The organism is Herbiconiux aconitum (assembly GCF_024979235.1).
Lineage (GTDB): Bacteria > Actinomycetota > Actinomycetes > Actinomycetales > Microbacteriaceae > Herbiconiux > Herbiconiux aconitum.
In genome coordinates, this window is sequence record NZ_JANLCM010000002.1 from 1,595,912 (window position 1) to 1,645,840 (window position 49,929).

Annotated in this window: 40 protein-coding genes and 6 rRNA genes (1 of these 46 running past the window's edge); 4 read left to right on the plus strand and 42 right to left on the minus strand. The window is 64.8% G+C overall.

The genetic code is table 11. The annotated features are described in order from the left end of the window. The 13 genes from N1027_RS19025 to N1027_RS19085 all read right to left on the minus strand — a co-directional run. Nucleotides 1-543 carry the 5' portion of a hypothetical protein gene (locus N1027_RS19025; RefSeq protein ID WP_259510236.1) on the minus strand. The gene continues 882 nt to the left of window position 1, outside the view, so the window shows 543 of its 1,425 coding nt (coding positions 1-543); its start codon is at nucleotides 541-543; the stop codon falls past the left edge of the window. An 87-nt stretch (nucleotides 544-630) separates the two neighbouring features. Then, nucleotides 631-2,352, minus strand: coding sequence for a DNA repair protein RecN (recN, locus tag N1027_RS19030; RefSeq protein ID WP_259510238.1), 1,722 nt, complete (start codon nucleotides 2,350-2,352; stop codon nucleotides 631-633). Further along, nucleotides 2,345-3,259 (minus strand): NAD kinase, encoded by a 915-nt coding sequence (locus N1027_RS19035; RefSeq protein ID WP_308199809.1) that lies wholly within the window; start codon nucleotides 3,257-3,259, stop codon nucleotides 2,345-2,347. Before N1027_RS19035 ends, recN begins: the two co-directional genes overlap by 8 nt. Nucleotides 3,260-3,262: 3 nt before the next feature. Continuing rightward, nucleotides 3,263-4,066: a TlyA family RNA methyltransferase gene (locus N1027_RS19040; RefSeq protein ID WP_259510240.1), complete on the minus strand. Its 804-nt coding sequence runs from the start codon at nucleotides 4,064-4,066 to the stop codon at nucleotides 3,263-3,265. Beyond that, entirely contained in the window at nucleotides 4,059-4,217 is a 159-nt protein-coding gene (locus N1027_RS19045; RefSeq protein ID WP_259510243.1) for a hypothetical protein, read from the minus strand. The genes N1027_RS19040 and N1027_RS19045 overlap by 8 nt, the downstream gene beginning before the upstream one ends. A 55-nt stretch (nucleotides 4,218-4,272) precedes the next feature. After that, on the minus strand, nucleotides 4,273-5,292 hold the full coding sequence (locus N1027_RS19050) for an HAD-IIA family hydrolase (RefSeq protein ID WP_259510246.1): 1,020 nt from the start codon (nucleotides 5,290-5,292) through the stop codon (nucleotides 4,273-4,275). A 63-nt stretch (nucleotides 5,293-5,355) separates the two neighbouring features. Further along, a 5S ribosomal RNA gene (gene rrf, locus N1027_RS19055) occupies nucleotides 5,356-5,472 on the minus strand. A 136-nt stretch (nucleotides 5,473-5,608) separates the two neighbouring features. Further along, nucleotides 5,609-8,726, minus strand: a 23S ribosomal RNA gene (locus N1027_RS19060). A gap of 420 nt (nucleotides 8,727-9,146) precedes the next feature. Continuing rightward, a 16S ribosomal RNA gene (locus N1027_RS19065) occupies nucleotides 9,147-10,670 on the minus strand. 452 nt (nucleotides 10,671-11,122) lie between these two features. Beyond that, nucleotides 11,123-12,355, minus strand: a complete 1,233-nt coding sequence (locus N1027_RS19070) for a tetratricopeptide repeat protein (protein WP_259510248.1) — start codon at nucleotides 12,353-12,355, stop codon at nucleotides 11,123-11,125. 93 nt (nucleotides 12,356-12,448) lie between these two features. After that, a 5S ribosomal RNA gene (gene rrf / locus N1027_RS19075) occupies nucleotides 12,449-12,565 on the minus strand. A gap of 136 nt (nucleotides 12,566-12,701) precedes the next feature. Next, nucleotides 12,702-15,819, minus strand: a 23S ribosomal RNA gene (locus N1027_RS19080). A gap of 420 nt (nucleotides 15,820-16,239) precedes the next feature. Then, nucleotides 16,240-17,763: ribosomal RNA gene (locus tag N1027_RS19085) — 16S ribosomal RNA — on the minus strand. Together the 16S, 23S and 5S rRNA genes form the textbook arrangement of a ribosomal RNA operon. Before the next feature lie 571 nt (nucleotides 17,764-18,334). Here N1027_RS19085 and N1027_RS19090 point away from each other — a divergent pair. Next, entirely contained in the window at nucleotides 18,335-18,964 is a 630-nt protein-coding gene (locus tag N1027_RS19090) for a hypothetical protein (protein ID WP_259510256.1), read from the plus strand. A gap of 18 nt (nucleotides 18,965-18,982) precedes the next feature. Here N1027_RS19090 and tyrS read toward each other — a convergent pair whose 3' ends face one another. From tyrS to infC, 19 genes are all read right to left on the minus strand, one after another. After that, the gene (gene tyrS, locus N1027_RS19095; RefSeq protein ID WP_259510258.1) at nucleotides 18,983-20,290 is read right to left on the minus strand and encodes a tyrosine--tRNA ligase; all 1,308 of its coding nucleotides are present in this window, start codon (nucleotides 20,288-20,290) and stop codon (nucleotides 18,983-18,985) included. Between the two features lie 43 nt (nucleotides 20,291-20,333). Further along, the gene (locus N1027_RS19100; protein ID WP_259510259.1) at nucleotides 20,334-20,927 is read right to left on the minus strand and encodes a DNA-3-methyladenine glycosylase; all 594 of its coding nucleotides are present in this window, start codon (nucleotides 20,925-20,927) and stop codon (nucleotides 20,334-20,336) included. 11 nt (nucleotides 20,928-20,938) lie between these two features. Further along, a complete protein-coding gene (locus N1027_RS19105; protein WP_259510261.1) occupies nucleotides 20,939-21,100 on the minus strand; it encodes a hypothetical protein in 162 nt (53 codons plus the stop codon). Continuing rightward, nucleotides 21,100-22,548, minus strand: a complete 1,449-nt coding sequence (gene argH, locus N1027_RS19110; protein ID WP_259510263.1) for an argininosuccinate lyase — start codon at nucleotides 22,546-22,548, stop codon at nucleotides 21,100-21,102. Before argH ends, N1027_RS19105 begins: the two co-directional genes overlap by 1 nt. After that, nucleotides 22,548-23,504, minus strand: coding sequence for an ornithine carbamoyltransferase (argF, locus tag N1027_RS19115; protein ID WP_259510265.1), 957 nt, complete (start codon nucleotides 23,502-23,504; stop codon nucleotides 22,548-22,550). Before argF ends, argH begins: the two co-directional genes overlap by 1 nt. Before the next feature lie 53 nt (nucleotides 23,505-23,557). Then, complete coding sequence (locus N1027_RS19120) at nucleotides 23,558-24,778, minus strand: acetylornithine transaminase (RefSeq protein ID WP_284439266.1); 1,221 nt, start codon at nucleotides 24,776-24,778, stop codon at nucleotides 23,558-23,560. Next, complete coding sequence (argB, locus tag N1027_RS19125; protein WP_259510269.1) at nucleotides 24,775-25,692, minus strand: acetylglutamate kinase; 918 nt, start codon at nucleotides 25,690-25,692, stop codon at nucleotides 24,775-24,777. Before argB ends, N1027_RS19120 begins: the two co-directional genes overlap by 4 nt. After that, nucleotides 25,692-26,855 (minus strand): bifunctional glutamate N-acetyltransferase/amino-acid acetyltransferase ArgJ, encoded by a 1,164-nt coding sequence (gene argJ, locus N1027_RS19130; protein ID WP_259510271.1) that lies wholly within the window; start codon nucleotides 26,853-26,855, stop codon nucleotides 25,692-25,694. The genes argB and argJ overlap by 1 nt, the downstream gene beginning before the upstream one ends. Then, nucleotides 26,852-27,898: an N-acetyl-gamma-glutamyl-phosphate reductase gene (argC, locus tag N1027_RS19135; RefSeq protein ID WP_259510273.1), complete on the minus strand. Its 1,047-nt coding sequence runs from the start codon at nucleotides 27,896-27,898 to the stop codon at nucleotides 26,852-26,854. Before argC ends, argJ begins: the two co-directional genes overlap by 4 nt. A gap of 29 nt (nucleotides 27,899-27,927) precedes the next feature. Then, on the minus strand, nucleotides 27,928-30,459 hold the full coding sequence (gene pheT, locus N1027_RS19140) for a phenylalanine--tRNA ligase subunit beta (RefSeq protein WP_259510281.1): 2,532 nt from the start codon (nucleotides 30,457-30,459) through the stop codon (nucleotides 27,928-27,930). 2 nt (nucleotides 30,460-30,461) lie between these two features. Further along, nucleotides 30,462-31,502 carry a phenylalanine--tRNA ligase subunit alpha gene (gene pheS, locus N1027_RS19145; protein WP_259510289.1) on the minus strand — a complete coding sequence of 347 codons (1,041 nt, stop codon included), beginning with the start codon at nucleotides 31,500-31,502 and terminating at the stop codon, nucleotides 30,462-30,464. A 36-nt stretch (nucleotides 31,503-31,538) separates the two neighbouring features. Continuing rightward, nucleotides 31,539-32,474, minus strand: coding sequence for an amino acid ABC transporter permease (locus tag N1027_RS19150; RefSeq protein ID WP_259510291.1), 936 nt, complete (start codon nucleotides 32,472-32,474; stop codon nucleotides 31,539-31,541). Next, nucleotides 32,471-33,118: an amino acid ABC transporter permease gene (locus N1027_RS19155; protein WP_259510293.1), complete on the minus strand. Its 648-nt coding sequence runs from the start codon at nucleotides 33,116-33,118 to the stop codon at nucleotides 32,471-32,473. Before N1027_RS19155 ends, N1027_RS19150 begins: the two co-directional genes overlap by 4 nt. Nucleotides 33,119-33,185: 67 nt before the next feature. Beyond that, complete coding sequence (locus N1027_RS19160; protein ID WP_259510295.1) at nucleotides 33,186-34,058, minus strand: glutamate ABC transporter substrate-binding protein; 873 nt, start codon at nucleotides 34,056-34,058, stop codon at nucleotides 33,186-33,188. Between the two features lie 78 nt (nucleotides 34,059-34,136). Then, on the minus strand, nucleotides 34,137-34,916 hold the full coding sequence (locus tag N1027_RS19165; RefSeq protein WP_259510297.1) for an amino acid ABC transporter ATP-binding protein: 780 nt from the start codon (nucleotides 34,914-34,916) through the stop codon (nucleotides 34,137-34,139). Nucleotides 34,917-35,009: 93 nt separating this feature from the next. After that, nucleotides 35,010-35,810: a TrmH family RNA methyltransferase gene (locus N1027_RS19170; protein ID WP_259510298.1), complete on the minus strand. Its 801-nt coding sequence runs from the start codon at nucleotides 35,808-35,810 to the stop codon at nucleotides 35,010-35,012. 51 nt (nucleotides 35,811-35,861) lie between these two features. Further along, nucleotides 35,862-36,248: a 50S ribosomal protein L20 gene (gene rplT / locus N1027_RS19175; RefSeq protein ID WP_259510300.1), complete on the minus strand. Its 387-nt coding sequence runs from the start codon at nucleotides 36,246-36,248 to the stop codon at nucleotides 35,862-35,864. 43 nt (nucleotides 36,249-36,291) lie between these two features. After that, complete coding sequence (rpmI, locus tag N1027_RS19180) at nucleotides 36,292-36,486, minus strand: 50S ribosomal protein L35 (RefSeq protein WP_092556969.1); 195 nt, start codon at nucleotides 36,484-36,486, stop codon at nucleotides 36,292-36,294. Between the two features lie 27 nt (nucleotides 36,487-36,513). Then, on the minus strand, nucleotides 36,514-37,086 hold the full coding sequence (gene infC, locus N1027_RS19185) for a translation initiation factor IF-3 (RefSeq protein ID WP_372499773.1): 573 nt from the start codon (nucleotides 37,084-37,086) through the stop codon (nucleotides 36,514-36,516). A 258-nt stretch (nucleotides 37,087-37,344) separates the two neighbouring features. Here infC and N1027_RS19190 point away from each other — a divergent pair, with 258 nt between their 5' ends. Continuing rightward, the gene (locus N1027_RS19190) at nucleotides 37,345-37,683 is read left to right on the plus strand and encodes a DUF1844 domain-containing protein (RefSeq protein WP_259510310.1); all 339 of its coding nucleotides are present in this window, start codon (nucleotides 37,345-37,347) and stop codon (nucleotides 37,681-37,683) included. Here the strand turns inward: N1027_RS19190 and N1027_RS19195 are convergent. The 6 genes from N1027_RS19195 to N1027_RS19220 are packed head-to-tail and all read right to left on the minus strand — an operon-like array spanning nucleotide 37,676 to nucleotide 42,037. Next, the gene (locus N1027_RS19195; RefSeq protein ID WP_259510497.1) at nucleotides 37,676-38,467 is read right to left on the minus strand and encodes an SseB family protein; all 792 of its coding nucleotides are present in this window, start codon (nucleotides 38,465-38,467) and stop codon (nucleotides 37,676-37,678) included. The genes N1027_RS19190 and N1027_RS19195 overlap by 8 nt on opposite strands. After that, complete coding sequence (priA, locus tag N1027_RS19200; RefSeq protein ID WP_259510312.1) at nucleotides 38,460-39,206, minus strand: bifunctional 1-(5-phosphoribosyl)-5-((5-phosphoribosylamino)methylideneamino)imidazole-4-carboxamide isomerase/phosphoribosylanthranilate isomerase PriA; 747 nt, start codon at nucleotides 39,204-39,206, stop codon at nucleotides 38,460-38,462. Before priA ends, N1027_RS19195 begins: the two co-directional genes overlap by 8 nt. Nucleotides 39,207-39,259: 53 nt before the next feature. Then, nucleotides 39,260-39,907: an imidazole glycerol phosphate synthase subunit HisH gene (hisH, locus tag N1027_RS19205; protein ID WP_259510314.1), complete on the minus strand. Its 648-nt coding sequence runs from the start codon at nucleotides 39,905-39,907 to the stop codon at nucleotides 39,260-39,262. Nucleotides 39,908-39,920: 13 nt separating this feature from the next. After that, nucleotides 39,921-40,526: an imidazoleglycerol-phosphate dehydratase HisB gene (hisB, locus tag N1027_RS19210; RefSeq protein WP_259510316.1), complete on the minus strand. Its 606-nt coding sequence runs from the start codon at nucleotides 40,524-40,526 to the stop codon at nucleotides 39,921-39,923. Continuing rightward, the gene (locus N1027_RS19215) at nucleotides 40,523-41,635 is read right to left on the minus strand and encodes a histidinol-phosphate transaminase (protein ID WP_259510323.1); all 1,113 of its coding nucleotides are present in this window, start codon (nucleotides 41,633-41,635) and stop codon (nucleotides 40,523-40,525) included. Before N1027_RS19215 ends, hisB begins: the two co-directional genes overlap by 4 nt. 54 nt (nucleotides 41,636-41,689) lie before the next feature. After that, nucleotides 41,690-42,037, minus strand: coding sequence for a LysM peptidoglycan-binding domain-containing protein (locus tag N1027_RS19220; RefSeq protein ID WP_259510325.1), 348 nt, complete (start codon nucleotides 42,035-42,037; stop codon nucleotides 41,690-41,692). A 245-nt stretch (nucleotides 42,038-42,282) separates the two neighbouring features. Here N1027_RS19220 and lexA point away from each other — a divergent pair, with 245 nt between their 5' ends. Further along, nucleotides 42,283-42,957 carry a transcriptional repressor LexA gene (gene lexA, locus N1027_RS19225; protein WP_259510326.1) on the plus strand — a complete coding sequence of 225 codons (675 nt, stop codon included), beginning with the start codon at nucleotides 42,283-42,285 and terminating at the stop codon, nucleotides 42,955-42,957. Nucleotides 42,958-43,144: 187 nt separating this feature from the next. Here lexA and metE read toward each other — a convergent pair whose 3' ends face one another. From metE to hflX, 3 genes are all read right to left on the minus strand, one after another. Next, nucleotides 43,145-45,475, minus strand: a complete 2,331-nt coding sequence (gene metE / locus N1027_RS19230) for a 5-methyltetrahydropteroyltriglutamate--homocysteine S-methyltransferase (protein WP_259510328.1) — start codon at nucleotides 45,473-45,475, stop codon at nucleotides 43,145-43,147. Further along, nucleotides 45,472-46,461, minus strand: a complete 990-nt coding sequence (locus N1027_RS19235) for a methylenetetrahydrofolate reductase (RefSeq protein WP_259510330.1) — start codon at nucleotides 46,459-46,461, stop codon at nucleotides 45,472-45,474. Before N1027_RS19235 ends, metE begins: the two co-directional genes overlap by 4 nt. A gap of 288 nt (nucleotides 46,462-46,749) precedes the next feature. Further along, complete coding sequence (gene hflX, locus N1027_RS19240; RefSeq protein ID WP_259510333.1) at nucleotides 46,750-48,303, minus strand: GTPase HflX; 1,554 nt, start codon at nucleotides 48,301-48,303, stop codon at nucleotides 46,750-46,752. Between the two features lie 40 nt (nucleotides 48,304-48,343). Here hflX and N1027_RS19245 point away from each other — a divergent pair, with 40 nt between their 5' ends. Further along, nucleotides 48,344-48,949 (plus strand): class I SAM-dependent methyltransferase, encoded by a 606-nt coding sequence (locus N1027_RS19245; RefSeq protein ID WP_259510335.1) that lies wholly within the window; start codon nucleotides 48,344-48,346, stop codon nucleotides 48,947-48,949. Between the two features lie 20 nt (nucleotides 48,950-48,969). On the opposite strand, the gene dapF is transcribed toward N1027_RS19245, so the two are convergent. Further along, nucleotides 48,970-49,848: a diaminopimelate epimerase gene (gene dapF / locus N1027_RS19250; RefSeq protein WP_259510337.1), complete on the minus strand. Its 879-nt coding sequence runs from the start codon at nucleotides 49,846-49,848 to the stop codon at nucleotides 48,970-48,972. Nucleotides 49,849-49,929: the final 81 nt, after the last annotated feature.

The following is a 49,929-nucleotide window of genomic DNA, read 5'->3' on the forward strand; positions in this document are numbered from 1 at the left end:
ACTCACCCGGAGCGCCTGCTCCCAAATGTCGGCGAAAGCCGGAGATTCGACGAAGTTCGTCACCACCGTGGTGGCGAGCGACTGCAGGCCGAGCGCCGCGGGCCTCTTCAGCGCAGACAGGGCAGCGGATGCGGCCGGCGGCAACCCCAGTTCGTCGACCGCGTCGAACACGTCACTGGTGGTCTTCTCGAAGTCGACCTGCTCTTCGACAGCGGTCATCACCTCCTCGATCACGAAGGCCTGAATGGCGGCATCTTCGGCCAGCGGCGCGAACGTCGAGACGAAGGCCTCGGTGTTCGCCAGTTGACTCTGCGTCCAGGTCGCCGCAACGGCCACCGGCGCCAGAATCAGGCCGATCACCACGAGAACGACGGATGCGACGGTGCGGCCTCGCCCTCGACGCCGGCGTTTGACGGGCTCCAGACCACTCTCAGTGTCGAGCGGAAGGGTGTCGGCGAGTCCCGCATGCGCCCGTAGCCGCTCGTTCTCCGCCTGGAGCTGTTCGACCATCGCGGCCAGCTCGCTGTTCGTCAACCGTGCCATCGTCTCGTCCCCTTCAACCCCCTAGGTGGCTACAGTGTGGCACAAGGGCAATCGAGGAGTCATCGCAGAATCAGCGTGACATCGGGTTCATCCACGCGCCGCGGCGAGGCTCTCCGCCGTTGAGAGAAGTTCCGCGGCGTGGGCGAGCCCTGATTCCGAGTCAGGCAGCCCGGAGAGCAGCCGCGCCATCTCCGCGAGGCGGTCGTCGCCGGCGAGCTGAACGACGTTGCTCGCCGTCACCGGACCGTCCTGGTCTTTCTCCACCCGCAGGTGGTTGGTGGCGAACGCGGCCACCTGCGCCAGGTGCGTCACCACGATCACCTGCGACGATCGCGCGAGCACGGCCAGGCGCCGCCCGATCTCGATCGCTGAGGCGCCGCCCACCCCCGCATCCACCTCGTCGAAGACGAAGGTCGGCACGGGATCGGCCGCTGCCAGCACGACCTCGATCGCGAGCATCACCCGCGAGAGCTCGCCGCCGGAGGCCCCTTTGTTGAGCGGCCGCGGCTCGCTGCCCTCGTGCGCACGGAGCAAGAACTGCACGAGGTCGCGCCCGGTGGAGCCGAGGTCGTCGCGCTGCTGCACCTCCACCACGAACCGCGCGTTCGGCATCGCGAGCGCGCCCAACTCGTCGGTGACGGCAGTCGAGAGCCTCTCCCCCGCGTCACTGCGCAGCGCGCTGAGGTCGTCGGCGATCCGCGTCAGCTCGGCGTACTCGTCGTCGACCAGCGCCGAGAGCTGTTCGATGCGATCGGAGTCGGAGTCGAGTTCGAGCAGGCGCGGCTCCGCCTCGGCGGTGAAGGCGAGCACATCGGAGAGTTCGGGACCGTACTTGCGGGTCAGCACCGTCAGCTGGGCGCGTCGTTCCTGCACGCGGTCGAGTTCGCCCACTTCATCGGTTTCGAGCCCTGACACGTAACTGGCCAGCTGAGTGGAGATGTCGGACACGATGAAACTCGCATTCGCGAGAGCTTCGACGATGGGCGCGAGCGCCGTGTCATGGTGGGCCACCCGTTCGAGGCTCCGCAACGCGGCGTCGATCAGCCCGACTGTGTCCGGTCCGTCGCCCGTTTCGCTCGAGATGCCCTCCCGCGCCTCGGCGGCCGCCAACCGCAGGTCTTCGAGGTTCGTCAGGCGCCCCGCCAGATCGGCCAGCTCAGCGTCTTCGCCCTCGACGGGCGCGACTGCCGAGATCTCGTCGATGGCCGCCCGGAGTTGTTCGGCTTCGCGCAGGCGCGACGAGCGCTCGGTCACGAGTGCGTCGATCTCGGAACTGTGCGCCTGCCACGACTCGTAGAGACTCCGGTATTCGGTCACGCGTTCGGCGAGCGCTGGTCCGGCGAAACTGTCGAGCGCTCCGCGCTGGGCTGACTGGCTCTTCAAGCGGAGCTGGTCGGATTGGCCGTGCACCACGACCAGGGCGCTGCCGAGCTCGGAGAGCACGCTGATCGGCGCCGACCGGCCGCCCACGACTGCACGGCTGCGCCCCTCGGCCGAGACGGAGCGCGACAGGATGACCTCGGCGTCGCCGATATCGCCGGCGTCGTCGAGGTCTCCTCCCACCTCCCGCACGCGATCCGCGACGACTCCATCACGACCCACCAGGATGCGGCCCTCGATCCAGGCCTGCCCCGCTCCCTTGCGAATCGACCCCGTGTCGGCACGCTCGCCGAACAGCAGCCCGAGCGCCGACACCACCATGGTCTTGCCCGCGCCGGTCTCGCCGGTGACGGCGGTGAACCCCGGGCCGAGCGGCAGCACGGCTTCGCCGATCACGCCGAGGTCTCTGATCGACAGTTCCTCAATCACGATCCATCGGCCCCCGCCACCCGTTCACGGGCAGATTGAACTTGCGCACCAGGCGATCGGTGAACGGCGCCATGTGCAACCGCGCGAGGCGCACCGGCGTCGGCGAGCGGCGCACCACCACGCGCGCGCCTTTCGGCAGATCCCACATCCGGCGGCCGTCGGCCCAGAGCACGGCGCCGCCCTGGGTGCGGTCGAGTACCTCCACCGCGAGCGCGGAATTCGGTCCGACGACCAGTGGGCGCGCGAACAGCGCGTGCGGACTGAGCGGCACCATCAGCAGCGCGTCGAGGCTCGGCCACACCACCGGCCCGCCGGCCGAGAAAGAGTAGGCGGTCGACCCGGTGGGAGTCGACATCACCACGCCGTCGCAGCCGAAGCTCGACAACGGGCGCCCGTCGACCTCCACCACGACCTCGAGCATGCGTTCGCGACTCGCCTTCTCGACGGTGGCCTCGTTGAGTGCCCAGGTCTCGTAGACGACTTCGGAATCGACCTTCACCCGCACCGCCAACGTCATCCGCTCTTCCACCAGGTAGTCGCGCCCGAGCGCACGGTTCACGGTCTCGGTGAGGTCTTCGCGATCACTCTCGGCGAGAAACCCCACGTGCCCGAGGTTCACCCCGAGCAGCGGGACGGTCGAGCCGCGCACGAGTTCGGCCGCCCGCAGGATGGTGCCGTCGCCGCCGAGCACGATCACGAGCTCGAGGTCGAACACGGTCACGCCCGAACCGAGGGTCTCGAACGACCCCAGATCGGCGAGCGCCTCCGTTTGGTCGTTCTCGTCGAGCGGACCGATCACCGGAGTCACCCCGGCGCCCCGCAATTGCTGGCACACGCTCTGCGCGGCCACGACGGAGTCGTGACGCCCGGTGTGCAGAACGACCAGCATGTATCGCTCAGCAGACACGCATCACGCTCCTGTCATCTCGGTGACTCGTCCCAACCATTCTGTCGGATGGGAACCGACATCCTGATTGAACCAGACCAGGTACTCCAGATTCCCGGCACCGCCGGCAATTGGGGAGGGGATCAGGCCGGCTGTGGATAACCCGAGGTCGTACGCGGCCCACAGCACGTTGGTCACCGCGTCGGCGCGGAGTGCGGCGTTCCGCACGATGCCCTCTTTCACACCCGTGCGGCCGACCTCGAACTGCGGCTTCACCAGCAACACGAAGTCCGCGTCGGGCCGGGCGACCGACCGCAGCGGCTCCAGCACCAGCCCGAGCGAGATGAACGAGAGGTCGCCCACCACGAGGTCGACCGGCCGGTCGATCCCGGATGCGCCGGCGAGGGTTTCCGGGGTGGCGAACCGCAGATTGAAACCCTCCACCGCAATGACACGCGGGTCGCGGGCGATGATCGGATCGAGCTGATCGTGCCCCACATCGGCCGCGATCACCCTTTCGGCGCCGCGCTCCAGCAGCACCTGGGTGAAACCTCCGGTGGAGGCACCGGCGTCCAGCGCCAGCACGCCGTCGACGCGCACACCGGAGAAGGCGTCGAGCGCCGCGATCAGCTTGTTCGCGCCGCGGCTCACGTAACGGTCGACCGCGTCGACGGTCACGGTTTGTTCCTCGCTCACGGGGAACGAGGCCTTGACCTGCGGCGTCCCGTCGACACGCACGTAACCGTTGGCGATCAGACGCGCAGCATGGGTGCGCGACCGGGCCAGGCCGCGAGCGGCGACCACGGCATCCAGACGAGCACTACCCATCCGACGGCGACGCGTCCCCGCCCTCGAGGCGGGCTTTCAATTCTTCGTGCACTTGGGCGTATGCGATCGCACGCTGGTCCAGGGGCTGTTCCTCGATGACGCGGAGCCGCGGAACCAGTGCGGCATCGTTGTCGACGTCGTCTGTGTTCACCTGCCCAGCGTACCGTGCGCATCCGGCTGCGGCACCGGGACGGGCGGGCGTCCGGTCAGCTGTAGAGCGCAGGGTCGACGTCGAGCGCGTGGATCGACAGGCCCGAGTTCCAGATCGCCGCGGAGCCCGCGCGCACCAGATCGGTGGGCGAGTCGCCGGTCTTCACCACGCGCACCACGTGTCCCTTCATCCGCACGACGGATGCGCCCACCGAGGTCTCCGAGCCGTCCTTCGAGGTCACCGTGGCGGGGTACGGATCGAACAACTGACGCAGATCCGCCAGGATGAAGTCGGGGCGGGAGCCCGCCGGCGCGGCGAGCACCTGCTTCGCCCGGTCGATGCCGGTGAGCACGTGGATCGCCCGCAGCCCGGCGCGCTTGGCGCCCAAGGTGTCGGTGTCCAGGCGGTCACCGATGAACGCTGCGTTCTCGGCTCCGAACCGCGCAAGGGCCACTTCGAAGATCGGCGCCTCGGGTTTGCCCGCCACCACGGGCAGCCGTCCGACGGCTGTGTGCACCGCCGACACCAGCGTGCCGTTGCCGGGGGCGATACCGCCGGCCACCGGAATGGTCCAGTCGGTGTTGGTGGCCACCCAGTGCACGGCCGGGTCGTGCAGCGCGAAGCTCGCCTCGGCCAGCTGCGTCCACCCCACCTCGGGCGCGAATCCCTGCACCACGGCGGCGGGGCGATCGGATGCCGATCGGGTCACGACGAATCCGGCCTTCTCCACCTCGGACACGAGACCGATTCCCCCCACCACGAGCACGGTCGCTCCGGGGTCGATGAGCGTGACCAGGATGCGCATGGCCGCCTGCGGCGACGTCACGACGTCTTCCGGAGCCACGGTCAGCCCGAAGCTGCTGAGGTGCTCCGCCACCTGCGCGTCGGTGCGCGACGCATTGTTGGTGATGAAGCCGGTGCGAAGACCCTCGGATGCCACACGCGACAATGCGTCGACCGCATACGGGATGGCCGTGGGGCCTTGATAGACCACGCCGTCGAGATCGGCGAGAACGGCGTCGACACCGTCGAGCGGGAGCATCGGCTCCGTCTTCTTCGTTCCGAACAGACCCATCGTCCTCTTCCTCGCGTTAACGCAAAATGGCCACCCATTGCTGGGTGGCCATTTCACAAAGAAGTCCGGCGGTGTCCTACTCTCCCACAAGGTCCCCCTTGCAGTACCATCGGCGCAGAGAGTCTTAGCTTCCGGGTTCGGAATGTGACCGGGCGTTTCCCTCTCGCTATGGCCGCCGAAACACTATTGATGTATCAAAGTGAATTCGAGCAATCATTGCTGATTGTTCGGTTCTCGACCGTACATCGAGAACCACATAGTGGACGCAAGCAATCTTGGCTCTAAATACCAGCCTTACAACGGTATGAAGATAGTGATTATCAAATTATCGGCTTATTAGTACAGGTCAGCTCCACGAGTCTTTAGTCCTCGCTTCCACATCCTGCCTATCAACCCAGTAGTCTAGCTGGGAGCCTCTCACCCGAAGGTATGGAAATCTCATCTCAAGGCCGGCTTCCCGCTTAGATGCTTTCAGCGGTTATCCATCCCGAACGTAGCTAATCAGCGGTGCTCCTGGCGGAACAACTGACACACCAGAGGTTCGTCCAACCCGGTCCTCTCGTACTAGGGTCAGATCCTTTCAAATTTCCTACGCGCGCAGCGGATAGGGACCGAACTGTCTCACGACGTTCTAAACCCAGCTCGCGTACCGCTTTAATGGGCGAACAGCCCAACCCTTGGGACCTACTCCAGCCCCAGGATGCGACGAGCCGACATCGAGGTGCCAAACCATGCCGTCGATATGGACTCTTGGGCAAGATCAGCCTGTTATCCCCGAGGTACCTTTTATCCGTTGAGCGACAGCGCTTCCACAAGCCACTGCCGGATCACTAGTCCCGACTTTCGTCCCTGCTCGACTTGTCAGTCTCACAGTCAAGCTCCCTTGTGCACTTACACTCGCCATCTGATTGCCAACCAGATTGAGGGAACCTTTGGGCGCCTCCGTTACTTTTTAGGAGGCAACCGCCCCAGTTAAACTACCCACCAGGCACTGTCCCTGAACCGGATTACGGTTCGAAGTTAGATATCCAGAGTGACCAGAGTGGTATTTCAACAATGACTCCACCTGAACTAGCGTCCAAGCTTCACAGTCTCCCACCTATCCTACACAAGCCACACCGAACACCAATACCAAGCTGTAGTAAAGGTCACGGGGTCTTTCCGTCCTGCTGCGCGTAACGAGCATCTTTACTCGTAGTGCAATTTCGCCGAGTTCGCGGTTGAGACAGCTGGGAAGTCGTTACGCCATTCGTGCAGGTCGGAACTTACCCGACAAGGAATTTCGCTACCTTAGGATGGTTATAGTTACCACCGCCGTTTACTGGGGCTTAAATTCTCAGCTTCGCCTTGCGGCTAACCGTTCCTCTTAACCTTCCAGCACCGGGCAGGCGTCAGTCCGTATACATCGTCTTGCGACTTGGCACGGACCTGTGTTTTTAGTAAACAGTCGCTTCCCACTGGTCTCTGCGGCCTTCAAACGCTCCAGGAGTAAATCCCTTCACGCCTCAGGCCCCCCTTCTCCCGAAGTTACGGGGGCATTTTGCCGAGTTCCTTAACCACGATTCTCTCGATCTCCTTGGTATTCTCTACCTGACCACCTGAGTCGGTTTGGGGTACGGGTGACTGGAACCTCGCGTCGATGCTTTTCTTGGCAGCATAGGATCACTGATTTCGTCCGTGAGGACTACCCATCGGGTCTCAGGCTTAATGAACGACGGATTTGCCTATCGTTCGCCCTACATCCTTAGACCGGGACAACCATCGCCCGGCTCAGCTACCTTCCTGCGTCACACCTGTTAATACGCTAACCGCACCAGAACGGGTTCGAGCGTTAGACCGGTCCCATCACCCCCGAAGGGGATCAGTGGTCCGGGTTAGGACTCTTAGCACTACTGGATTAGCTTGGGCGGTTCTTCGTCAGTACGGGAATATCAACCCGTTGTCCATCGACTACGCCTGTCGGCCTCGCCTTAGGTCCCGACTTACCCAGGGCGGATTAACCTGGCCCTGGAACCCTTGGTCTTTCGGAGGACGGGTTTCTCACCCGTCTTTCGCTACTCATGCCTGCATTCTCACTCGTGTAGCCTCCACGGCTGGTTTACACCGCCGCTTCGCTGGCCACACGACGCTCTCCTACCCATCTATGCGACTGGACCACGAAGGCCTGTCACTAACATAAATGCCACAAATTCGGTGGCGTGCTTGAGCCCCGTTACATTGTCGGCGCGGAATCACTTGACCAGTGAGCTATTACGCACTCTTTCAAGGGTGGCTGCTTCTAAGCCAACCTCCTGGTTGTCTGTGCAACTCCACATCCTTTCCCACTTAGCACGCGCTTTGGGACCTTATTTGGTGGTCTGGGTTGTTTCCCTCTCGACGATGAAGCTTATCCCCCACCGTCTCACTGCTGCGCTCTCACTTACCGGCATTCGGAGTTTGGCTAACGTCAGTAACCTTTTGGGGCCCATCGGCTATCCAGTAGCTCTACCTCCGGCAAGAAACACGCAACGCTGCACCTAAATGCATTTCGGAGAGAACCAGCTATCACGAAGTTTGATTGGCCTTTCACCCCTATCCACAGCTCATCCCCTCCATTTTCAACTGAAGTGGGTTCGGTCCTCCACGACGTCTTACCGTCGCTTCAACCTGGCCATGGATAGATCACTTCGCTTCGGGTCTAGAACATGCGACTGACTCGCCCTATTAAGACTCGCTTTCGCTACGGCTGCCCCTCACGGGTTAACCTCGCCACATATCACTAACTCGCAGGCTCATTCTTCAAAAGGCACGCTGTCACACCAACAAGGGTGCTCCAACGGTTTGTAAGCAAACGGTTTCAGGTACTATTTCACTCCCCTCCCGGGGTACTTTTCACCTTTCCCTCACGGTACTTGTCCGCTATCGGTCATCTGGGAGTATTTAGGCTTATCAGGTGGTCCTGACAGATTCACACGGGATTTCTCGGGCCCCGTGCTACTTGGGATACTCTTCGCGCCATTGCAACATTTCGACTACGGGGTTGGCACCCTCTATGACTGGCCTTTCAATGCCATTCGTCTATATTGCGTTGTAACGCTCACTGTTCGGCAGAATCAGCAGAAAAGTCCCGCAACCCCGACCATGCAACGCCTGCCGGCTATCACACATGATCGGTTTAGCCTCTTCCGGGTTCGCTCGCCACTACTAACGGAATCGCTTTTGCTTTCTCTTCCTGTGGGTACTGAGATGTTTCACTTCCCCACGTTCCCTCTACCCGCCCTATATATTCAGGCGGGAGTCACCGGGTCACCTTACGGGCCCAGCGGGGTTTCCCCATTCGGAAATCCTCGGATCAAAGCTCTATTATCAGCTCCCCGAGGCTTATCGCAGATTTATACGTCCTTCTTCGGCTCCAGATGCCAAGGCATCCACCGTTTGCTCTTAGAAATTTGAAATCACATGAGTTTGAATCGATCTTTCATAAGAAAAATTGACCAATGATCTACAGAACCCCGAAGGGTTCTTGTTGATCTTTGTGATTCAGGACAAAGTCCTGAATCTAAGATGCTCGCGTCCACTGTGTAGTTCTCAAAGTACGGGCGGTACCCTCCGCGCAACCCTCAATCTAAAGGGAAACAACGAAAGGCCCTGAGGTTGGTCCACCTCCGCCGAAGCGAAGGAGATCCGGTCCCTCAGGACCCAACAGCGTGCATATGCAACCACCCCCGTGCCGGCCCGTTCCAAACTCCGAAGAGTCGTACTAGCGCTAACGCGGTTCCTGCTGCATCAATGTCAATGTTCCACCCATGAGCTACCAGCGAGAACGTATGTCTCGATCTGGCATGCCTGGACACCGAAGTGCCAGTGCTCCTTAGAAAGGAGGTGATCCAGCCGCACCTTCCGGTACGGCTACCTTGTTACGACTTAGTCCTAATCACCGATCCCACCTTCGACGGCTCCCTCCACAAGGGTTGGGCCACCGGCTTCGGGTGTTACCGACTTTCATGACTTGACGGGCGGTGTGTACAAGGCCCGGGAACGTATTCACCGTGGCGTTGCTGATCCACGATTACTAGCGACTCCGACTTCATGAGGTCGAGTTGCAGACCTCAATCCGAACTGAGACCGGCTTTTTGGGATTCGCTCCACCTTACGGTATTGCAGCCCTTTGTACCGGCCATTGTAGCATGCGTGAAGCCCAAGACATAAGGGGCATGATGATTTGACGTCATCCCCACCTTCCTCCGAGTTGACCCCGGCAGTCTCCTATGAGTTCCCACCATTACGTGCTGGCAACATAGAACGAGGGTTGCGCTCGTTGCGGGACTTAACCCAACATCTCACGACACGAGCTGACGACAACCATGCACCACCTGTTTACGAGTGTCCAAAGAGTTGACCATTTCTGGCCCGTTCTCGTATATGTCAAGCCTTGGTAAGGTTCTTCGCGTTGCATCGAATTAATCCGCATGCTCCGCCGCTTGTGCGGGCCCCCGTCAATTCCTTTGAGTTTTAGCCTTGCGGCCGTACTCCCCAGGCGGGGAACTTAATGCGTTAGCTGCGACACGGAGACCGTGGAATGGTCCCCACATCTAGTTCCCAACGTTTACGGCGTGGACTACCAGGGTATCTAATCCTGTTCGCTCCCCACGCTTTCGCTCCTCAGCGTCAGTTACGGCCCAGAGATCTGCCTTCGCCATCGGTGTTCCTCCTGATATCTGCGCATTCCACCGCTACACCAGGAATTCCAATCTCCCCTACCGCACTCTAGTCTGCCCGTACCCACTGCAGGCTGGAGGTTGAGCCTCCAGTTTTCACAGCAGACGCGACAAACCGCCTACGAGCTCTTTACGCCCAATAATTCCGGACAACGCTTGCACCCTACGTATTACCGCGGCTGCTGGCACGTAGTTAGCCGGTGCTTTTTCTGCAGGTACCGTCACTTTCGCTTCTTCCCTACTAAAAGAGGTTTACAACCCGAAGGCCGTCATCCCTCACGCGGCGTTGCTGCATCAGGCTTGCGCCCATTGTGCAATATTCCCCACTGCTGCCTCCCGTAGGAGTCTGGGCCGTGTCTCAGTCCCAGTGTGGCCGGTCACCCTCTCAGGCCGGCTACCCGTCGTCGCCTTGGTGGGCCATTACCTCACCAACTAGCTGATAGGCCGCGAGTCCATCCTTGACCGAAATTCTTTCCAACCGCAGAAGATGCCTTCGCGGTTCGTATCCGGTATTAGACGTCGTTTCCAACGCTTATCCCAGAGTCAAGGGCAGGTTACTCACGTGTTACTCACCCGTTCGCCACTGATCCAGAGAAGCAAGCTCCTCTTTCACCGTTCGACTTGCATGTGTTAAGCACGCCGCCAGCGTTCGTCCTGAGCCAGGATCAAACTCTCCGTAAATGTTTACGCACAGACACGACCACCGGAATAGGCGGACCGCGCTGCAAGTTTGAAACTGACAGAACAAATCATTACTGACTTGCTTTGTTGTTCTAAATGTTTCCCAAAAGGAATCCCTCTCCGACCAAAGCCGAAGCGGGGTTTTTGGCATATGACATTGTGCACGCTGTTGAGTTCTCAAGGATCGGATGCTCCAAAAACCAGGCCTTCCAGCCATCGTTCCGGGCAACTTCTCTATATTACCTGCTCCCAACCCCATGTCAAATCGGCCGTTTTCGGCGCCGAGACAAGATCTCGGCACGCCAAACTAACCATGACACCATCGGTCAGGATCAAGATGTTCTTCGGAGCCGCGTCACCCTAGAGCTGGGCCCGTAATGGACACCGCGCTTCTTCGTGTTTCGCGTTGCTCCGAGGCAACTTGTCAACCATAACCAGTCTCAGACCCGACGTCAAATCGACTCGTCGTCGTCTTCTTCGAACACTTCGATGGTGTCGTCGGGCTCACCGTTCAAGGCGAGGTCGGCGCGCTCGGCGCGCTGCCGCCACTCGGCCGACTCTTCGTCCTGTCCCAGCTCCGCGAGCACCTCGGCATAGGCGTCGAACAGCTCGGGGCTGTAGGAATAGGCCACGTCGGGGTTCAGCTGAGGGATCTCGAGCTCGGTGAGTGCGGCATCCGCCTGGCCGAGGTCGAGTCGTGCACCTGACATCGCGATCGCGACAGCCACCTGCGACGGCACCGAGAGCGTCGACCGCTCGACGGACCGACCGGCCTCGAGCGCGCGCTCAGGACGCCCCATCCCCCGCTCGCTGTCGATCATCAACGCGAGCTGCTCGTTCGATCCCGAGATCCGCCGGAACGTGCGAAGTTCCCGCAGGGCGAGGGCGTAGTCGCCGGTGGCGTAGGCGGTGATGGCGAGGGTCTCGCGCACCACGCCGATCCTTCCCGCGCGCCGGGATGCCGACATCGCGTGCTGGTGCGCCAACTCGGGATTCTCGTCGATCAGCCGACCGGCCATCACGAGGTGCCGAGCGACTTCCTCGGCGTTCTCCTTGTTCAGCGTCTTCAATTCCATACGCGCGACCTTGTCGAGATCTCGTCCGACGACGTCGTCGGGGATCTCGGGGTCGTCGTGCCGCGGACGCACCGAACGCAGCTCCCGTGCGAGCAGTTCCTCTTCGGTGAGAGGAGGACGCTCGAACCGGGATGCGCTCTGGTCGTTACGGGCCGGCTTGCCGTCCTTGGTCCAGAGGCGCCGCTCCCCCGGTCCGCCACTCGAGGGCCGGCCACCGCGATCAGGTCGCCCGCCGCGATCAGAACCACCGCGCTCCGGCCGCCCGCTGCGGTCGCCGCTGCGCTCAGGTCGGGCACCGCGATCGGGACGCGCACCGCGATCGGGACGAGCACCGCGATCGGCGGCGCCGGCACGCTCAGGGCGTGCGCTGCGATCGCTCCGACCACCGGCGTCCGGTCGTCCGCCGCGATCGGGGCGAGAGCTGTTGTCACGGCGCGGCGTGAACGGTCGCTTGTCGGTATCGTCACGCGCAGGCCGACTACCGTGCGGGCGGGCCGACCGGTCCGAGCCGGCGTCTTTGCGGGGAGGGCGTCGGTCGCCATCATCGCGCTTCGGACGCGCGTCGCCGCCGCGATCGTCGCGACGTTTCTCGTCATCGTTGTCGGTCATGGGGCCCTCCTCAGGCACTCATTCGGCGGCTGCAAATACCACGGACTTAACGCAAAATGGCCACCCATTGCTGGGTGGCCATTTCACAAAGAAGTCCGGCGGTGTCCTACTCTCCCACAAGGTCCCCCTTGCAGTACCATCGGCGCAGAGAGTCTTAGCTTCCGGGTTCGGAATGTGACCGGGCGTTTCCCTCTCGCTATGGCCGCCGAAACACTATTGATGTATCAAAGTGAATTCGAGCAATCATTGCTGATTGTTCGGTTCTCGACCGTACATCGAGAACCACATAGTGGACGCAAGCAATCTTGGCTCTAAATACCAGCCTTACAACGGTATGAAGATAGTGATTATCAAATTATCGGCTTATTAGTACAGGTCAGCTCCACGAGTCTTTAGTCCTCGCTTCCACATCCTGCCTATCAACCCAGTAGTCTAGCTGGGAGCCTCTCACCCGAAGGTATGGAAATCTCATCTCAAGGCCGGCTTCCCGCTTAGATGCTTTCAGCGGTTATCCATCCCGAACGTAGCTAATCAGCGGTGCTCCTGGCGGAACAACTGACACACCAGAGGTTCGTCCAACCCGGTCCTCTCGTACTAGGGTCAGATCCTTTCAAATTTCCTACGCGCGCAGCGGATAGGGACCGAACTGTCTCACGACGTTCTAAACCCAGCTCGCGTACCGCTTTAATGGGCGAACAGCCCAACCCTTGGGACCTACTCCAGCCCCAGGATGCGACGAGCCGACATCGAGGTGCCAAACCATGCCGTCGATATGGACTCTTGGGCAAGATCAGCCTGTTATCCCCGAGGTACCTTTTATCCGTTGAGCGACAGCGCTTCCACAAGCCACTGCCGGATCACTAGTCCCGACTTTCGTCCCTGCTCGACTTGTCAGTCTCACAGTCAAGCTCCCTTGTGCACTTACACTCGCCATCTGATTGCCAACCAGATTGAGGGAACCTTTGGGCGCCTCCGTTACTTTTTAGGAGGCAACCGCCCCAGTTAAACTACCCACCAGGCACTGTCCCTGAACCGGATTACGGTTCGAAGTTAGATATCCAGAGTGACCAGAGTGGTATTTCAACAATGACTCCACCTGAACTAGCGTCCAAGCTTCACAGTCTCCCACCTATCCTACACAAGCCACACCGAACACCAATACCAAGCTGTAGTAAAGGTCACGGGGTCTTTCCGTCCTGCTGCGCGTAACGAGCATCTTTACTCGTAGTGCAATTTCGCCGAGTTCGCGGTTGAGACAGCTGGGAAGTCGTTACGCCATTCGTGCAGGTCGGAACTTACCCGACAAGGAATTTCGCTACCTTAGGATGGTTATAGTTACCACCGCCGTTTACTGGGGCTTAAATTCTCAGCTTCGCCTTGCGGCTAACCGTTCCTCTTAACCTTCCAGCACCGGGCAGGCGTCAGTCCGTATACATCGTCTTGCGACTTGGCACGGACCTGTGTTTTTAGTAAACAGTCGCTTCCCACTGGTCTCTGCGGCCTTCAAACGCTCCAGGAGTAAATCCCTTCACGCCTCAGGCCCCCCTTCTCCCGAAGTTACGGGGGCATTTTGCCGAGTTCCTTAACCACGATTCTCTCGATCTCCTTGGTATTCTCTACCTGACCACCTGAGTCGGTTTGGGGTACGGGTGACTGGAACCTCGCGTCGATGCTTTTCTTGGCAGCATAGGATCACTGATTTCGTCCGTGAGGACTACCCATCGGGTCTCAGGCTTAATGAACGACGGATTTGCCTATCGTTCGCCCTACATCCTTAGACCGGGACAACCATCGCCCGGCTCAGCTACCTTCCTGCGTCACACCTGTTAATACGCTAACCGCACCAGAACGGGTTCGAGCGTTAGACCGGTCCCATCACCCCCGAAGGGGATCAGTGGTCCGGGTTAGGACTCTTAGCACTACTGGATTAGCTTGGGCGGTTCTTCGTCAGTACGGGAATATCAACCCGTTGTCCATCGACTACGCCTGTCGGCCTCGCCTTAGGTCCCGACTTACCCAGGGCGGATTAACCTGGCCCTGGAACCCTTGGTCTTTCGGAGGACGGGTTTCTCACCCGTCTTTCGCTACTCATGCCTGCATTCTCACTCGTGTAGCCTCCACGGCTGGTTTACACCGCCGCTTCGCTGGCCACACGACGCTCTCCTACCCATCTATGCGACTGGACCACGAAGGCCTGTCACTAACATAAATGCCACAAATTCGGTGGCGTGCTTGAGCCCCGTTACATTGTCGGCGCGGAATCACTTGACCAGTGAGCTATTACGCACTCTTTCAAGGGTGGCTGCTTCTAAGCCAACCTCCTGGTTGTCTGTGCAACTCCACATCCTTTCCCACTTAGCACGCGCTTTGGGACCTTATTTGGTGGTCTGGGTTGTTTCCCTCTCGACGATGAAGCTTATCCCCCACCGTCTCACTGCTGCGCTCTCACTTACCGGCATTCGGAGTTTGGCTAACGTCAGTAACCTTTTGGGGCCCATCGGCTATCCAGTAGCTCTACCTCCGGCAAGAAACACGCAACGCTGCACCTAAATGCATTTCGGAGAGAACCAGCTATCACGAAGTTTGATTGGCCTTTCACCCCTATCCACAGCTCATCCCCTCCATTTTCAACTGAAGTGGGTTCGGTCCTCCACGACGTCTTACCGTCGCTTCAACCTGGCCATGGATAGATCACTTCGCTTCGGGTCTAGAACATGCGACTGACTCGCCCTATTAAGACTCGCTTTCGCTACGGCTGCCCCTCACGGGTTAACCTCGCCACATATCACTAACTCGCAGGCTCATTCTTCAAAAGGCACGCTGTCACACCAACAAGGGTGCTCCAACGGTTTGTAAGCAAACGGTTTCAGGTACTATTTCACTCCCCTCCCGGGGTACTTTTCACCTTTCCCTCACGGTACTTGTCCGCTATCGGTCATCTGGGAGTATTTAGGCTTATCAGGTGGTCCTGACAGATTCACACGGGATTTCTCGGGCCCCGTGCTACTTGGGATACTCTTCGCGCCATTGCAACATTTCGACTACGGGGTTGGCACCCTCTATGACTGGCCTTTCAATGCCATTCGTCTATATTGCGTTGTAACGCTCACTGTTCGGCAGAATCAGCAGAAAAGTCCCGCAACCCCGACCATGCAACGCCTGCCGGCTATCACACATGATCGGTTTAGCCTCTTCCGGGTTCGCTCGCCACTACTAACGGAATCGCTTTTGCTTTCTCTTCCTGTGGGTACTGAGATGTTTCACTTCCCCACGTTCCCTCTACCCGCCCTATATATTCAGGCGGGAGTCACCGGGTCACCTTACGGGCCCAGCGGGGTTTCCCCATTCGGAAATCCTCGGATCAAAGCTCTATTATCAGCTCCCCGAGGCTTATCGCAGATTTATACGTCCTTCTTCGGCTCCAGATGCCAAGGCATCCACCGTTTGCTCTTAGAAATTTGAAATCACATGAGTTTGAATCGATCTTTCATAAGAAAAATTGACCAATGATCTACAGAACCCCGAAGGGTTCTTGTTGATCTTTGTGATTCAGGACAAAGTCCTGAATCTAAGATGCTCGCGTCCACTGTGTAGTTCTCAAAGTACGGGCGGTACCCTCCGCGCAACCCTCAATCTAAAGGGAAACAACGAAAGGCCCTGAGGTTGGTCCACCTCCGCCGAAGCGAAGGAGATCCGGTCCCTCAGGACCCAACAGCGTGCATATGCAACCACCCCCGTGCCGGCCCGTTCCAAACTCCGAAGAGTCGTACTAGCGCTAACGCGGTTCCTGCTGCATCAATGTCAATGTTCCACCCATGAGCTACCAGCGAGAACGTATGTCTCGATCTGGCATGCCTGGACACCGAAGTGCCAGTGCTCCTTAGAAAGGAGGTGATCCAGCCGCACCTTCCGGTACGGCTACCTTGTTACGACTTAGTCCTAATCACCGATCCCACCTTCGACGGCTCCCTCCACAAGGGTTGGGCCACCGGCTTCGGGTGTTACCGACTTTCATGACTTGACGGGCGGTGTGTACAAGGCCCGGGAACGTATTCACCGTGGCGTTGCTGATCCACGATTACTAGCGACTCCGACTTCATGAGGTCGAGTTGCAGACCTCAATCCGAACTGAGACCGGCTTTTTGGGATTCGCTCCACCTTACGGTATTGCAGCCCTTTGTACCGGCCATTGTAGCATGCGTGAAGCCCAAGACATAAGGGGCATGATGATTTGACGTCATCCCCACCTTCCTCCGAGTTGACCCCGGCAGTCTCCTATGAGTTCCCACCATTACGTGCTGGCAACATAGAACGAGGGTTGCGCTCGTTGCGGGACTTAACCCAACATCTCACGACACGAGCTGACGACAACCATGCACCACCTGTTTACGAGTGTCCAAAGAGTTGACCATTTCTGGCCCGTTCTCGTATATGTCAAGCCTTGGTAAGGTTCTTCGCGTTGCATCGAATTAATCCGCATGCTCCGCCGCTTGTGCGGGCCCCCGTCAATTCCTTTGAGTTTTAGCCTTGCGGCCGTACTCCCCAGGCGGGGAACTTAATGCGTTAGCTGCGACACGGAGACCGTGGAATGGTCCCCACATCTAGTTCCCAACGTTTACGGCGTGGACTACCAGGGTATCTAATCCTGTTCGCTCCCCACGCTTTCGCTCCTCAGCGTCAGTTACGGCCCAGAGATCTGCCTTCGCCATCGGTGTTCCTCCTGATATCTGCGCATTCCACCGCTACACCAGGAATTCCAATCTCCCCTACCGCACTCTAGTCTGCCCGTACCCACTGCAGGCTGGAGGTTGAGCCTCCAGTTTTCACAGCAGACGCGACAAACCGCCTACGAGCTCTTTACGCCCAATAATTCCGGACAACGCTTGCACCCTACGTATTACCGCGGCTGCTGGCACGTAGTTAGCCGGTGCTTTTTCTGCAGGTACCGTCACTTTCGCTTCTTCCCTACTAAAAGAGGTTTACAACCCGAAGGCCGTCATCCCTCACGCGGCGTTGCTGCATCAGGCTTGCGCCCATTGTGCAATATTCCCCACTGCTGCCTCCCGTAGGAGTCTGGGCCGTGTCTCAGTCCCAGTGTGGCCGGTCACCCTCTCAGGCCGGCTACCCGTCGTCGCCTTGGTGGGCCATTACCTCACCAACTAGCTGATAGGCCGCGAGTCCATCCTTGACCGAAATTCTTTCCAACCGCAGAAGATGCCTTCGCGGTTCGTATCCGGTATTAGACGTCGTTTCCAACGCTTATCCCAGAGTCAAGGGCAGGTTACTCACGTGTTACTCACCCGTTCGCCACTGATCCAGAGAAGCAAGCTCCTCTTTCACCGTTCGACTTGCATGTGTTAAGCACGCCGCCAGCGTTCGTCCTGAGCCAGGATCAAACTCTCCGTAAATGTTTACGCACAGACACGACCACCGGAATAGGCGGACCGCGCTGCAAGTTTGAAACTGACAGAACAAATCATTACTGACTTGCTTTGTTGTTCTAAATGTTTCCCAAAAGGAATCCCTCTCCGACCAAAGCCGAAGCGGGGTTTTTGGCATATGACATTGTGCACGCTGTTGAGTTCTCAAGGATCGGATGCTCCAAAAACCAGGCCTTCCAGCCATCGTTCCGGGCAACTTCTCTATATTACCTGCTCCCAACCCCATGTCAAATCGGCCGTTGCGCGGTGAGATCAGATCTCTGCGCACCGAACTCGAGACTTCTGGAGTGGGTGTCTTACATCCTAGGCGTCTAGGCACAGAACTACTAGGTAGAGTGTGCCTTTCGGCGGATGAAGTGGCCCCCGCTTGAGGCCGGGAAGCTCTTCCGCTTTCCGCACCTTTGGGGTGACGAGTTAGTAGATTACGCGGGTGTTTCGAGAGGCCGCAAATTGCGACGCATCCCGGGCGTGTCGGCCTGATTTCTCGCGGATGTAGTCTCAAAGGGACAGATTGTCGCAAGAGAGGAAACACCCACTGATGGTGTACACGGTAATGGCGACACGAGGTCCGGGTGATGCGCAGGATGCGCTCTACCCCTCTGTGGACGCGAAGTTCACGATCGTCGAAGAAGACCGGGACGGCATCGCTCCGGTCTGGCACGCGGCATCCGCCGTTCGGGTCGATGAGAGCGCCGGCAGCACGGAAACGCCCACCGGCGCCGTGGGCTCGTCGTTCGCGATGACGGATGCGCGCGTCTTGATCCGCGCATCCACGGGCACGAAGAAGAGCGAGGTCGAGGTCGGCCACGTGCGCTACCCCTGGATCCAGGAAGTGGGCTACCACCAATCGACGGGCGTCGATGATCCCGGAGTGGTGCAGTTCACGGTGCACCTGCGCGGAGACGACGACGTGATCGTGCGTCGGTCGGTGTCACTCGAGGTCGGCAAGTCGGGCGACCCCCGTGCCATCGCCTTGCAGGCCGCGGTGAAGATCGCCGATTACCGCCTCGCGACCACGCCCAACCTCAGCGATGACAAGCGCTGGACCCTGGCGAAGCTGCGCACCCCGAAGCCGCCGGTTCGTGAAGAAGCGCAGCTCACGCTCATCCGTCTTCCGGGTTCGGTGCATGTGAGCGCCGACACCGCGATCCCCGTCACCGTCGGGTGACCGGCCGGGCGGGTTCGGTCAGCTGATCGTGACGCCGGCGAGAGTCTTCTTGCCGCGACGCAGCACCGCGAACCCGCCCGCCAACGCGGCACCACCGAGAGACGCGCTCTCGTCGGTCACCTTCGCGTTGTTCAGATAGACCCCGCCTTGCGCGATGGCGCGGCGGCCCTCCCCCAGGCTCGAGACGAGTCCGGTGTCGAGCAAAGCCTCCACCACCGTCGTCGCCCGGGTGACCGGGACGTTCGGCAGTTCGGCGATCGCCGCACCGAGCGTCGCCGCATCCAGTTCGGCCAGCTCGCCCTGACCGAAGAGGGCGGCCGCCGCCGCGATCGCCGCATCCGTCGCCGCGACCCCGTGCACCAAGGCCGTCACCTCGTAGGCCAACGCCCGCTGCGCCTCGCGCCGGAACGGCTCGTCGGCCACCGCTTGCGCCAGGCGCTCGATCTCGGCACGCGGCCGGAACGAGAAGATCTTCAGCCGGTCGATCACGTCGGCGTCGTCGGTGTTGAGCCAGAACTGATAGAACGCGTAGGGACTCGTGAGCTCCGGATCGAGCCAGATCGCATTTCCCTCGCTCTTGCCGAACTTCGTGCCGTCGGAGTTCGTGATGAGCGGGGTGCCGATGGCGTGCACGCCGACATGCTCCGCGCGATGGATGAGGTCGGTGCCGCTCGTGAGATTGCCCCATTGGTCGCTGCCCCCGGTCTGCAACACGCAGCCGTAGCTCCGGTAGAGCTCGAGATAATCGAGCCCCTGCAAGATCTGGTAGCTGAACTCGGTGTAACTGATTCCCGCATCCGAGTTCAGCCGAGCGGAGACTGCGTCTTTCTTCAGCATCGTGCCGACCCGGAAGTGCTTGCCGATGTCGCGCAGGAAGTCGATGGCCGAGAGCGGCGCCGTCCAGTCGAGGTTGTTCACCAACCGGGCGGCGTTGTCGCCGTCGAAACTCAGGAACCGCGCCACCTGGCCCTGGAGGTAGCCCACCCACTCGGCCACGGTGTCTTTCGTGTTGAGTGTGCGCTCGGCGCTCGGCCGAGGATCGCCGATCAGCCCGGTCGATCCGCCTACCAGGCCGAGCGGCTTGTGCCCCGCCAACTGCAGACGACGCATCACCAGCAATTGCACCAGGTTGCCCAGATGAAGGCTCGGGGCGGTGGGGTCGAATCCGCAGTAGAAGGTGATCGAGTCGCCCGCCAACAGCGCCTTCAACTCCGCCGGATCGGTGGAGACGTGCACCAGGCCGCGATAGACCAACTCGTCCCACACATCGTCGAACGACGCATCGTTCTGCTGCGCGATCACGGGCGGGGTGACTGACTCTGACACGGTATTCGAGCCTACCAGCGCGCTGGGAGACGGTCGGTCCGGGTCACGCCTTCGGATGCCGTTTGTAGGGCGAGACGGTCGGGTCGCCCTCCAAGAAGTAGCGCCACTCGAACGGCTGCCGGCCGCCGGCTCCGCTCACCCCGGTGCGGAGGCTCGTGGCGATGCCGGAGGCGCGGGCGGGTGGGAACTCCAGCGAGAACGGTTCGCGGTCGAGCGCCGCTCCGTTGTCGGCCATCGCGATGCCGAGCGCGCGCACCAGCCGGGCGGGGCCACGAGCGAGCTCGGCGTCGTTCTTCGCCGTGGTGCGGCGCTCGCGTGCCAGGTCGATCCCCTCGACGACCTCGCCCCCGCGGAGCAGCACGGCGGTCGCTTCGCCCGGCGGCGAGCAGACCACGTTCGCGCACACGTGCATCCCGTAGGTGAAGTACGTGTACAGGTGGCCCGGCTCGCCGTACATGACCGAGTTGCGGGCGGTCTTGCCGCGGAAGGCGTGCGATCCCGGATCGAGCCCGTCACCGATGTAGGCCTCGACCTCGGTGATGCGGATGGCGACCGCGCCTGCCGGCGAGTCGTGGCGGAACACCGCGCCCAGCAACAGCGGAGCGATCTCCAGCGAGGAAGCAGCGAGGTCGACCACGGGATGCCGGGTCAGAACAGACGGACGCCGAGCGAGAGGCTGACCACGATGCCGGCGATCACCACGACACCCGCCAGGGCGATGATCAGCCAGACCACGCGGTTCGGCAGCGGACGCCGCCAGAATCCGGGATCGCCGGGTTCGCGCTCGGGCTTCGGGTTCTTGTCGTTCATCAGGCGCCTCCGGGTAGGGCTCCGGTTTGCGAGACGAGTGCCCGCACCCGTTCGGTCAGGGCGGCCAGTTGCTCGCGCACCCGCACTCCGGCGGTACCGCCGGAGCCGTCGCGGCTCGCCACCGAACCCTCGATGGTGAGCACGGAGCGCACCTGCGGAGTGAGGTGCGGCGAGATGGCGGCGAACTGCTCGTCGCTCAGCTGGTCGAGGTCGAGGTCGTGGTCTTCGGCGAACTTCACCAGCGTGCCGGTGATCTCGTGCGCATCGCGGAAGGTGACGTGCTGCTTCACGAGCCACTCCGCGACATCCGTCGCCAGCGAGAAGCCCTGCGGCGCCAGCTCGGCCATCCGCTCGGTGTGGAAGGTGAGCGTGGCGACCATGCCCGTGAAGGCGGGAAGCAGCACCTCGAGCGTCTTGATCGAATCGAAGACCGGCTCCTTGTCCTCCTGCAGATCGCGGTTGTAGGCGAGAGGAAGGCCCTTCAGCGTGGCGAGCAGTCCGGCGAGATTGCCGATCAGACGGCCCGCCTTGCCGCGGGCGAGCTCGGCGATGTCGGGATTCTTCTTCTGCGGCATGATCGACGAACCGGTGGAATACGAATCCGAGAGCGTGACGAAGCCGAACTCCTTCGTGTTCCAGATGATGATCTCCTCCGCGAACCGCGAGAGGTCGATTCCAATCTGGGCGGTGACGTAGGCGAACTCTGCCACCACGTCACGCGAGGCGGTGCCGTCGATGGAGTTCTCGACTCCGTGCGCGAAACCGAGGTCGTGGGCGACGAGCTCGGCATCGAGACCCAAGGTGTTGCCGGCCAACGCGCCGGAGCCGTAGGGCGACGCGTTGGCCCGGGCATCCCAGTCGCGCAGCCGCTCGATGTCGCGCACCAGTGGCCAGCAGTGCGCGAGGAGTTGATGCGCGAGCAACACGGGCTGGGCGTGTTGCAGGTGGGTGCGGCCGGGAAGGATGGCGTCGAAGTTCGCGTCGGCCTGCGAGGCGGTGGCATCGATCAGGTCGACGAGGAGCCTCGTGAGCGTCGCCGCATGATCGCGCAGGAGCATCCGCACCAGCGTGGCGATCTGGTCGTTGCGGCTGCGGCCGGCGCGGAGCTTGCCGCCGAGCTCTGGCCCGGAGAACTCGATCAAGCCGCGTTCGAGGGCGGAGTGCACGTCTTCATCCATGGGCTGCGGGGTGAACTCGCCGCTGTCGACCGCGGCCGCGAGGTCGTCGAGTGCCTGCAGCATGCCGGCAAGCTCGGTCTCGTCGAGATACCCCGCGCGGGCGAGCGCCTTCGCATGAGCGCGCGAACCCGCGATGTCGTACTGCGCGAGCTGCCAGTCGAAGTGCGTCGAGCGGCTGAGTTCGGCAAGCTCCGGAGCGGGGCCGCCGGAGAAGCGGCCGCCCCAGAGGGCGCCGGCTTCGGCGGCCCGTGACGAGACGTCGTCGCTCATCAGAACCCCGCCTTTCTGGCGGGAGCGGACTGCTCGTTCTGCTCGAACAGCCAAACCAGCAGCGCCTTCTGGGCGTGCAGACGGTTCTCCGCCTCGTCCCAGATGACGCTCTGCGGTCCGTCGATCACCGAGGCGGCGACCTCGTAGCCGCGGTCGGCGGGGAGACAGTGCAGGAAGAGAGCGTCGCTCTTGGCGCGCGCCATCATCGCCGGATCGACCTGGTAGCCGCCGAACGTCTTCACACGCTCGGCCTTCTCGTCTTCTTTGCCCATCGACACCCAGGTGTCGGTGACGATGACGTCGGCATCCTCCGCGGCCTCCGCCGGATCGGTCAGCACGGTCACCGATCCCCCGGTCTCTGCTGCTCGCTTCTCGGCATCGGCGACCACGGATGCGGCGGGCGAGTACTCGACGGGACTCGCGACCCGCACGTGCATTCCGGCGGTCGCGCCCGCGAGCAGGTAGGACTGCGCCATGTTGCTCGCCCCGTCGCCGAGGAATGCGACGGTCAAGCCGGCCAGCTCGCCCCGGTGTTCGCGGATCGTCAGGAAATCGGCCAGCAGCTGACAGGGGTGGAAGTCGTCGGACAGCGCATTGACCACAGGCACCCGAGTGCCGGCCGCCATCTCCTCCAGCCCCGACTGCGCGTAGGTGCGCCAGACGATCGCCGCGACCTGGCGCTCGAGCACCCGTGCGGTGTCGGACGCCGTCTCCTTGCCGCCGAGCTGACTCGACGCAGTGGAGATGATGAGCGGCACACCTCCGAGATCGGCGATCCCGACCGCGAACGACACCCGCGTGCGGGTGGACGACTTGTCGAAGATCACCGCGACGGTCTGCGGTCCGGCCAACGGTTTCGCCTGGAAGCGGTCCTTCTTCAGCTCGACGGCGAGGTCGAGGATCTGTTGCTGCTCGGCCGGCGTGATGTCGTCGTCGCGAAGGAAGTGCCTGGTCATGGTTCGCCTCAGGGTCGAGTTCAGGTTCGTCGAAAGGATCAGGATAGCGTCGGTCAGTCGGCGACGACGGCGTCGAAGGCTCGTCGGAGCCGCTCGGCGAACACACGCACCTCGTCGTCGCCGATGATCAGCGGTGGTGCGATGCGGATGCTGGAGTCGTTCGGCGCGTTGATGATGAGACCGTTCGCGAGGGCCCCATCCGAGATCTGGCCGGCAACGGGCTCGGTCAAGCCGATGCCGATGAGCAGACCCTGGCCGCGGATCTCCTCGACCAGCGGCGACTCGAGACCGTCGATCACAGCTCGGAGTTCCGTGCCGCGCCGCGCCGCGTTCTCCACGAGCCCGGCCGACTCGATCTCGCCGAGCACCGCGTTGGCCGTGGCGGTGGCGAGGGGGTTTCCACCGAAGGTGCTGCCGTGCTGACCGCGCGTGAAGAGGTCGGAGGCCCAGCCGAAGGTCACCAGGGATCCGATCGGGAAACCGCCGGCCATTCCCTTCGCCACGGTGACCGCATCCGGAACCACCCCGTCGTGCATGTAGGAGAACCAGGCGCCGGTGCGGCCAACGCCGGTCTGGATCTCATCGACGATGAGCAGCGCTCCGTGCTGCTCCGTGAGCTCGCGGGCCCGCCGCAGGAAGCCCTCGGGCAACGGCAGAACGCCCGCCTCGCCCTTGATGGGCTCGACGAAGAGGGCGGAGACCGAGTCGTCGATCGTGGATTCGAGCGCCTCGATCGTGGTGTCGATGTGCACCACCCCCGAGGGCATCGGCTCGAAGGGCTCGCGCATCGCGGGCTTGCCGGTGAGGGACAGCGCCCCCATCGTGCGCCCATGGAATCCGTTGTTCAGAGCGACGATCTTCGTGCGGGTGCCGGAGGAGTTCAACCGCGCCAGCTTGAAAGCTGCCTCGTTCGCCTCGGCACCCGAGTTGCAGAAGTAGACGCGCCCTCCCACGCCCGCGCCGGTGATGCGCTTCAGCCGTTCGGCGAGCTCGATCTGCGGCGGAGTGGAAAAGTAGTTGGAGACATGGGCCAGGGTCGCCGCCTGGCGGGAGATCGCGTCGACGAACACCGGATGGGCATGGCCGAGTGAGTTCACCGCGATGCCCGCGAGGAAGTCGAGATATTCGGTGCCCTCGTCATCCCAGACGTACGCGCCCTCGCCGCGCACGAGCATGCGAAGCGGCGACCCCATCGTACGCATCAGGGAGGAGCCGAATCGGCTCTGCCATGGGGTGTCCGTCTCAGCGCCTGGCACGAGTGGCCTCCGGTTCAGTGGGCGGCCGCCGGCACGACCTCCGTGCCGACACCGCCCGGGGTGAATACTTCGAGAAGGATGGAGTGCGCCTCGCGGCCGTCGATGATCGCGGCCTTGGCCACACCGCCGTCGACCGCTTCGAGGCAGGCCGACATCTTGGGGATCATGCCGGACTCGAGGCTCGGCAGCAGGGCGCGCAGCTCCTCGCTCCCGATCACCGAGACGAGCGATTCGCGGTTCGGCCAGTCGCTGTAGAGCCCCGCGACGTCGGTCAGGATGACGAGCTTCGCCGCGTTCAGCGCGACCGCCAGGGCCGCCGCCGCGGCATCCGCGTTGACGTTGAGCACCTGGCCGGGCTCGTCGATGTCGGGGGCGATCGAGGAGACCACCGGGATGCGCCCGGCGTCGAGCTGCGCGAGCACGCCCTCCGGGTTCACGCCCACCACGTCGCCGACGAGCCCGAGATCGACGAGCTCGCCATCGATCTCGACCTGACGCTTCTGACCCTCGAACAACCCCGCGTCTTCGCCCGAGAGGGCCGCCGCGAGCGGGCCGTGCTCATTGATGTGGCTCACGATGTCGCGACTGATCTGGCCGGTGAGCACCATGCGCACCACGTCCATCGCCTCCGGGCTCGTGACCCGGTAGCCACCACGGAACTCGCTCTCGATGCCGAGCCGCTCGAGCATCTGCGAGATCTGCGGCCCCCCGCCGTGCACCACGACCGGACGGATGCCCACCGAACGCAGGTAGACGATGTCTTCGGCGAAGGTGCGTTGCAGATCGGGGTCGACCATGGCGTTGCCGCCGAACTTCACCACGATGACCTGCCCATGGAAGCGCTTCAGCCAGGGCAGCGACTCGATCAGCGTCTGCGCCTTGACGTGCGCGAGCTCGGCAGCGGCGGCGGAGGGAACGGCGTATTCGGGCATCAGCTGGCGTACGCGCTGTTCTCGTGCACGTAGTCGTGGGTGAGGTCGTTGGTCCAGATGGTGGCCGAAGCCGCGCCTTGCTTCAGATCGATCAGGATCGTGCAGGCGCGCGGCGTGAGGTCGACCAGCTCGCGGTCGTCTCCGGGCTCGCCCGCGCGGCACACCATCACGCCGTTCATCGAGACGTCGATCGCGTAGGGGTCGAACGCGGCATCCGTCGTTCCGAGGGCCGCGAGCACGCGACCCCAGTTCGGGTCGTTGCCGAAGATCGCGGCCTTCAGGAGGTTGCTGCGCGAGACGGCGCGGCCCACCACCACGGCGTCGTCTTCGCTCGCGGCGTTCACGACCTCGATCGCGATATCGTGGCTCGCCCCCTCCGCGTCGCGCTGCAGCTGCAGGGCGAGGTCGCGGCAGAGCGCGGTGAGGCCCTCGGTGAACTCGGCCTCGTCTGCGACGACTCCGGAGGCGCCGGAGGCGAGGAGGGCGACCGTGTCGTTGGTCGACATGCAGCCATCCGAGTCGACGCGGTCGAAGGTGACGCGGGTGGCCGAGCGGAGCGCGCGGTCGAGCACCTCCGGGCCGAGGTCGGCATCGGTGGTGATGACGACCAGCATCGTCGCTAGGCCCGGTGCGAGCATCCCGGCCCCCTTCGCCATACCCCCGATCGACCAGCCGGCGGCCGACTCGACGACGGCCTCCTTCGGATGCGTGTCGGTGGTCATGATGGCGGTCGCCGCATCCGCTCCCCCGGTCTCCGCGGAGAGCGCGGCGACGGCGGCGGGAACGGTGTCGACGATCTTGTCGCGGAAGATCTGGTCGCCCACGCCGATCAGGCCCGTGGAGCACACGAGCACGTCGGACGCCGAGATGTCGAGCGCTGCGGCAACGGCCTCGGCGGCGGCGTGCGTGGTCTGGAAGCCGAAAGCTCCGGTGAAGCAGTTCGCGCCCCCGGAGTTGAGGATGACGGCCTCGACCGTGCCGTCTTTCACCACCTGCTCCGACCAGAGAACCGGATTCGCCTTCGCGCGGTTCGAGGTGAACACCGCGGCAGCACTCCTACGCGGCCCGTCGTTCACCACCAGAGCCAGATCGCGGGCACCGGTCGATTTCAGGCGTGCGACGACACCCGAGGCGCGGAACCCGGCCGGCCGGGTGACGCTCACGGCGCGAGCCCATCGATGCTGAGACCGAGCCGCTCCGGGAGGCCCAGCGCGATGTTCGTCGACTGGATGGCGGCCCCGGCCGTTCCCTTCACCAGATTGTCGAGCGCAGTCACGCTCACGACACGCTCGGCCGCTTCGTCGACCGCGAGCCCGATCAGCGCGGTGTTGGCGCCGATCGTGTCGCTGACGGAGGGGAAGGATCCCTCGGGCAGCAACTCGACGAAGGGCTCGTCGGCGTAGGCGAGCTCCCACGCCGAACGAACGTCGGCGGCGCTCACCCCCGGCTGCAGGCGAGCGGTCGAGGTGGCCAGGATGCCGCGGGCCATCGGCACGAGCACGGGGGTGAACGAGACCGTCACGGCCTCACCGCCCGCACCCGTGAGGTTCTGCACGATCTCGGGCACGTGCCGGTGGGTGCCGCCGACGCCATAAGCGTGCGCCGAGCCGAGCAGCTCACTCGCGAGCAGGTCGGTGCGCAACGTCTTGCCGGCGCCGGACGGACCGACGGCGAGCACAGCGACCAGGTCGATGGGCTGGATGACGCCGGCGCGGATGCCGGGTGCCAGCCCCAGGCTCACGGCGGTGACGTTGCAGCCGGGAACGGCGATGCGGTTCACGCCGACGAGGTTCTCGCGCTGCTTGGCGCCGGAAGCCAGCACCAGCTCGGGCAAGCCGTAGGGCCAGGAGCCATGGTGCTCCGACTTGTAGAACTGCTCCCACGCGCTCGCACTGACCAGCCGGTGGTCGGCGCCGCAGTCGACCACAAGGCTCGCGTCACCGAGTTCGTCGGCCAGCGCGCCCGACTTGCCGTGCGGCAGTGCGAGGAAGACGACGTCGTGGCCCTTCAAGACATCCGGGGTCGTCTCCTGAAGCACCATTCCCCGGTAGGAGCGCAAGTGGCCGTGCACGCTCGTGAGCTGCTGGCCCGCGTTGGCGTGCGCCGTGACGGTTCGCACCTCGAACTCCGGATGCGCGCTCAGCAGACGGAGCACCTCGCCCCCGGCGTATCCGCTGGCTCCCGCCACCGCGACTGAATAGACCATGAATCCAATCTAGCCGTATCGTCCTGGCCCTATTCCCGCACCGTCGCCGAGTGGAGTTCGGCGGCGCGGGCAGCACCCGCGAGCTTCGCAGCACTGGCCTCGGCGGCCGTGAGGGTGCGATCGGGCGCCCGGAAACGGAGGGCGAAGGTGAGCGACTTGGCGGCATCCGGAAGTCCGACTCCGCGGTAGTCGTCGACGAGACGGATGCTCTCCAAGAGCTCGCCCGCTCCCTCGACGATCGCGCGCCGCACCTCGCCCGCCGGCACGTTTTCGGCCACCACGAGCGAGAGATCTTGAGTCGCCGCGGGGTAGCCGCTGATCGGGGCGACCTCGATCGTCGAACCGGCCACGGCGATCAGCACATCGAGGTCGAGTTCGGCGACCGCGACGACGCGCGGCAGGTCGAGCTCGTGGGTGAGGGCGGGAAGGATCTCACCGGCGAATCCGACGCTCTTCTCCCCCTCCGGTGTCTCGACGAAGATCTCGGCGGTGCGGCCCGGGTGCATCGACTTGTGGAGACCCGGTTCCACCCGCAGCTCGACGGCGAGCGCCGACTCGAGCAGGCGCACCACGTCGAGCGCGTCGGCGATCCCGACGGGCACGGCCGGCTGCCCGGGCTGCTTGTCGACGGCATTTCCGAGAAGCAGCACGCCGACATGACGGGGCTGCGGCGGGATGCCCGCGTGCAGCCGCCCGAGATCGTCGTCACTCGGCAGCGCGGCACCCACCGGCAACTCGGGCTGACCGTAGCTGCGCCCGGCTTCGGGACGGAAGACCAGACCCAATTCGAACAGGGCGAGGTCGGTGAGGCCGCGCGACAGGTTGCGGCGCGCGATGTCGATGAGCCCCGGGATGAGCGAGGTGCGGAGCAGAGCCGCGCCCTCATCGAGCGGGTTGGCGACGCGGATGGCGGGAACCTCGCCGTCGTCGGGGCTGCCGAAGGCGGTGTTCTGCGCCGCGTTCAGGAACGGGTAGGCCAGCACCTCGGTGAGGCCGCCGGCAGCGAGCACATCCGCTGTTCGACGGCGGGTGACCTGCGACACCGTGAGACCGCGCCCGGGCGGAGCCACCGGCAGCACGCTCGGGATGCGGTCGTAGCCCACGATGCGCGCCACCTCTTCGGCGAGCGAGGCCTTGTCGATCAGGTCGGGGCGCCACGAGGGCGGGGAGACCTCGAAGCCGGCGGCGTTCTCTTCCACCACCGATCCGATCTCGGCCAAGGAGCTCGCGATGTCGTCGGGTGTGAAGTCGACCCCGACCAGGCGCTGCACGTAGCCGAACGGCAGCATGATCGAGCCGAGTTCCGGATGCTCGTGGTGCACCGAGCCCAGACCGTCGGCCGTGCCACCGGCGAGCGTCTCCAGCAGTTCCACCACTCGGGCCGCCGCGGGCTGCGCGACTTTCGGATCGACGCCGCGCTCGAAGCGGCGCGAGGCCTCGCTCGGCAGCTTGTGGCGCCGGGCGGTGCGCGCGATCGACACGGGGTCGAAGTTCGCGGCCTCGATCAGCACGTTCGTGGTGGCGTCGGAGATCTCGGTGGCCGCGCCGCCCATCACGCCAGCGAGGCCGATGGCCCCGCGGTCGTCGGTGATGAGCAGGTCTTCGGGGTCGAGCGTACGGGTCTGACCGTCGAGCGTTTCGAGGGTCTCCCCCTCGGCGGCGCGACGCACCACTATGCCGCCCTGCAACGCATCCAGGTCGTAGCCGTGGATGGGCTGGCCGAATTCGAGCATCACGTAGTTCGTGATGTCGACGATCAACGAGATCGAACGGATGCCCGCGAGCTTCAGCCGCGCGATCAGCCAGGCCGGCGACGGACGGGTGGGGTCGACTCCCCGCACCACACGGGTGACGAAGACGGTGGCGCCGACGCGGCCACGGATCGGGGCCTCGTCGTGGATGGCCACCGGGAACCCGGTTCCCACCACCGGCGTGACGCGTGCGACCGGGTCGCGGAAGGCCGCTCCGGTCGAGTGCGAGTATTCGCGGGCGATTCCGCGGATCGAGAACGCGTAGCCGCGATCGGGCGTGACGTTGACCTCGACGGCCTGGTCGTCGAGGCTCAGCAGGGCGATCGCATCCGTTCCCACTTCGGGATCGAGATCGAGCGTCGCGAGCCTCAGGATGCCGTCGTGCTCGTCGCCCAGGCCGAGCTCGCGCGCCGAAGCGATCATGCCGTCGGAGACGTGGCCGTAGGTCTTGCGCGCCGCGATGGCGAAACCGCCGGGCAGCACCGCACCCGGGAGGGTCACCACCACCTTGTCGCCGATCTCGAAGTTGCGGGCGCCGCAGACGATGCCCCGCACATCCGCTCCCCCGTCGGCTGCGCTCTGGCCCTCGGGCGCCACCCGCACCTGACACCAGCGGATGGTCTTGCCGTTGGACTGCGGTTCCTCGACGAACTCGAGCACCTGCCCCACGACGATCGGGCCGCTGAGGTCGAAGTCGTGCGAGCCCTCTTCTTCGAGACCCACCTTCACCAGGGCGGCGTGGATGTCGGCGATGTTCGCGTCGGCCGGGAGGTCGACGTACTCCGCGAGCCAGCTGATCGGTACCCGCACGACTAGACCACCATTCCGAACTGCTGTGAGAACCGCACGTCACCCTCGACCATGTCGCGCATGTCGTTGAGGTCGTTGCGGAATTGGAGAGTGCGCTCGATACCCATACCGAAGGCGAAGCCCGAGAACTCGTCGGGGTCGATGCCGGCCGAGCGCAGCACATTGGGGTTCACCATGCCGCAACCGCCCCACTCCACCCAACGCGCCCCGCCCTTGGCGTTCGGCTGCCAGACATCCATCTCGGCACTCGGCTCGGTGAAGGGGAAGTAGTTCGGGCGCAGACGGATCTTCGCCTCCTCGCCGAACATCTGCCGGGCGAAGTGCTCGAGCGTGCCACGCAGGTGAGCCATGGTCAGGCCCTTGTCGATGGCGATGCCCTCGACCTGGCTGAACACCGGGGTGTGCGTGGCGTCGAGCTCGTCGGTGCGGTAGACCCGGCCGGGTGCGATGACGTAGACCGGCAGCTCGCGCTCGAGCAGGCTCCGCACCTGAACGGGGCTGGTGTGCGTGCGGAGCACGAGGTGCGACTCCGGCGGGTCGATGAAGAAGGTGTCCTGCATCGCGCGTGCCGGGTGGTCGGCATCGAAGTTCAGGGCGTCGAAGTTGAACCACTCGCTCTCGACCTCGGGGCCCTCGGCGACCTCCCACCCCATGCCCACGAAGATGTCGGCGATGCGGTCTTGGAGGAGCGACAACGGATGCCGGGCTCCGATCCGGCGCCGGGTGGCGACGGCCGTCACGTCGATCGCTTCGTCGGCAAGGCGTCCAGCCTCTTCGAGCGCCACGACCTCGGTTTCCCGAGCAGCGATCGCCTGGTTGACCCGCGCGCGGGCCTGCCCGACCAGCTTGCCGGCGGCAGCCTTCTGGTCGCCCAGGAGCGACTTGATGGCGGCGTTGAAGGTGGCCAGCGGCGAGTGCTCGCCGGCGTGCTCGGTGCGCACGGCGCGGAGGGCCGCCGAATCGGTGGCGGCTTCGAGAGCTGCGAGCGCCGCGTCGACAGCGTCGCTCACCGCCGACTCGGTTATTGCGATGGGTTCAGACACGAAGGATAAGTTTACGCGGCATCGCGAGCCGCCGTTCTACTCGGTCGTGCGGTTCTCCGGATTGCCTCCCGGCGCATCCGCCGGCGCCGGCAGAATCAGCACACGCCCGCCGGTCTCGGCCCCATCGGTGATGACGATGGGGCCGGCGCCACCGCCGCGACCCCGCCGCTGGCGGGCCAGCCGGCGAGCCACCCACGACAGCGACAGGTTGACCGCGAGGTAGATGACCAAGGTCACGATGAACAGCGAGAAGAGGTAGCGGTTGCCGTAGAAGCTGGCGAGGTTGTTCATCGTGGTGCGGATCAACTCGTTGTAGCCCACGATGTACCCGAGGCTGGTGTCTTTCAGCAGAACCACGAGCTGCGCCACGATCACCGGCAGCATCTGACGGAAGGCCTGCGGGAACTCGACCGACATCTTGGTCTGCAGCCGGGTGAGGCCGAGGCTCAGTCCCGCCTCGCGCTGACCGCGCGGCAACGACGCGAGTCCTGACCGCAATGCCTCGCCGATGATGGCGCCGTTGTAGATGCCGAGGGCGATCACCACGGCCCAGAACGCGCCGGTCGAGGCGACGAGCAGGATGAACAGCATCATCAGCAGCACCGGCATGCCGCGGAAGAATTCGAGCACGACGGTGGTCGGGATGCGCACCGCGGCATAGACGGACGTGCGAAGCATCGCGAAGAGCACGCCCACCACGAGCGCCATCGCGGCCGCGACGGCCGCAGCCCTCAAGGTGTTGAGGAGACCCTGACCGATGAAGCCCCAGACCTGGGGGTCGGCGAAGATGTCCCACCGGCTCGGCGCGAAGTACCCCGGAAGTTTGAGGCCCGACGACTCGCGGGGCTGCGCGAGGGTGAACGCGATCCAGACCACTCCGGCGATCAAGACGGCGAGCACGATCAGCGAGATGATCAGCGATCGCCGCCGCGTTTTGGGACCGGGAGCGTCGAAGAGAACGGAAGCACTCATCGCTGCACCACCAATCGTCGTTCGAGTCGGCCGGAGAGGATGCCGAGCGGAATCGTGACCACCAGGTAGAAGGCCGCGATGGCCAGCAGGATGGCGATGACCGCGTTCCCGTTCGCGTTGGACAACTCCTTGGCCACCGTGAACAGCTCCACCACGAAGAAGCCGCCGGCCACCGAGGTGTTCTTGGTGAGGGCGATCAACACGTTGATGAGTGGTGGGATGACCATCCGGAACGCCTGCGGAAAGATGATCAGCGTCACCGATTGCCGGAAGCCGAGCCCGAGGCTCCGCGCAGCCTCGGCCTGCCCCACCGGCACCCCGTTGATGCCCGACCGCAACGCCTCGGCCACGAAGGGCGAGGTGTAGAGCGTGAGCCCGATGATGGCGCAGGCGAGGTAGGGCAGGGTCGATCCGAGGTAGGGCAGGATGATCGCGCAGAAGAACAGCACCAGCGTGAGCGGTGTGTTGCGCAGGGTCTCGGTGTAGAAGGCGGCGAAGCCGTTCAACGAGGGCACCGGCGCGATGCGCATGGCCGCCACCACGGTGCCGAGCACGAGCGCACCCGTGCCCGACACCACGAGCAGCAGCAGAGTCATGCCGAATCCGTCGAGGAACCTGGGCAGGTTCTCGATGATGGCGTTCATCCGCATCCGTTCATTGGCCGCAATCGTTCATGTGGTGGCAGTCGTTCCTCTGGTGTGGGTCGGCGCGTCAGTAGCGATCGACGGCCGGCGGGTCGACGAACTCCAGCACCTGGCCGGCCGTGGAGTCCCAGGCCTCCTGGTAGCTGCCGTCTTCATACGACTTCTCGAGCACGTCGTTGATGTAGTCGCGGAACTCGGTGTCGTCGAGCGCGAGACCGATGCCGTAGGGCTCATCGGTGAACGGCTTGCCGACCACCTTGAACTCGCCCTCGTTCTGGGCGGCGAGACCGGCCAGGATCACGTTGTCGGTCGACACGGCGACCACCTGACCGCTCCGCAGCGGCTCAAGGCAGTTGGTGTAGGTGTCGGTGAGCAGCGGCTGGGCGCCGATCTCGGCGAGTTTGGCGGCCGGGGTCGATCCAGTCACCGAGCAGACCGGCTGGCCCACCAGGTCGTCTTCGGTCTTGATGTCGTCGTTGTCGGCCTTGACCAGGATCGACTGACCCGCCATGTAATACGGGCCGGCGAAGGAGACGACCTCCTTGCGCTTGTCATTGATCGTGTAGGTGGCGACCACGAGGTCGACCTCGCCGTTCTGGATGAACGGTTCGCGGTTGGCCGAGACGGCCTCTTTCCACTCGATCTTGTCTTCGGGAATGCCGAGGCTCGACGCGATGATCTTGCCGATCTCGATGTCGAAGCCCACCGGCACGTTGTCAGGGCCGAGCAGACCGAACAGCGGCTGGTCGAACTTGGTGCCGATCGTGATGGTGCCTGCGTCGGCCAGCGCTGCCATCGTCGACCCTTCGGCGAAGCTCGGCGCTGGTTCGGGGGTGGATATGGAGTCCTCGGTGGCGGGATCGGTCGACCCCGCACATCCGGTCAGAACGACCGCGGTGGCCGCGGCGAGTGCGAAGAACGACAGCTTCGTGTGCCTCATGGTTCGTACCTCTCTTCGTGCTGTTCAGCTGGTGCTACGTGCATTCCCCGCAACGGCTGTGCGCGGGGGTGTTCCCGCCTAGTGGGCGAGGATCTTCGAGAGGAAGTCTTTCGCTCTCGGTGACTTGGGGGCGCCGAAGAACTCCTCGGGCGAGGCTTCTTCTTCGATGCGGCCGTCGGCCATGAAGATCACCCGATCAGCCGCCTTGCGGGCGAAGCCCATCTCGTGGGTGACGACGATCATGGTCATGCCGTCTTTGGCGAGACCGACCATCACGTCGAGCACCTCGTTGATCATCTCCGGGTCGAGAGCGCTGGTCGGCTCGTCGAGCAGGATGAGTTTCGGCTCCATCGCGAGCGACCGGGCGATGGCCACGCGCTGCTGCTGACCACCGGAGAGCTGCGCCGGGAGCTTCTGCGCCTGATCGGCCACGCCCACCCGCTCGAGCAAGGCCATCCCGCGCTCCTCGGCAGCCTTCTTCGAGAGCTTGCGCACCTTCATCGGCGCGAGGGTCACGTTCTCGAGCACCGTCTTGTGGGCGAAGAGGTTGAACGACTGGAACACCATTCCGACATCGGCCCGCAACGTGGCCAGCTCGCGGCCCTCGTTCGGGAGCGCGATGCCGTCGATGGAGATCGTGCCCGAGTCGATGGTCTCGAGCCGGTTGATGGCTCGGCACAGCGTCGACTTGCCGGAGCCCGAGGGGCCGATGACGACCACCACTTCGCCGCGGGCGACCGTGGTGTCGATGTCTTTCAGGACGTGGAGATCGCCGAAGTGCTTGTCGACGTGATCGATGACGACGAGGGGATCGGCAGCACCCCCTGTCCCTCGAACGGGGGTGGTGTGCGCATCCATGATGCCTTACCCAACCACACCCGTTCCAGGCTCAGCAACGAGTAATCGACGACTGTAACCGAAGCGAAACACGAGCGGCACGGATCGGGCGGTTCAGGAGCGCAGTGCGAAGGCACTTTCGTACAGACAGACGGATGCCGCCGTGGCGAGATTCAACGATTCCGCCTGGCCGTAGATGGGCAGCGAGACGGCGCGATCGACCAGGGTGAGCTGTTCGTCTGCGAGCCCTCTCGCCTCGTTGCCGAACACCCACGCGGTGGGGTTGCCGAGGAGTCCGGCGGTGCGCACGTCGAGCAGGTCGTCGCCCTTGATGTCGGCGGCGAGCGTCTGGAGGCCCGCCTCACGGGCGCGCTCCACGACGTCGGCCAGAGTCGCCTCCATGGCGACCGGCAGGTGGAACAACGACCCGGTGGTGGAGCGCACGACCTTCGGGTTGTACAGGTCGACGGAGCGGCCGGTGAGGATGACGGCATCCGCACCCGCCGCATCCGCCGCCCGGATGATGGTGCCCGCGTTGCCGGGGTCGCGCACCTCTTCGAGGATGGCGATCAGCCGCGGGCCCGCGGAGAAGATGTCTTTCACGGCCGTGGGGAACTGCTTGCAGACCGCGACGAAGCCCTGAGGCGTGACCGTGTCGGCCATGGCGTCGAGCACCTGCTCGGTGACGAACTCGACGTTGATGCCGGCGGACTCCGCGGCCTGAGCGATCTCGGTGTAGCGCTCGAGAGCGGTGGGGGTCGCGAAGAGCTCGACGAGCAGGTGAGGGCTGAAGGTCAGTGCCTCGGAAACGGCCTGCGGCCCCTCCAAGAGAAAGAGCCCGGTCTCGGACCGGGCTCCCTTCTTGGCGAGTTTCGCCACTGCCCGAACGCGCGGTGATCGCGGATTGTCAAGCATGTGGCGCTCTCTTTTTTCAGTTCTCGTGGTGAGGTTCGTGAAGGATTCTGACTACGCAGCGCTCTTCGGCGCAGAGGTGTCAGCCGGCAGAGCCGACTTCGCGCTCTCGACCAAAGCGGCGAAGGTCGCCGGCTCGTTGACGGCCAGCTCCGCGAGGATGCGGCGGTCGACCTCGATGCCCGCCAGAGCGAGGCCCTGGATGAAGCGGTTGTAGGTCAGGCCGTTCAGACGCGACGCAGCGTTGATGCGCTGGATCCACAGACGGCGGAAGTCGCCCTTGCGCGCACGGCGGTCACGGTAGGAGTAGACGAGGGAGTGGGTGACCTGCTCCTTGGCCTTGCGGTAGAGGCGCGACCGCTGACCGCGGTAGCCCTCTGCGCGCTCGAGGATGACGCGACGCTTCTTGTGGGCGTTGACGGCCCTCTTTACTCTTGCCATTGTTCTTTATTCCTTCTGGTCTCTGGTCGGCGGCAGTCGGTGACTACAGGCCGAGAAGCTTCTTGGCAACCTTGGTGTCGGCCTTCGACAGCACCTGGTCTTTGTTCAGGCGAGCCTTGCGCCCCGGGGCCTTGACCTCCAGGTTGTGGCGCATACCGGCCTGCTGCTTCATGATCTTGCCGCTTCCGGTGACCTTGAAACGCTTCTTGGACCCGGAGTGGGTCTTCATCTTGGGCATTGGTTCTCCTTGTGTGTTCTGGCTCGGTTACTCGGCCGGTTCGGCCGGAGTGGTCTGTTCAGCCGGGGCTGCTTCGTGGTTACGGGCCTTGGTGGCGTCGCGCTTGGCGTTCGCCTCGGCCTTGGCCTCGGACTTGTTCTTCAGCGGGCCGATGACCATGACCATGTTGCGGCCATCGATCGTGGGGCTCGACTCGACGGTGCCGAACTCGGCCACGTCTTCGGCAAAGCGCTGCAACAGGCGCACACCCTGGTCGGGGCGGGACTGCTCACGGCCGCGGAAGAGGATCATCGCCTTGACCTTGTCGCCAGCCTTGAGGAACCCTTCGGCGCGCTTGCGCTTGGTCTCGTAGTCGTGGACGTCGATCTTCAGACGGAACCGCACCTCTTTGAGGATGGTGTTCGCCTGGTTGCGACGGGCTTCCTTGGCCTTCTGCGCGGCTTCGTACTTGAACTTTCCGTAGTCCATGATCTTCGCGACCGGAGGCTTGGAATTGGGCGCGACCTCGACGAGGTCGAGATCTGCTTCCTGGGCAAGCCGAAGGGCGACGTCGATACTGACGACGCCGACCTGCTCGCCGCCTGGGCCCACGAGGCGCACCTCGGGGACTCGAATACGGTCGTTTGTACGGGGATCGCTGATGCGTTACTCCTTAGTTTCGTTCGTTGTCACGAAAGCAAGGAATCCCGCGTGCGCGCCCTCGTACTGCTGGGCGACAAAAACACGGTGCTTTGACCCGGTAACCTAATGAAGCGGTATGCGCGGGTGGGAGATTCTCCACTTTCGTACTGAGACCAAAGGTCCCAGAGCCTCAGAGAGTCTAGCAGAGACTCGTCGAAACAGTAAGGATGTCTCGCGATGAGCGATTTCCATGATGCCAGCGCGATCCGGGACATCGCGGAGGTGCCCGCGATCGAGGTCATCACCACCACGGCGGTGCACCTGATGAGCGCGGCCGCCGTGAAGTGCGGGCTCTCCGACGACCCCGATGTGGAGACCGACCTCGATGAGGCGCGCAAGCTCATCACGGCCCTGGCGGGACTCGTGACCGCATCCGCCCCGTTCCTCGGAGACCAGCACGCCCGCAGCCTGCGTGACGGGCTGCGTTCGCTGCAGCTGGCGTTCCGCGAGGCGTCGCCCATTCAGGACCCGGTGGGCGAGGGACCGGGCGAGAAGTACACCGGTCCGGTCAGCTGACGGCGGTCAGCTTCACACCGAGCGAATCGACGCGCTCGGCGATAGTCGCATCCTGCGCCCACGCATCCTGCAGCCGGCCGACCAGGGCACCGAGCGCCGCCTGATCGAGGCCGGGCAGCAGGGCGAGCAGCACGACGAGTTCACGACCGCTCAGCCGCGCATCCGGATCACCCGCCACCAGCCGGAAGGCGGCGATTGCGGGTTCGCCGGAGATCGAACGCTCGAACGCGGCAGCGACCGCGGGGTCGGCCGTGGGCGCTTGCCAGGGCAGATCCTGCGCGATCGCCCAGACGGCTGGGCGCCGCAGTGCGAACTCGGTCGGCGAGCCCGGATCGATGACGATGAGCTCGGTGTCCTCCGCCGCCGCCGCCAGGGCTGCTCGGCGGGCCGCGACCGGGATGGGGCGCGCCGTCGGGTTCCAGACCGCCAGCGCTTCCACCGACGTGAAGGCGGGCAGCACGCGGCGGCCGTCGGGGCCGCTCACCGTGACGAGGGAGAGCTCCTGCGTCTTGTCGACGCGGAGGCCGGCATCCGTCACCCCCTCGTCGCCCGCATGGGCGACCAGCGGCACCAGGAGGCGAACGCCCCGGAGGGCGTCGACGACATCGGACTGACTCGCGCCATCGTTGTCGCGGTCGTCACGGAAACGTTGGATGGCGGCGATCAGCTCCTCGGGAGCGCTGCCGTCGTCGTTCTCACTGCCGTGCGACTCGAAGTGCCGACCCTTCCACGGCTGGCCCGCGGAGTCGCCGGGCCCGGGCGACGGATGCCCGTGCTCAGTCAGACGCCACGTCCAGTGCCTGGGCCAGCGTGAAGGCTCCGGAGTAGAGCGCGCGACCCACGATCGCGCCCTCGAGACCGAGCGGCACGAGTGCGCGCAACTCGGCGATGTCGTCGAGACTCGAGATGCCCCCCGAAGCGATGACGGGGCGCGAGGTGCGCTCCATCACCTGGCGCAGCAGCTCGACGTTCGGGCCCTTCAGCGTGCCGTCTTTCGTGACGTCGGTCACGACGTATCGCGCGCAGCCGGCCTCTTCGAGACGGTCCATGACCTGCCAGAGGTCACCACCGTCTTGGGTCCAGCCGCGGGCCGCGAGCGTCGTGCCGCGCACGTCGAGGCCGACGGCGATCGCGTCGCCGTAGCGGGCGATGACGTTGGCGGCCCACTCGGGGTTCTCGAGGGCGGCGGTGCCGAGGTTGATGCGCTTCGCCCCGGATTCGAGCGCCGTCTCGAGGCTCTCGTCGTCGCGGATGCCGCCCGAGACCTCGACGTTGACCCCTCGGGCCTGGCGGATGACCTTCTTGATGATGCCGAGGTTGCTGCCGCGCCCGAACGCCGCGTCGAGGTCGACGAGGTGGATCCACTCCGCACCCTGCGCGATCCAGTCCGCCGCCGCGTCGACCGGATCACCATGGTTGGTCTCGGTGCCGGCCCTGCCCTGGGTCAGCCGCACGGCTTTGCCGTCGGCGACGTCGACGGCCGGAAGCAGCACGAGACCGGGCGCTTTGTTGAACTCGCTCATCACAGGGTGTCCTCGGAAGTATGGAACGGGCGCAGAAAACGCCCCTGGGAAATCTACCGCAGGGTGCCGATCCAGTTCGCCATCAACCGGATGCCGGCGTCTCCCGACTTCTCCGGGTGGAACTGCGTGGCCGAGAGCGGCCCGTTCTCCACCGCGGCCACGAAGCGCGAGCCGTGCTCGGCCCAGGTGACCAGCGGCGGGCGGTGCGTCTTGTCGGGGGTGAGGTGCCAGTCCTGCGCGGCGTAGGAGTGCACGAAATAGAAGCGCTGATCCCGGATGCCCGCGAACAGCACCGAATCGGCCGGCGACTCGACGGTGTTCCAGCCCATGTGCGGCACCACCTCGGCGTCGAGCCGTTTCACGGTGCCGGGCCACTCGGCGAGGCCCTCCGTGTCGACGCCCCGCTCGATGCCGTCGGCGAACATCACCTGCATGCCGACGCAGATGCCGAGCACCGGTCTCCCACCCGCGAGCCGCTTGTCGATGATCTCGCCGCCGCGAACGCCGTTCAGCTGCTCCATCACGGCGCTGAACGCGCCGACGCCCGGCACGACCAACCCGTCGGCCTCCAGCGCAGTCGCGCGATCGGCCGTGACGGTCACGTCGGCGCCGGCACGCTCGAGTGCTTTGGCGGCGGAGTGGATGTTGCCGCTGCCGTAGTCGAGAACGACGACCGACGGACGGCGCTGCGGGTCGCTCATGCGCGCATCCGGATCACAGGGCGCCCTTGGTCGACGGCACGCCGCTCACGAGCGGATCGAGCGCCTTCGCCTGGCGGAACGCCCGCGCGAACGCCTTGAACTCGGCCTCGGCGATGTGGTGCGGATCACGGCCGCCGAGCACGGTGAGGTGCACCGTGAGCCCGGCGTTGAAGGTGATGGCCTCGAAGACGTGACGCACCATGGCGCCCGTGAAGTGGCCGCCGATGAGGTGGAACTCGAACCCGGCCGGCTCCCCCGAGTGCACGAGGTAAGGGCGGCCCGAGATGTCGACCACGGCCTGCACGAGCGCCTCGTCGAGCGGCACGAGAGCGTCGCCGAAGCGCGAGATGCCCGTCTTCTCGCCCAGCGCCTGACGGATGGCCTGACCCAGCACGATCCCGACGTCTTCGACCGTGTGGTGCACGTCGATCTCGATGTCGCCTTTCGCCCGCACAGTGAGGTCGGTGAGGGAGTGTTTCGCGAACGCCGTGAGCAGGTGGTCGTAGAACGGCACCGACGTCTGGATGTCGGAGACGCCGGTTCCGTCGAGGTCGAGGGTGAGGTCGATCGACGACTCGCTCGTCTCCCGCTGGAGGTGGGCGGTGCGGGGTTCAGTCATGGCACGATCCTACCGAGAGGCCGTTCGACACTCTCCGCCGTCAGTTCGCGCATGGCGTCGAGGAACGCTGTGGTCTCGGCCTGTGTGCCCGCGCTCACCCGCAGGTGACCCGGGATGCTGAGGTTGCGGATGATGATGCCCCGCTCGATCAGCCGGTCGAACAGCCACTCCGGGTCGTCGACCCCGCCGAACAGCACGAAGTTCGAGGCGCTCGGCCACGGTGAGTAGCCCAGCGCGCTGAGGCCCTCGATGATGCGGTCGCGCTGGGCCTTGATGTCGTCGACCATCGCGAGCATCTCGGGGGCGTGGGCCAGGGCGGCAACGGCCGCCGCCTGGGTGAGTGCGGAGAGGTGGTAGGGCAGGCGCACAAGACGCAGGGCATCCGTCACCGCCGGGTCGGCCGCGAGGTAGCCGAGGCGGGCACCGGCGAAGGCGAAGGCTTTGCTCATGGTGCGGGAGACGATGAGACGCGGCCGCCCCTCGAGCAGGCTCAGTGCATCCGGTTCGTCGCTCGGCGTGAACTCGGCGTAGGCCTCGTCGACCACCACGATGCCGTCGGTCGCGTCGTATGCCGCCGCGATCGTATCGAGACCGAGCGCGGTTCCCGTGGGATTATTCGGCGAGCAGAAGAAGACGATGTCGGGATTCGTGCGCTCGATCCAGTCGACCGCGGTCTCGGGCGAGATCTCGAAGCCCTCGTCGCGCTCCCCCGCGATCCAGCGGGTGCCGGTGGCGGCGGCGATGATCGAGTGCATGGAGTAGGTGGGCGGGAAGCCGAGCACCGAACGGCCGGGCCCGCCGAAGGCCATCAGGATCTGCTGCAGCACTTCGTTGGAACCGTTGGCGGCCCAGATGTTGTCGCGCGTGAGGCCGGCACCGAGGTAGCCGGCGAGCGAGTCGCGCAGAGCGGTGAACTCGCGGTCGGGGTAGCGGTTGACGGTGAGCAGCTCGCGGGCGATGGACTCGATGATGTCGCGCGCCACGTCTTCGGGAATCGGATGGGTGTTCTCGTTGACGTTCAGTTCCACCGGCAGGTGCAGGTGCGGAGCGCCGTAGGGGCTGAGACCGCGGAGGTCGTCTCGAATGGGCAGATCATCGAGTGAAGTCACCCGAGGAATTCTACCGCCCGAGGTCGGCCGACTCGCCCCGTCGACCTTGACGGATCAGTTCGCCAAATCGACCGGAACGGCGATGCGCTGGCCCGGCTGCACCGAGGACTCGTGCAGCTGGTTGAGGCTCATGATCTCGGCGATCACGTCGCGCGGGTCGGCATCCGGCGCGATCGTCTCGGCGATGCCCCAGAGGCTCTGCCCGGCCTGGACCGTCAGGTAGTCGAAATCAGCCGATCCGGCGCTGCCCGTGGCGATGGCGGACCCACCGCTGAACATCGCGAGCAGGCCGAGCACGGTGATGGCGGGAAGAGCGATCACCACAGCGAGAACTTTGCGACCACGGGACGTGATGCGCAGCCGAGTGGCGTGTGCGGTTCCGAGAGGTGCTGCGTAGCTCATGATTCCTCCTGAGGGATTCGCACCGGCGCTCGGCCGGGAGCGCCGGTGCGAAGTTATGTTCCGAATGTATATTCGATTTTTCGTGTCGTCAAGTCGAAATGTCTTCGAGAATCAGCGACACACTCGAATTCATGTACGTTTTCGAGCAGTTCTCGGATACAGTTTCGACCAACAGGAGAACTCAATCACCAGCCACCGACATTGATGCGGTGAAGGCGATCAGATCGACCAGAAAGCAGGTAGACGTGGCGAACGATGCGGGCCGCACCCGGCGGCGAAAGAGCCTGAGCGACAAGCAGCTCGCCATCCTCGACGTCATCCAGCGCTCGGTGATCGCGCGGGGCTACCCGCCGAGCATGCGCGAGATCGGCGACGCCGTCGGGCTCTCCTCCCTGTCGAGCGTCACGCATCAGTTGAATCAGCTCGAGCTGAGCGGTTACCTCCGGCGCGATCCCAACCGGCCGCGCGCGATGGAGGTGCTGATCGACGTTCCGGGGTCGGATGCGAATCAGACCCCCGACATCGACTCCGCCCCACCCGTGGGCGACGCGACGCTCGTGCCGCTGGTCGGCCGCATCGCGGCAGGCATCCCGATCACCGCCGAGCAGCAGGTCGACGAGGTCTTCCCCCTCCCCCGCCAGCTCGTCGGCAACGGCGACCTCTTCATGTTGAAGGTGGTCGGCGAATCGATGATCGACGCGGCGATCTGCGACGGCGACTGGGTGGTCATCCGTCAGCAGAACACGGCAGAGAACGGCGACATCGTGGCCGCCATGCTCGACGAGGAGGCCACGGTCAAGGTCTTCCGCCAGCGCGACGGTCACACCTGGCTGCTCCCCCGCAACAGCAACTTCGAGCCCATCCTCGGCGACTTCGCCACCGTCCTCGGCAAAGTGGTCGCCGTTCTCCGCGCGGTCTGAGCCCATCTCACGCGGTCTCGTCCCTCACCGAGTGGATCAGCACGAGATCGAACGCGACAGGCCGCTCCAGGACGACCCAGGGTGAGCGCGCGGCCGCGTCAGCGACCGCTCGCGAACATGTCGCGCGGCGCCGGGCAGGGACCGGCGACGCCCGTGGAGCCCGCGCGAAGCACGGGCCCCACGGCAGCTAGACACCCACGCGAGCGCGCACCAGGCGGGTGGCCTCCAAGACGTTGCGCAATGATGCAACGGTCTCGTCGTAGCCACGCGTCTTGAGACCGCAGTCGGGGTTCACCCACACCTGGCGCTCCGGGATCGACGCGAGCGCCTTCTCCAGCAGCTCGGTGACCTCCTCGACCGACGGCACGCGGGGCGAGTGGATGTCGTAGACGCCCGGGCCCACCCCGTGGTCGAAGCCGCTCGCCTCGATGTCCTGCACGACCTCCATGCGCGAGCGGGCCGCCTCGATGGAGGTGACGTCGGCGTCCAGCTTGCGGATGGCGTCGATCACCACACCGAACTCCGAGTAACAGAGGTGGGTGTGGATCTGGGTCGAGGCCCGCACCCCCGCGGTCGCCAGCTTGAACGATCCCACCGACCAGTCGAGGTAGGCGTTCTGGTCGCGCTTCTTCAGCGGCAGCAGCTCGCGGAGCGCCGGCTCGTCGACCTGCACGATGGGGATGCCCGCGGCTTCCAGGTCGTGGATCTCGTCGCGCAGCGCGAAGGCGACCTGGCGTGCGGTCTCACCGAGCGGCTGATCGTCGCGCACGAACGACCAGGCGAGGATGGTGACCGGTCCGGTGAGCATGCCCTTGACCGGCTTCGACGTGAGGCTCTGCGTGAACACCGACCAGTCGACCGTGATCGGGGCGGGCCGCGACACGTCGCCCCAGAGGATCGACGGTCGCGTGCAGCGGCTGCCGTAGGACTGCACCCAGCCGTTCTCGGTCACCGCGAACCCGTCGAGGTTCTCGGCGAAGTACTGCACCATGTCGTTGCGCTCGGGCTCCCCGTGCACGAGCACGTCGAGTCCGATCTCCTCCTGCAGCTCCACCACGCGACGGATCTCGTCGCGCATCAGCTCGCTGTAGTCGTCGGGTGAGAGCTCGCCCTTCACGAGACGCGCTCGGGCCCGGCGGATGTCGCCGGTCTGGGGGAACGACCCGATCGTGGTGGTGGGAAGGAAGGGCAAACCGAGCGCCGCTTCCTGGGCCTCGAGTCGGGCGGCGTAGGCGTCGCGCTCGAAGTCACCTCCGCTGAGGGCCGCTTCGCGCAACCGCACGTCACCGTCGCGCACACCCGGCGCGGCCAGGCGGTCGGCCAGAGCCGCGGTCGCCTGATCGAGCTCCTCTTCGATGACCACGCGCCCTCCGCTGAGTCCATGGGCGAGCGTCGCGATCTGTTGCACTTTCTGGTCGGCGAAGGCCAGCCAGCTCGCGAGGCGCGGGTCGAGCTTCGACTCGTCCTCGACGTCGTGCGGCAGGTGGAAGAGCGAAGTCGACGATGACACCGAGACGTTGAAGGTCAGCGCGCCGAGTGCCTCGAGCTTGTCGTAGGCGGCAGCCAGGTCGCCCCGCCAGATGTTGTGGCCGTCGATGACGCCGCCCACCAGCACGGTCTCGCCCAGGTGCCCGAGCGCGGGGTCGAGTGCGTTCGGCAGCGATCCGCGCACCAGGTCGAGCCCGATGGCTTCGACTCCGGATGCGACGAGCACCGGCAGCGCGTCGTCGAGACTGTTGTAAGCGGAGGCCACGAAGATCGACGGGCGCTCCCCCGTGGTCAACGTCGCGTAGGCGCTCTCGACCGCCGCCAGTGTCACGGCGCGCGGCACGTCGACGCTCTCACTGACGAGCCCGGACTCGTCGAGCTGCACCCACTCGGCGCCGGCCTCGGCCAGCGTCGCCAGCAGCTCCTGGTAGACCGGGAGCAGGTCGGCGAGGCGATCGAGCGGCTGGTAGCCCTCGGGGGCGTCGTCGCTCGCTTTGCTCAGCAGCAGGAAGGTCACCGGCCCCACGATCGAGGGCCGCGTGAGGTAGCCTTCGGCCTTCGCCTCGAGGAACTCGTCGAGGATGCGCTCGCTCGCCAGCGAGAAGGCCGTCTCCGGTCCGATCTCGGGCACGAGGTAGTGGTAGTTGCTGTCGAACCACTTGGTCATCTCGAGCGGTGCCCGGGATCCCTCGCCGCGTGCGATCGTGAAGTAGCCCGCGAGGTCGATCCGCCCGTCGGCGTCGACCAGGTCGGCGAAGCGGGAGGGCACGGCGCCCACCGTCACCGCCGCATCCAGCACCTGGTCGTAGTAGGAGAAGCTCTCGGGGATCGACGAGTCACTCTGGCCGAGGCCGAGCTCGACAAGCCGCTCGCGGGTGGCGGAACGAAGGCCCGCCGCCGTGCGCTCGAGTTGCTCGGCGCTGATCGATCCCGCCCAGAAGGCTTCGACGGCCTTCTTGAGTTCGCGGCGACGGCCGATGCGCGGGTAGCCGAGGATGGTGCCGGCAGGGAACGAGGTCTGGTTGCTCATGCGTATTCCTTGATCGGTGGGGAGGGGACGAGCCCGCACTCGCGGAGGACGGCGAGTGCGGCGTGGTGCTGGTTGAAGGTGTAGAGGTGGAGAGACGGGGCGCCACCGACGATCACGGTGCGGGCGAGATCGGAGGCGTGCGCGACCCCGATCCGGAAACGCACGTCATCGTCGGGAGCGTCCTCGAGCGAACGGATCAGGTCGACCGGAACGTCTTGACCGGAGAGCTCCGCGATGCGCCGCAGCCGGGTGGGCGTGGTGACCGGCATGATGCCGGGCACGATCGGCATCGTGACGCCGCCGTCGCGGGCGCGCTCCACGAAGCCGAGGTAGTCGTCGGCGTGGAAGAACAGTTGGGTGATCGCGAAGTCAGCGCCCGCGACCTGCTTGGCGAGCAACGCGTCGACGTCGTGAAAACCGGCGTTGCTCCGCGGATGCCCGTTCGGGAACGCCGCGACCGACACCTCGAGCCTCCGGCGTCCGTCTTTGACACGGGAGGCCCGGGGAAGGCCAGGAACGTCTTCTTCGATGTAGGGCATCCGCTCGGCCTGCACCCGATGGATCAGCTGCACCAACTCGCTCGCGCTCCCCAGGTCGCCCAGCACGACGTCGTCTTCGCTCGAACCCCGGGGCGGGTCGCCGCGCAGCGCGAGAAAGCTCGAGACACCTGCCTCGAGGAACTCGCGGATGACCGTGGTCGCCTCGGCATACGACGAGCCGACGCAAGTGAGATGAGCCAACGGCCGCACCGACGTGGTGTCGAGGATGTGGCGCAGCAGGTCGATCGACGCATCGCGGCTCGATCCGTTCGCTCCGTAAGTGACCGAGATGTACTCCGGATGCGCGGCCGCGAGCACCGCGACCGTCTCCCGCACCGCGCGAGTCGCCTGCTCGGTGCGCGGCGGGAACAGTTCGAAGGAGAACGGAACCGTGGGACAGTCGGGCTCCGAGCCGAGCGACGACGACGCGGCAGACGATGTGGACATCGGTCGTCCTCCCTGTCGCTCGTGCGCCGAACGCCTCGCGGAGGGGGACCGCTGCTTCGAGGCCGCACGCGACCACGGCGCATCCGGGAACCATCTCCGGTGGGAGGCGCATCGTGGGCGGATGCCGGGCTCGGCTGTCGCTCCTGCTGCCACGGATGCGGCAGCGAATGCCCCGACTCTAACAAGCGGGGGCGGGAGACGACAGAGCCGTGACCGAATGTGACAGGAAGCCCGCAGACGCGAAGAAGCCCGGGGCACGCTCCAGCGCACCCCGGGCTTCCGGCACGGTCAGCGAGTGACCGCGAACTCTTCCAACCGCTCCTCGAACTCCGGGTTCACGAGAGCCCGCACGTGAGTGCCGGCCTCCTCGTAATCGGTGCTGAGAACCGTGTTCTTCTCATGCAGCATGGTCACGACGTCACCGCGCTCGTAGGGCACGAGCAGGTCGACCTCGACGGTCGGCCTCGGAAGCATCTCGTCGATGGCCGCCAGCAGCTCCGGGATGCCTTCGCCGGTTCGGGCCGACACGAAGATCGCGTTCGGCTCGAGGCCGCGCAGCACCAGCCGGTCGTCGGGCGCGACCAGGTCGCTCTTGTTGAACACCACGATCTCCGGGATGCCGCGGGCGCCGGCGTCGCCGAGCACGTCGCGAACCGTCGTGATCTGGCTCGCCGGATCGGGATGCGATCCGTCGACCACGTGCACGACGACATCCGAACCGGCCACCTCTTCGAGGGTCGAACGGAATGCCTCGACCAGCTGGTGAGGCAGTTGCCGCACGAAACCCACGGTGTCGGCCAGCGTGTACGGCCGGCCATCGGCGGTCGAGGACTTGCGCACCGTGGCATCCAGCGTCGCGAACAATGCGTTCTCCACGAGCACGCCCGCGCTCGTCACCCGGTTGAGCAACGACGATTTGCCGGCATTGGTGTAACCGGCGATCGCGACGCTCGGCACGGCGTTGCGCACGCGGTTGGCCCGCTTCGCATCGCGCGCCGGCTTCATCTCCTTGATCTGCTTACGCAGCTTGGCCATCCGGGTGTGGATGCGGCGACGGTCGAGTTCGATCTTCGTCTCACCCGGTCCGCGCGAACCCATACCGGCGCCGGCGCCACCCACCTGGCCACCGGCCTGGCGGGACATCGACTCGCCCCACCCGCGAAGACGCGGGAGGAGGTATTCGAGTTGCGCGAGTTCGACCTGCGCTTTGCCCTCGCGGCTCTTGGCGTGCTGGCTGAAGATGTCGAGGATGACGGCCGTGCGGTCGATCACCTTGACCTTCACCACGTCTTCGAGCGCACGACGCTGGCTCGGGGCCAGCTCGGTGTCGGCGATGACGGTGTCGGCACCGAGCGACTGCACGATGGCGCGCAATTCCTCGGCCTTGCCTTTTCCGAAATAGGTGCTCGGGTCGGGATGCGGCCGGCGCTGCAGCAGGCCGTCGAGCACGACGGCTCCCGCGGTCTCGGCGAGGGCGGCGAGCTCGTGCAACGAGTTCTCCGCGTCGCCCAACGTGCCCTGCGAGTAGACGCCGATGATCACGACGTTCTCGAGCCGCAACTGGCGGTATTCGACCTCGGTGACGTCTTCGAGCTCGGTGGAGAGCCCGGCCACTCGCCGGAGCGACTGGCGGTCTTCGCGGTCGAACTGGTCGCCGTCGTAGTTGGCACCCGACGCATCCGCTGTCGCTGTTCCGATCGCATCGGGGCGCTGAAGCGCCTGCGCCGAACCGGTGGCGAACAGCGAGTAGCCGCTCGAGCGGCTCTCGGCGCTCGACAGCACGCGGGCGACGACGTCGTCGGTGGTGGTGGTGTCCGTGTCAACGGTCTCGTGGTCTGACATTGCAGCCAAGACTAGCCTCCTTGTTTGCTAGATTCCCTCTATGGATGGCGAGCACTACTTCTCTGCGCAACCGGCGGGAGAACTCTCCCTCCGTGAGATCGACGTCACCTTGGCCGGCGCTCCCTACCGCCTCACGACGGCGTCGGGCATCTTCAGTCCCGAACGGATCGACACCGGCACCCAGGTGCTGCTCGCGAACGTGCCCACTCCTCCGCCCGGCGGGAATCTGCTGGATCTCGGATGCGGATGGGGGCCGATCGCACTCTCACTCGCCCTGGAATCACCGCACGCGACGGTGTGGGCGGTCGACGTGAACGAGCGCGCTCTGGATCTGGTTCGTAGAAATTCTCACATCATGGGTCTGAAGAATATCAACGCCTGCCGCCCTGAGGATGTTCCCGATGGTCTCGGATTCATGACGATCCGGTCGAATCCGCCCATCCGCGTCGGAAAAGACGTGCTGCATTCGATGATGCGCACGTGGCTTCCGCGGCTGGAGGAGGGAGCGGATGCCTGGCTCGTCGTGCAGAAGAACCTCGGGTCGGATTCGCTGCAGCGCTGGCTCGAGGCGGAGTTCCCTTCGCTCGCGGTTTCGCGCACCGCCACCAGCAAGGCCTTCCGAGTGCTTCGGGTGCGGAACCGCTAGACCGTTAGATCGCCAGGTCGTTAGATCGCCAGGTCGCCCTCGAAGACGAGTTCCGCAGGGCCGGAGAGCGCGACGTGCTCGCCGTCTTCGGTGGGGAACATCCGCACTCCCACCACTCCGCCGGGAACGGCGACGCTCCAGTTGTTCGGCGCACCCTGGCCGGCCCAGTAGCGCGTGGCGAGGGCTGCCGCCGCAGCGCCCGTGCCGCAGGACAGCGTCTCGCCACTCCCCCGCTCGTGCACGCGCATCCTGATGTGACCGACGCCGTCACGCACGAGGGGCTCGCCGGGCACCACGAACTCGACGTTCGCACCCTCGATGGGCGCGGGCTCGAGGTGCGGGATGAAGGTGAGGTCGGCGTCGTCGAGCTCGTCGTCGTCGGCCAGAGCCACGACCACATGCGGATTGCCGATGTTGATGCCGAGGCCAGGGCGGGCGACCTGGAGGTTCTTCGCCCGCACGAGCGGTTCGCCGCCGTCGAGCTTCCAGCGGCCGAGGTCGACCTGGAAGCCCAGCTTGTTCAACTGCACGTCGCGCACGCCGCCGCGGGTGCCGATGGCCAGCGTCTCGCCGGGGGCGAGGGTGGCCAGACCGTTGTCGAGCAGGTAGCGGGTGTAGACCCGGATGCCGTTGCCGCACATTTCGGAGAGCGAGCCGTCGGCGTTGTAGTAGTCCATGAACCACTCGGCCGCCTCGTCTTCGGCCAGCGCGGCAGCTCCGGCGTCGAGGCTGCGCGAGCGCACGACCCTGAGGATGCCGTCGGCCCCGACACCGAAATGCCGGTCGCAGATCGCGGCGATCTGGGTGGGGCTGAGGTCGATCTCGCCGTCGGGGTCGGTGAAGAGCACGAAATCGTTTCCGGTGCCCTGGCCCTTGGTGAAGTGGAGGTCGGCTGGCATGGATCAAGTCTAGGGGCGCTCCGCGGGCGCTCGGCGCGGCCCGGCGCGGGTCGGCGCGGGCGGCGCGGGCCGGCCCGCGCG

What these genes read in the sequence shown, in the direction of transcription:
- N1027_RS19155 (WP_259510293.1), bottom strand. Translation starts at nt 33,118, where the DNA reads ATGAACGCCATCATCGAGAACCTGCCCAGGTTCCTCGACGGATTCGGC.
- N1027_RS19040 (WP_259510240.1), bottom strand. Translation starts at nt 4,066, where the DNA reads ATGGGTAGTGCTCGTCTGGATGCCGTGGTCGCCGCTCGCGGCCTGGCC.
- N1027_RS19160 (WP_259510295.1), bottom strand. Translation starts at nt 34,058, where the DNA reads ATGAGGCACACGAAGCTGTCGTTCTTCGCACTCGCCGCGGCCACCGCG.
- N1027_RS19105 (WP_259510261.1), bottom strand. Translation starts at nt 21,100, where the DNA reads ATGAACGACAAGAACCCGAAGCCCGAGCGCGAACCCGGCGATCCCGGA.
- N1027_RS19170 (WP_259510298.1), bottom strand. Translation starts at nt 35,810, where the DNA reads ATGCTTGACAATCCGCGATCACCGCGCGTTCGGGCAGTGGCGAAACTC.
- N1027_RS19050 (WP_259510246.1), bottom strand. Translation starts at nt 5,292, where the DNA reads ATGGGTCTGTTCGGAACGAAGAAGACGGAGCCGATGCTCCCGCTCGAC.
- N1027_RS19245 (WP_259510335.1), top strand. Translation starts at nt 48,344, where the DNA reads ATGGATGGCGAGCACTACTTCTCTGCGCAACCGGCGGGAGAACTCTCC.
- dapF (WP_259510337.1), bottom strand. Translation starts at nt 49,848, where the DNA reads ATGCCAGCCGACCTCCACTTCACCAAGGGCCAGGGCACCGGAAACGAT.
- metE (WP_259510328.1), bottom strand. Translation starts at nt 45,475, where the DNA reads ATGAGCAACCAGACCTCGTTCCCTGCCGGCACCATCCTCGGCTACCCG.
- N1027_RS19165 (WP_259510297.1), bottom strand. Translation starts at nt 34,916, where the DNA reads ATGGATGCGCACACCACCCCCGTTCGAGGGACAGGGGGTGCTGCCGAT.
- rpmI (WP_092556969.1), bottom strand. Translation starts at nt 36,486, where the DNA reads ATGCCCAAGATGAAGACCCACTCCGGGTCCAAGAAGCGTTTCAAGGTC.
- rplT (WP_259510300.1), bottom strand. Translation starts at nt 36,248, where the DNA reads ATGGCAAGAGTAAAGAGGGCCGTCAACGCCCACAAGAAGCGTCGCGTC.
- argC (WP_259510273.1), bottom strand. Translation starts at nt 27,898, where the DNA reads ATGGTCTATTCAGTCGCGGTGGCGGGAGCCAGCGGATACGCCGGGGGC.
- N1027_RS19235 (WP_259510330.1), bottom strand. Translation starts at nt 46,461, where the DNA reads ATGTCCACATCGTCTGCCGCGTCGTCGTCGCTCGGCTCGGAGCCCGAC.
- argB (WP_259510269.1), bottom strand. Translation starts at nt 25,692, where the DNA reads ATGCCCGAATACGCCGTTCCCTCCGCCGCCGCTGCCGAGCTCGCGCAC.
- argF (WP_259510265.1), bottom strand. Translation starts at nt 23,504, where the DNA reads ATGACCAGGCACTTCCTTCGCGACGACGACATCACGCCGGCCGAGCAG.
- hisB (WP_259510316.1), bottom strand. Translation starts at nt 40,526, where the DNA reads ATGACTGAACCCCGCACCGCCCACCTCCAGCGGGAGACGAGCGAGTCG.
- argH (WP_259510263.1), bottom strand. Translation starts at nt 22,548, where the DNA reads ATGAGCGACGACGTCTCGTCACGGGCCGCCGAAGCCGGCGCCCTCTGG.
- hisH (WP_259510314.1), bottom strand. Translation starts at nt 39,907, where the DNA reads ATGAGCGACCCGCAGCGCCGTCCGTCGGTCGTCGTTCTCGACTACGGC.
- N1027_RS19090 (WP_259510256.1), top strand. Translation starts at nt 18,335, where the DNA reads ATGGTGTACACGGTAATGGCGACACGAGGTCCGGGTGATGCGCAGGAT.
- N1027_RS19150 (WP_259510291.1), bottom strand. Translation starts at nt 32,474, where the DNA reads ATGAGTGCTTCCGTTCTCTTCGACGCTCCCGGTCCCAAAACGCGGCGG.
- priA (WP_259510312.1), bottom strand. Translation starts at nt 39,206, where the DNA reads ATGAGCGAGTTCAACAAAGCGCCCGGTCTCGTGCTGCTTCCGGCCGTC.
- N1027_RS19070 (WP_259510248.1), bottom strand. Translation starts at nt 12,355, where the DNA reads ATGACCGACAACGATGACGAGAAACGTCGCGACGATCGCGGCGGCGAC.
- N1027_RS19190 (WP_259510310.1), top strand. Translation starts at nt 37,345, where the DNA reads ATGAGCGATTTCCATGATGCCAGCGCGATCCGGGACATCGCGGAGGTG.
- N1027_RS19220 (WP_259510325.1), bottom strand. Translation starts at nt 42,037, where the DNA reads ATGAGCTACGCAGCACCTCTCGGAACCGCACACGCCACTCGGCTGCGC.
- hflX (WP_259510333.1), bottom strand. Translation starts at nt 48,303, where the DNA reads ATGTCAGACCACGAGACCGTTGACACGGACACCACCACCACCGACGAC.